The sequence below is a fragment of the Bradyrhizobium genomosp. I (2014) genome (assembly GCF_000261685.1).
Taxonomy (GTDB): Bacteria; Pseudomonadota; Alphaproteobacteria; order Rhizobiales; family Xanthobacteraceae; genus Bradyrhizobium.
This window is the reverse complement of record NZ_AJQE01000269.1, coordinates 1-56,815: the sequence shown is the minus strand read 5'-3', so window position 1 is coordinate 56,815 and position 56,815 is coordinate 1. Positions and strand designations below refer to the sequence as shown.

Sequence of the window (56,815 nt, the reverse complement as noted above, 5' to 3'; positions counted from 1 at the left end):
TGATCGAGGACCTACCGGGTCCAGCGGTGCTATCGGGCGTCCTTGCCGCCGCTATGCTGGCCGTCGGCCTCTTTTCCACGTCGTCAACCCTCGCCGGATTCGCCAAGCTTCTGCGGCCCCTCTTCATTCTGGCTCTCGCCGCACCGGTGCTTTGGATCGCCTTGCAGGTTGTCCCGATCCCGCTCCGCGGTCTCGGAAGTCAGATCTGGGCGACAGCGTCGGCGGCCCTGGAACAACCTCTCGAAGAGAGGTTCTCGGTTGACGTACGCGAGACGATACTGGCGCTTTCACACTACAACGTTGTCCTCGCTTCCGCCCTGGTCACCGCAGTCATTGCTCTGGACAAGCAGCGCGCCGCGCAGGTCCTCTACTTCCTCGCATCGGTCACCGCCGCGATCGGCATATTTTCGATATGGAGAAAGAGCGACCAGAGTGGTTCCCTGCCCGCCGAACACGTCTGGACAGGCTCGACCGCGGCGGCGCTTGGTGTCCTTCTCTCCACTGCGATGGCTATCCGTGCGGTCGACCAGTTGTGGCAGCCCAGACGGCCTCCTCGCTTGCCAGCGGGGCCGCTCGCCATTCTTATCTGCGCAATTCTATCGTTGATCGTCTCCCTTGCGGCAGTCGCGCTTTGTAGCGGCTCCACCGCGCTGATTGCGGTTCTGCTCGGAGCGACCACCATCCTCACGGTGGTCGCTATTCGCAGATGGTTCTTTGGCCTGTGGGGCAGAGCCGGCGTTTTCGCGACCGCAGCCATGTTGTTCGTCTCCAGCTTCGCCTTCATCCCGATCAATCGGAATGCCGACCTGACGATGGCCTTGTCGACGCAAACCCGGGCAGCAACCGAGCGGATGCTGCAGGACATTCACCCGATCGGGACCGGTGCAGGCACGTTTGTTGCGCTTCTGCCGATTTATGGGGACGTTGGCATGCTCGCAATGCACGAACGGCCGACCGCCGCCGCTGAGATCGCTGTCGAAATGGGACGCACGTTCCTCTGCGGCCTGTTGATAGTCACCATCATCAGCACCTGCATCCTGTTCGGGCGCGCCTTGTCCCGCAAACACGCTTACCTATACCCAGCCCTTGGCGCAGGCGCTTCCGTTTCGTTGACGATACTCGCCTTTGCCGAAAACGGCCTTTTCGATCTATACGCTTCGCTGCTGATCGCGGCGGTTTACGGCCTTGCTTTTGCCCAAAGCCTGTCCAGTACAGTTCGCGATGCGGAGTCCATCGAGTTGCGGCAGCTCACGCAGGCAGCCGGCGACCGAACCACGGCGGCGCGACGAATTCCGCCGGCCATCTTCGCTTCCCCGTGGACTCCGACCCGCGTTGCCCTGACAATGATCGGGCTGCTGTTGGCTGCGCAAGCGGCCTGGATGCTCTCGCAAAGCTGGCCTTTTGGTGATCGCCGTTCAATTATACCGGTTGCCGGTTCGAACGAAGCCTGGATCTCAGCGCTCCAATCCAAGCGCGAGACTGTCACGACGACCTCCGGATTCACTGCAACTGCGCGCCTCAAGTCTGACAGGGCCACAGATCCGCAGACCATCGGCCAATCCACGGACTTGGGTGCTCTTGCTGCAGTGCTGAAATACTCGCCCCTTCGAGGCGACATTTGGCTGATGCTTGCAGCGCTGTCGAAGCAGCGCGCGGCGAGCCTTGACGCGACAAGCTTGCTCAAGATGTCCTACTATACCGCACCAAACGCGCTGGATCTCATTCCGTTGCGGCTTTCCGTCGCTCTCGGCACAGATACTGCAATCAAGGAACCCGAGCTTCGAGATCTCATCCGGCACGACCTCAAAGTTGCCGTTACCGGCCGGCTTGCGCTCCGGCCAGCCATCGCCGCCGCATACCAGTCGGCATCGGCTGACGGCAGGGCGTTTGCCGAGAGCTCGATTTCGGAGCTCGACCCGGGGTACGTCCAGAAGTTGCGATCGAGAGGCCCATAACCTTTACGGCAGCGTGCCGCCCGACGGTCGCGTCCAGATCGACCCCGATCCGATGTCGCGGTCACTTTAACGACGCAAATTAAATTCATTTATTTACACGAGTTAATTTGATTAACATGAATTGGTTTATGGTATATTAATTTCAGACCGACTGCGCTCTCTGTAGATCAGCTATGAATTTCATCAATCGGCATATCGGCGACCATGAGAGCGATCTGACTCTCGTCAACCCACCCTCATCCATTGCCGACGAAGGCAAATGGCCAGTCCGGTACGACTCGATCGAAATCGTAGCGATCTGCGCCGATATCGCGACCATTCTGTTCGCCGGCTTCCTGTCGGCGCTTCTGTCAGCCGCCAGCCCGACACCAGGCGGCCTAGCCCAGGCATTCGCCTACGCAGCGGCAGCATCGGTATCCTTTGTCTACATTCTCAAAGGCAGGGGACTGTATCGGCCAACCGAACTCCTCGTACTCCGAAGCCAAGTTCGCGCCATTTGCCTCACGTGGATCCTGTTGCACGTCCTGGCCGCCGCTGTGGAAATGCTCAATGACAATTCACACTTCTTCCGAGGTTCCGGCCTCCTGTTTGCCGCGCTCGGCCTGGCATCCTTGATTGCGCAACGGTGCGTCACCAGAACACTGCTGATAAAATGCTTCAGTGGCAGAAGGTTCGCTCGGACGAATCTCGTCCTGCTCACCGATCAGCCGTCTTCGACTCATGCTGGTCTGTCGGAGACTCTTTCGGTGCTCGGCTATTGCGTTAAGGGCCGCTTTGGCTTGCCTGCGGTCGGCTCGGACCCTGGTTCCAGAAAACGGATCAGCTCCCGCGTCATTGAGCACATTCGTAATTCCGAAGTGGACAAAATCGTGCTGGAGGCCAAGCCGGAACGATGGGCCGACCTTCGTGCCTTCATCTCCGACCTGAGGGTACTACCATTCCCGATCGTGTTCATCCCGGTTGGCGCTGCTTCCGAACTGCTTCGACATCCGACACGGAGCTTGGGAAGTGCCGCTTGCGTGGAGATCCAGCCCGGCTCCCTCACCGCAATCGAGCGCGCAAGCAAGCGAACGCTCGACATCATCGGTGCAGGACTTGCCTTGACGGTCTGCGCACCATTTCTCGCGATCGCTGCCGTCGCAATCAGGTTGGATTCCCCCGGCCCGATTCTTTTCAAGCAACAGCGATGTGGCTTCAACGGCCGAATATTCTCCATCCGCAAGTTTCGAACAATGCATGTGCTCGAGAATGGGCCTGTCGTCGTTCAGGCTACACCTCTCGACCCGCGCATCACCAGGGTCGGCAGATGGTTGCGGCGAACGAGCTTCGACGAGTTGCCGCAATTGCTGAATGTCCTCGACGGGAGCATGTCGCTGGTAGGTCCACGCCCCCATGCCGTGATCCATGACGGACAGTTCGACAAGCTCGTCCGAAAGTACGCCTTCCGACGCCGAGTGAAACCGGGATTGACAGGATGGGCTCAAATCCATGGCTGCCGAGGACCAACGCCGACGGCGACCACGGTTGAGAGACGTGTGGAGTACGATCTCTGGTACATCGACAATTGGAGTCTTCGGCTTGATCTCGAGATCCTGCTCCGGACTCCCCTTGAGGTTTTGCGGGGCCGCAATGCCTGTTGAGTTGCATTACTCCTGGCGGCCCGGTAGTCGCTTCTCAGCCACGTGAACCGAACGGCGCAATCGGATCAAATCACGCCCGCTGCCGAACCCTCGAATTTGCTTCGCCCAATCGGAATTCCTCGATCTTGTGGCCAGACTTTATGGCCGCGACCAGCCATCGTGGCCGCTTTCCCCGACCCGACCAGGTTTCGGACGTCTGAGGATTCCGGTATTTCGGAAGCACTCGCGGATAATTGCGTCTGGGCTTTCCGGTGCGCGACATCTCCGGTCCCGTCGAAGAATTGGCCAAAGCGCCCGTACCGCCCCCGAGCACCGCCAACCGTTTCTCCAGTTCCTGCTTTTCAGCCTTAATCCGGGCTGATAAAATTGCGCTGATTTCCTCGTGAAGCGACCAAAGATCGTCAAGGGACATTGCTTCTAGTTCAAGCTTCCTAGTCGTCATGTTAGCATCCTATGATTGCGCCCATATCATACTTCCTCGGCTGATTTATCAAGTCCGAGCGTCAGTTTTCCCGGAAAAAATGTATGGAACCGACCCGAAATCGTGTTCCACTTAACTAAGTAACCGGCGCCGATCAAGACGAAAAAATAGATTATCCCGCGACATTTAACTGCAGGAGAGTGAGATGGCGTCGCCAGACGTGCAGACCCGTCCGCACACAAGCGATAATTCTAAAAATGAAGAGATGAATTGCGCGGCCGTGAGTTCAATCTACCGATGCCGCACTCTCAACGAGCGTACCCGGCGGCCTTTCCCTCTCCTGGGGAAGCTTATTGTGATGCGCCCTTCCGTTCGCAGCAACTGAAAGCGAATGGCTTCGATGTCGCAGAGTGCACGCCGTCGAAGCTCAATTTGTTCCTTCAAAGCCCGAACGTCGGCCAATGCAGCAGACGGAACGACAAACCGGCTGACCGAACTCGCGAGACGCCTGAGAGGATAATCGACAACATCCATTTTGATCTATCTACCTGCAATCATTTTCGTTTGGCTAATTAATAAATAATCCTCGCAATAATTATTAAATAGTATACTGTTTATTTATTACCACGTCAATTGAAGCGCTGACTTCGGTCCGTCGTTTCATTCGCCACTCGAACAAGGGACACTCGAAAGGTCGGGACGATGAGTCGGGCGTCAGGCAAACGGTGACGAGAATGCTGCATCGGCAAGATCTCGAAGCCATGGATTTTGAAGAACTTTGGCTCCTCCACGAGGAGTTGACGAAGATACTTGCCGAGAAGATCACGGCCGAGAAGCGGGAACTCGAAAAGCGCCTTGCGCAACTCAACCAGCCGGAGCAGTTCGCCGAAGCTGAAAGCGGCGCCGCCGAGACCGGAACGGGCCACCCGCCGCGTCGCAAATACCCGAAGGTCGTGCCCAAATACTTCAATCCACTCCAGCCGACGGAGACTTGGTCGGGACGTGGTAAACAGCCTCGCTGGTTGGTTGCTGCGCTCCAATCAGGGCACACGCTCGACGAGTTCAGGATTCGTGAGAACGACGAATCGTCCGAGCGGAATGCTGGCGGTCGAGGGCATTCCTAGCTCTGCGCAACTGCAGAGACGCCGGTTGCCTGAAATGCCGGCCCAACGCTCCTGTGACCGTCGCTGGTGCCACCCCAGACATGGGGGGCAAGCTCCTTCCAATCCAGGCCCCGATGGAATTCCCCAGGTCGCGCAACTCGACAAGATGCCGAAGATCGAAGTCGCCGAGCCAATGGCCATAATCCGGAAACTGGTCATGGATGAGCGGGCACGCTCGGTGGGCGTCGGGACGTACACGCCCCCCGCCCAAACGGCGCGGGCCCCGTTCAGAAAGACGATCCGGCCTGCAAAAGAAGAAATGGCTCCGCGCATCCGGAATGGGACCAACCGCACCGGAACGCCGTCGAGACCACCGTACCGTAGCGATGCAAATCCGCATCAGCGGGCGCAGATGCCCCGGCAGCCTCCGTTCAGAATGGCAATGAGATCCCTGTTACGCCGCCAGTTGACTGCCCTCGCCTGCTACAGTCGGAGAGATCTTCAGAACCTGTTCTCCCAGAAAGCTCGGCCGCGCGACCAGCCGGCGAGCTTCCAGTAAATACCGGTAAATTTCTCGATCAGCACTCCGCTCCCTCAGAACGCGTTCCTTTTCCAGTATGCTCGCTAATTCCGCGCGCATTTGGGCCAACTGCTGTGCAACCGAGGCGGAGTTGTGCTTATGAATTGATTCCCACATCGTCTCCTCCGACCGAAAAATTCTAAAGAATTAGCTTACGTCATCACCGGCAATTAACAACATATTTTATATCCTCGCCATATAATAAAAACCCGTTTCGCGTTCGAACCGAATGCGGCCATTCGGATACCAAGAAGGCACAACGCATCGAAGCGATGGCGGGGACGGGGTCACCGAACGAGGCCTTGCTGCGGCCCGGCTCGTCTTATTGCACTGCCCCGGATGAATGACCGAGAAGAAATAAAACCGCCCGAGAGTCGCAAACCAGACTGACAGCGCCAGATTCAATTTGCACATTACCTTCGACAACGAACATTCACCTAGTGATGAACGGGGAGCGAAGCCAGTGATCGAGTTAGCCGATTGGCCCATCATGGGCAGCACGATCGTTTTCGTCGCGAGGCACAATTCTGCACCTGTTCGGATCGGCCCGCTTTCAATGGCACCCAAGGAGCTCCCGAGCGCGGTCGCATAATCGATACTCACGCTGCCGAGCCGAAGTCCGGCAGCATCCAGAGAATCGCTCAGGCAGCGATCCGACCGGTTGGAGAAGCGCCGTCGCGAGCACGCCGCCCTTTGCTCGACCAATCGACCCTCAGTGCGCGATGCCCCCCAAGTAACCCGCACTGACGACGACGCACTCCAGCCGGCCGGTTCTCTTCGCTTCAACAACGAATGAAATTTTCAAGGGAGGTTCATTTGGGTATGGTCATGGTCAAATGCCCGCAGACTGGTCGCGTGATTCCCACCGGTATCATGTCCGACCGTGAGACTTTCCTGCGGAGCGTTGTGTTTTATGGCAATACTCATTGCCCGGACTGTCGTGCCAATCACCACTGGTTCGCTCGCGAGGCCTGGGTGGAGGAATCGGTCGTCCGGCCGAACTGAGTGATAGCGCGCGGGTTGGGGCGGACCGTCTTATTCTGGCACCACGCTTGCTGAATTCAGCTGGAGCGGCGTTGCTGCCGACAGGCACCGGCTCGATGTGAGCCCAGCCTCGCGAGATCCCTGATGATGGAGCTATCAGTCCTCACCCGTGTCATGCCGCATGCATTCGTCAAATGGTTGTCTTGAAGAAGGTCTTCGAAGAGACGTTCGAAAATATCTCCACGTATTGTCGTAAAGCGAACTGACGGTCTGACGATCCCTCGGCTAATTCTACCGAGTCAAAGCATGATCAGGGTCAAGTGCGCAGCGGTTTTCCCTCGCGACAAACACGGAGCGCGTTTTGCGCGGAGATCATGCTTGAACAACAACCAAAAGCGCGATGACGATTCATCCTGGTCGCATCGCGCTCTTAGATGTCACGCTCGCACGTGATCACAAGTCAAGGTTCCCGTTGCGGATCCAGCAAGGACGTTTGGGGTACCGTAGTGAGTAGTGGGGTTTGCAGCCGCTTGGCTGTTCTGCGTCACACAGCAGTCGCACTCGTTAGCCTGCTTGCTCAGTTGGAACGGCTTCGAGAGAGAGTACGAAGGGCGGAAGCGCGAAGCTCCAGGAAAAGACGGAGATCGGGCTCGGCGTCGCGGACGCGAAGGCCCCGGTCCGGGACGAATTACCGCACGCGGATCCAATCCTAGCGCGGCGTTCCGGATGCCATTGCTCTACCGAGCCACACGACCGCCGGCGACACACCGCTGCCGATCATGTGTTCCACCTGGACTGGACTTGTCCTTCTGGTCCTGCGCATCTCGTTTATCAAGGCGTCGCTGCAACGGAGCCGGGCAGTCGCGCATGCGATGGACGATCTGAAAACAAAACGCAAGCTGCCTGCCCGCCGAAGCGGGCCGCTCAAAAATTGATTATTCGACATAATAATAATTACTCCCAAGCAAATCGGAAAATAAGCTTGAGAGAATAAATGGGAGGAGTGGATGGAGACCGTACGCCGCTTGCGCGCGATGGCGCTGTTGTGCCGACAGACTTCTGCGCACTATCCTGATCGAAGCTGGAGGCTTCTCGCCGAGGCTGAGTTCTGGGAGCACTTGGCCAATGACACCCTTCGTCGGCATGTCGAACGATGCACGGCTGACTCCTCGCTGCCGCCAATCGAAGACAATCTGAATACCGCCGGATCGAGCGCGCCCATCACTGCGTAGCGCTTCGTTGCGTAGCGGTTCGTTGATCGCACTTTGCCGGATGGATAGCCAACGAGGCGTCTCATGGAGGATCGGGCTCCGCCGGCATCTTGCCGCTTTGCTCTCCTCGACCCCTGACACCCGGCTCCGCAGATTCTCGAGCGCTGCAAGCCCGGAGGCGACAGCCGAAACGCACTGATGCAGAACCACGAATGGTCGTGCACCCCGCCATCGTTGCTCGTCACGGCCCCTCGGCCAAGCCTGTCGGCTCGTCGCCGCAGAGGCTTTTGGCGGAGCACCTGTTTTGATCGCCCTATAGAATGTGAACCAAGGTAAGCCAGACCGCGACAGCGAGACAAACAGCAAGGCCGGTATAAGGCAGAGCTAGTCTCATCGGAATCCCCCTCGAAAAGAGGTCAGTGAGAATTGACGCTTGTTGAGACGCTGGTGTCTATGACGAGCCTGAGGTTGTTCCTTCTTGCGGGGCGGCCGTTCTGTCGTCTGCCTCTTACTTCAGCCTCTGCCAGGTTGATAAGCCTGCGTAGCCGCTGGATCTCCAGCATTATATCTTTCAGCTTTTGGCCTTCCAAAGACACCCGCTGGAGACGCGCACTATAAGCATCCATTGGCCCCTCACAATATAATTAACAACATGAATTAAGTCCCCATGATATTCCCGTTCCGCGATTGTGGAAATGGCCTATTTCACACTTCGCGATCAGCAGGGCTCGATGATGGCGCTCGAGGCCTAGTGCCTCGCCCGCCGAGCATCAGGCCGGCGCCGTCCCAAAGGCTGGACTTCAAGGCACTCACGCCAACCTCAGTTCCACCTACCCGGCAACAGGTCTAGCGGCCCGCAATTGGGGCAGCGACAGCATCTCTGCATCGGGCGAGCGCTCGTCGACTTTGCCTGGTTTGTTTTTACCGTCCGCAGATCCCAGCGGACTCCGCGGGGCGCGCCTCTGCTCCCATCCCCAGCCTCCCAAATACCTTCACAGATAGCGGGTCGTCGTCCAACCTGCCCGCTCGGCGGACAGTCGTTGCGCCCGCCCCGATCACGGTCAGTATCGTGAGCGGCCTTGGCCAGTTTCCGGATGGGGAAAACGGTCGATGGGTCAGACCGTCTGCATTTTCCGAATCGCGTCTCTGTGCTCGCTCTCGCTGGTGGTTTCGGATCTTGCGGGTACACACGCGTGAGCCATTTCCTTTCCATGCTTCTGCTTGCCCTCACCCTGACCCTGACCTTGTGCTTCGGGGTGGCGGCCTGGCGCCTGTCGGCCGGCAACGACGTCGATATGGTTACGACGATCCAGCATCAGGAGTACGGCTGGAGAGCCAGGCCGAACAACTGAAGGTCGTTGCGTTCGCCCCGCGCCTGCGGCTGGACCGGGCTTTAGGATTATATAGATTTAAATTTCCATCCGATTTATTATGCTGGAAGTTCCTAGAGATGAACTGGCATCCGATCGCCGATCGGGGGATTCCGATTCGAAGTCTTTCCGGCCCGGTGCCCCGGATCTCAAAACTCCGATTGGGAGATGTATTCGCAATTGTACCGGTCACGACAATGTCCATACCGCGCCCCTTTTCTCGGCCGCGGTGCGGACCCGAACGAGCTCCGATGTGGTGCAAACGAAAGCGATGCAAAAGCCGCTTACAATCGAGGGTACGATCGAGGGCGAATTTACGATCGGTTCTCGCATCGAGGTGAAGCCTTCAGCCGGGCCACGGTTGTGCGGCAAAACCGGAACGCTGATTGGTGCCGGTTATCACCCCAAGAGTCTCCGTGTCAGATTGGATGGCTCGAAATTCCCAATTACCCTTCACGTTAGCTACGTTGCAATTGTCAAGTGAATGGTTCTGATCGATGCCGCGGCGGCCCCGCGCATCTCGGACGGCGATCGCAGCCCTGACACCCGAGCGAAGGCCTGCGCGCCGGCAGGTCCGCGCCGTCTTGACAGCCGGTACGCGCCGCATCCAACGGAAGGGAATTGGTGGGGGCGGAGACAACCTTTCGAAAGGAAAGTTCTCACGATGAGGCCCACCAGCCGTCCGGGAAAGGCTCTAGTGGCTCAGGACCGTCATTGTCGTTCGCGAGCATGCGAACGGGCGGCTCGAAACGTGGGTCGACACCTCGGGATGTGCTCAAGGCCGGCTTGTTCAACCGGCCGCTATGGTACTCGACGATGCTGTGTGGAAGGCTCGGAGCTGCCGACCAAGCAACCGTCCATCTTCGCGCGGCAGCCTGCCCGGCATGATCGCGATCTTTCTCCATGCTGCACCTCTCGGTTACAGGCCACTGCCGAGCGAACTTGAAACCTGAGTTGTTGCCGTGCTCGCACGTTTGTGGGAACTACGGAACTCGCGGCCCGAGACGAGCGCCGCGAAAATAAAAGCCAGCACGCATGCGGCGGCCAACGACCAAAGGGCAATTGCGATCTGCTTCTGCATGACCAGCGACAATCGAGGGGATAGCCTCGCTTCTTCAACCCACCGTCCAACAAGGCGGGCACGCTCAATCCGAGACTTCTCACCGGAGCACTCGGAGAAACGGCTCCTGCGTCCTGGGGCTTAAGCGGGATGCTGGAGTCGTCTCTTCCGAGATCCTTGTGCGTTCGTCCGGCACAATTGACTTATCGTAATCCAATATTAAATATTAATCCATATTAATTATGGTTCTTTCGCGCATTTAATTATTTAGATTGGGCGCGTCTGTGCGGATGCGGCAGCTTTCGCGCCGGCCATGCCTCGAGGTGCATGCCCATTGCGAGAACTCGCGGCGGGCGCGGCGTCGTTATCCCGGCGCGGATATAGACCGATCTTGCAGCACTCGGCGGATCAATGCTCTGACTGACGGCTGATCGGGGATTTCGTGTGGAGTAGTCCCAAACGCTTTTCAAGCTCGTCCTTCTTGGCGATGAGCCTCGCAGCAAGAATAGCTTCGACGACGCTGTGGAGGTCCCACAGCTCATCAATGGACATGTCCTTGAACTGCTCCAGATTTATCATCTTCCCGAATCACGTTGCGTATAGGGTGGGCCTACGCCGTGCGAAGTGGCAACTACCTGCGAGTCCGCGGGGAGCGGATATCTGTGAATTCCACTTCCTGTGGCCGCATTGGCGCCCACACGAATGGTCGCCTCACGTGGCGACGATCTGCCGCGACCTGACCATGTTTCCGCCGGCCGGGCGTGGATTCGTACGATCCACATCACAATGATGAGTTGCAGAAGTCGCCGCAGCGACAGCGAACGAACGGGCGACTGCGTCGCGTGCACGGGCGGGATCGATACCCGGCGAAAAGCGGTGGTTCGATCAATCGAGCGCGCCGCCTCGTGTTGAGCCCAGAAGTGCTGGGCGGCACTATCAATTCGGACGGCAGGGACCACAATTAATCCATCACGCTGCCAGATTTAAGTCGCATGCGAGCCCATGTCGCCGCGAAGGCTCGCGCCGGATGGGGGCGCAACACCGGGAGTTTCTCGATGTCCGGTTATTTGCGATTTTGCTTCGCTGGTTGGGTTCTTGTTCTTTCAGGGACACCTGCGCTCTCGAACCCTTTGGCCGAGTTGTTCAATATCACTCCCCGCGAACCCGCTCGAACCTCTCCAGCGCAAGCGGACTGCCTGGGGCGACCTGGCAACTCGACGCCCAACGGCCAGCATTGGGTCTATCGAATGGACGGTCATCGCAGGTGCTGGTTCCTGGCCGAGGGAGTCGCGACGGTGAAGAAGCCCGTTCGTTCTCGCGCAACCAAAGATCCCGTCGCCCGTGTGGACGAGAACGAGACCGCGCGGCGCAGGCGGAGCGCGGTCGTTGATGCGCGTGCTGAGTTGCTGCGCTCCGCGCCGGCCGAGCCGCCTCAGCCATCCGTACCCGAAATCAAGGTATTCGATGCAGCTTCCGAACGCGATGCGGGAACCGCCCTGACGTCAGCGGCATCTGTCGCCGAACTTCACAGCCGGCGGCTTGCGCCCGAGCCCTCCGCGCCGGGCCAAGTCGATGTCGAGCAGCTTCTCGCGGCTGCGCCCGCACCTCCAGCGATCCCCGTGGGCGCGCGCATTGCAGAGGCGCACGACGAGGAGCGCAGTTGGACGGTAACCTGGTTGGGTGTGCTGCTGATGACGCTGGGGGGCTTTTCGATCTTGGGCTCGAGCCGCACGCTTCGGCACACGATAAGACCACGCCACTGAAACGCACTACCCTGGGGCGGGGCTGCCTGACCGCCGGTATAGCCGAATTGTCACACGTGCAAAGTTCCGCGCGTCTGCGCGTAGTTTGGTACTGCCTGAGACGGACATTCGATTACGATGATGGTCCCGTTTTTAATGGGACGACCATCATGCGGTACAAAGTGTTCGTGGTGGATGGCAGCCGGCGAGTGATCTGCGCCGCAAAGCTCGACTGCATTGACGAGCAGGCCGCGAGGCGTCGGGCCGAGCAAATGCATGGTGAGCACGACGTTGAGCTTTGGGAAGGCGATCGACTCGTTGCTGTATTTCGAGGTGCAACGTCGAACGAAAATCGGGGCGACCGCGCTGTCCTGAAACCACGACCCGTCTCACCGCCGAGTTAGGCTGCACATTGTCAGGCGCGCCAGCCCGGCCGGGTGCCGACATGGCGCAGGGGCATGATCGCCGACTTCTCCAATTCAGATATGCGAAGCTCGCGAGCAGGCATCGCAATGTCAGCTCCGAACCGGACGCTCAATCGACAGCCAGTCGCTGCCCAATGGCATTCAGCCACTCAGTTCGCTTTTGTTGAGCGGCTTTCAAAACCCGCAATCGCCGCCATTGGCCTTCGACCACAACGAAACCGGCACAGAATTTCCCAGAAGCGGGAGCAAATGAATTTGCAGATGCGCTCCGAATTCCAATTCGAGCGATGCAATTTATTCTGCAAACTCAGCGCATTGGATATGGCTGGGGCGGGAGGGATCGAACCTCCGAATGGCGGAATCAAAATCCGCTGCCTTACCGCTTGGCTACGCCCCATCAGGTCTTCAGGGGACGGCGGAGGCACGGGCTACCGCAGATTCCCTCAAGTGGTGCCGGTCTATAGGGAGAGGCGCGGCATTTCAACCGCCTGCAGGGGCAAAATACCACAGGCGCCGGCTTGGGGCGGCATCGCGCTCTATTGTTGGGCCGGCTTTCGACGCCCGACGAAAGCGCCGTTCCCGGACCGGCCACTCCCAGTTGAGACCGTCCCCGTTTCGTGAGAATACGGCGCCAATATTTGTCCCCGGGAGTGAGCCATGACCTACCGCGCGCCGATTTCTGACATGCTGCTGTCGCTCAACCATGGCGCGGGCCTCAAGGCCGCCGTGGAGGCCGGCCATTATGGCGATTTCGACGCCGACCTCGCGGCCGCCGTGCTGGAGGAAGCCGGCAAGTTCGCATCCGACGTGCTGGCGCCGCTCAACAAGGTCGGCGACGAGCATGGCATCAAGCTGAGCGACGGCAGGGTCACCACAGCGCCGGGCTGGCCGGACGCCTACAGGCGCTGGACCGAGGGTGGCTGGAACGCGGTGTCCGGCCCCGAAGATTTCGGCGGCCAGGGCCTGCCGATCGCGATCAACGCCGCCTGCACCGAGATCTGGAGCGCCGCCAACGTCGCCTTCGGCCTCTGCCCGCTGCTGACCGCCTCGGCGATCGAGGCGCTGGACGCCCATGGCAGCGACGAGTTGAAGAGAGTCTACCTCGAAAAGCTCGTCTCGGGCGAATGGACCGGCACGATGCAGCTGACCGAGCCGCAGGCCGGCTCCGACGTCGGCGCGCTGCGCACCCGCGCCGATCGGCAGGCCGACGGCACCTACCGCATCAAGGGGACGAAGATCTTCATCACCTATGGCGAGCACGACATGACCGACAACATCGTGCATTTCGTGCTGGCCCGCCTGCCGGACGCGCCTGCCGGCACCAAGGGGATTTCGCTGTTCCTCGTGCCGAAGTTCATGGTGAATGCCGACGGCTCGCTCGGCGCGCGTAACGACATCTTCGCCAGCGGCGTCGAGCACAAGCTCGGCATGCACGCCTCCCCGACCTGCACCATGACCATGGGCGACCATGGCGGCGCGATCGGCTTTTTGATCGGCGAAGAGAACCAGGGCATGCGCTGCATGTTCACGATGATGAACCAGGCCCGCCTCGGCGTCGGCCTGGAGGGCGTCGGCGTTGCCGACCGCGCCTACCAGCAGGCCTTGTCGTATGCGCAGGAGCGCAAGCAGGGCCGCGCGGTCGGCAAGAAGGGCGACAGCTCGGACGCGATCTTCGTTCATCCCGACGTCAAGCGCATGCTGATGCGGATGCGGGCGCAGACTGCAGCCGCGCGCACCATCTGCTATGCGACCGCCGTCGCGATCGACGTCTCGACGCGCGCCAAGGACCCGAAGGTGCGCGCCGATGCGGCCGCACGCGCGGCGCTGCTCACGCCGATGGCCAAGGCCTATTCCACCGATATCGGCAACGAGGTCGCCTATCTCGGCGTGCAGGTGCATGGCGGCATGGGCTTCATCGAGGAGACCGGCGCGGCCCAGCACTACCGCGATGCCCGCATCACCGCGATCTACGAGGGCACCAACGGCATCCAGGCGATTGATCTCGTCACGCGCAAGCTCGCGGCCAATGGTGGCGCGTCGGTGTGGGCGCTGCTCGACGAGCTCGCAGCGACCGTCAGCCAAGTCGAGGCCTCCAACGATCCCGGCTTCGGCACCACGGGTGCAAAGCTGCGCGAGGCAATTGAGGCGCTCACGCGCACCAGCAAATGGCTCCTGGAGCGCGTCGCTTCCGCGCCGAACGAGGCGCTTGCCGGCGCGACGCCCTATTTGCAGCAGTTCGGCGCCACGCTCGGCGGCTGCCTGCTCGCCTCCGAGGCGCTCGCCGCCAAGACCGAAGGCAACGCGGACGCTGCGCGCTACGTCGCGCTGGCGCGTTTCTTTGCCGAGAACATCACGGTGCAGGCACCGGCGCTCGAGCGCACGGTCACGGAAGGCGCGGAGTCGATCGCTGCGGCGGATGCGGTGCTGCTGGGGTAAGCCGGACCTGCTCGCCACGACATCGAATATCGTGCGCGAGCCTTCCCCTTAGCTTGCGGAGATTCGGGCTACGCTCTTCCCCGGCCGCCACAGCACGATGCCCGCCGCGACGAGATCGAGCACGACGCACAGCGCGAACGCCGTGGTATAATTGCCCGTAAAGCTCCGCGCGAGACCGACGATGCCCGGGCCGAAGGCGCTGACGATGCCGCTGATCGATGTGCCCAACCCCATCGCGGCAGCGAAGGCGCTGGAGCCCATCTCGCGCTGGATAATCAATGGCGGAAACGTGATCATGTTGCCGATCGAGAAGCCGTAGACGGCGCAGCATGCCAGCAGCACCGTCGCATTCGTGCTTTGCAGGAGCACGAACAGCGCCGTCGCCTGGCTCGTCATCGACGCCGCACAGGCGAGCCGCGGATCGAGCCGGTCGACGAATAGGCCAAGCGACAGGCGCCCGACCACCGCCATCGCCGCCATGATGGTGACCGCGAGCCCTGCCGCGGAGCGGCCGATCAGCGGCTCGAGAAACGACACCTGGTGGATGATGAAGCCCATCTACGCCAGCAGCGCCATCGCGATCGGCAGCACCATGGTCCAGAACGCCGCGTTGGCGAGCAGCGCCTTGCGCGAATGGCTCGGTGCGGCCACAGCCCCTGCGATCGGACGTCCGTCCGAGACCGGCGACATCCCGGCGGGCCAGCCGATGAAGGTCACGACCGCCGGCAGCACCAGCGCCATCATCACCAGCGTGGCCGCCAGCATGGCCGAACGAAAGCCGATGCTGCCGGTCAGCGATAGCAGCAGCGGAACGAGGATGATGCCGCCGCAGGTCGCGCCGTTGAAGGCAAGGCTGAGCGCGAGCCCGCGGCGCCGCTCGAACCAGGAATTCAGCACGGTCGCGATCACCACGGTCCCCATGCCGGTCCAGCCGACCGACATCAGCGCATAGGCGAGATAGAGCTGCCAGGGCGTCTGCATCAGCGCCAGCAACACGGTCGACGCCCCGAGCGCCGACAGGCCGCACAGGATCAGCGCGCGCAGTCCGACGCGCTCGAGCAGATCATCGGTGAAAACGACGAGCACGGAGGTCAGCAGAAACGAGAAGGTGCTGGCCGCGGAAACCAGCGTGCCCGGCCAGCCATGGGCGCGCTGGAGCTCGGCAAGATAGACGCCCTGGCCGTAGAGACCGAACCCGAACATGAAGAAGGCCATCAGGAAGCAAGCCAGCACGACACGCCAGCCGCGATAGCGCGGTGAGGATTCGTCAATGCGGGTTTCGGCAATCATCAATTGAGCAGTCGGCCAATGGAACGGCGCAAGATCGTGCACTACAACCACTGGTTTTTCAAATCAAACATAGTAGCTAATTGTTGCGGCGCGAGACGGCGGCGGGCGCCATGCCCGAACTCATGGGAAGCCGGCGCCGAAAAGATTGAGGAGCGCATTGGCACGCCTGCGAGATGATGTAGGCTGATGCTTCGCAAGACTCGCGAGCGCGCGCAGGGGGCTCTCATGCCGAATGGCAACATCGTCGTCACCGAAGAGCGTGGAACGCGCGTGATCACCCTGCGCCGCCCGGGCAAGAAGAACGCGATCACCCAGGACATGTACCGGGAGATGAGCCGCGCGATCGACACCGCCCAGAACAATCCTGATATCCGCTGCATGATCATCACCGGTGGCTCCGGCGTGTTCACCGCCGGCGACGACATCGACGATTTCATGCACGCCGACGCCTCGCGCCCCGAGATGCTGTCGAATGGCGCCAAATTCCTCTATTCGCTCGCCCTCAATGCCAAGCCCATCATCGCAGCCGTGGACGGCGCCTCGATCGGGATGGGCACCGTGATGCTGTTCCACTGCGACTACGTGCTGGCCTCGAACGCGGCGACCTTTTCGGCGCCTTACATCCATCTCGGGCTCGCACCGGTCGGCGCGGCCAGCCTCCTGATGCCGAACACCATGGGATATCAGCGCGCCTTCGCGATGCTGGTGATGGGGCGGACCTTCACCGCCGCGGAGGCGCATGCCACAGGCTTCGTCAACACCGTGGTCTCGCCGGGACATACCGAGGTCGAGGCGCGCAAGGTGGCGCGCGAGATCTGCCGGCTGCCGGCCGAGGCGGTCGCAACCTCCCGCAAGCTGCTGCGCGCGCCGCCCGAAGAGCTCACCCGCCGCATCGACCAGGAAGGACATTTGTTCGCCGAGCGGCTCAAGTCGGACGAAGCGGTGGCGGCGTTCAACGCCTTCGCGAACCGGAAGAAGCGGTGAGGTGTAAGGCGCGGCTCTTACCCTCCCCTGGAGGGGGAGGGTCGCTCGCGCACCGCGCGGGCGGGGTGGGGTGAGCCACGCGAAGACTCTCGCTGACACCTTCAGAGAATTCGCAAAGCTCTCCAGCACCTCGTACGAGGATAGTCTGCCACCCCGCCCCGGTTCGCATTCCATGCGAACCGACCCGCCCCCTCAAGGGGCGGGTGGGAGCGTGGGCACGCGCGATGCTTCAACAAAAGGTTTCGTGAAATCTTCGCGCGGTACGACTAATCTGGTTCCATGCGATACGTATTTCCATCCATCCTTGCTGCGCTCGCGCTGACCTGCGCCCTTCCCGCCTCGGCCCAGACCGCCGCGCCGGTCGAACTGCGCGTGCTCGCGATCAACGATTTCCACGGCAATCTACGGCCGCCGCCGGGCGGCATTCTCATCGGCGATCCCGAGGATAGGGCCAGGAAGGTGATGGTGGCGGCCGGCGGCGCCGAGTACATGGCAACGCTCGTGAAGCAGCTGCGCGAGGGGCGCAAGAACACCATCTTCGTCGCCGCTGGCGATCTGATCGGCGCAAGCCCTTTCCTGTCGGCGATGTTCCACGACGAGCCCTCGATCGAGTCGCTCTCGATGATGGGCCTTTCGATCAGCTCGGTCGGCAATCACGAATTCGACGAGGGCAAAGCCGAGCTTTTGCGAATGCAGAACGGCGGCTGCCATCCCGTCGACGGCTGCCAGGGACCACATTCCTTCACGGGCGCCAAATTCCGTTATCTCGCCGCCTCCACCATCGAGACCGCGACCGGCAAGAGCGTGCTGCCGCCCTACGAGATCCGGGAATTCGACGGCATTCCCGTCGCCTTCATCGGGCTGACCTTGAAGGAGACCGCCGGCATCGTCTCGCCATCGGGCATCGCCGGGCTCGAATTCCGCGACGAGGCCGAGACGGTGAACGCACTCGTGCCGCAGTTGAAGGCGCGTGGCGTCGAAGCGATCGTGGTGTTGATCCACCAGGGTGGCGAGCCCGCCGGCGACTACAATGAATGCCCGGGCATTGCGGGGCCGATCGTCGACATCGTCAAGAAATTCGATCGCGCCGTCGACGTCGTCGTCAGCGGCCACACCCACCGTGCCTATGTCTGTGACATCGACGGGCGGCTCGTCACCAGCGGCGACAAATATGGCACGCTGGTCACCGCGATCGACCTCGAGCTGGATCCCACGACGCGCGACGTCGCCAGTGCCAAAGCCGAGAACGTCATCGTCGCCAATGCTTCGCTGGCCAGGGATCCCGAGCAGACCGCATTGATCGACGCCTACGACAAGCTATCCGCGCCGATCGCCAATCGGCCGGCAGGTTCGGTGACGCAGACGCTGTCGCGCGTGCCGAACGAGGCCGGCGAAAGCGCGCTCGGCAATGTCATTGCCGACGCGCAATTGCTCGCAACCCGCGATGCGAAGGATGGCAGCGCTGTCATCGCGCTCACAAATCCCGGCGGCATTCGCACCGACATCGTTCCGAAGGAGAATGGAGCCATAACGTTCGGCGATGTCTTCGCCAGCCAGCCGTTTCGCAACCGGCTCGTCACCATGACGCTGACGGGCAGTCAGCTCAAGGACATGCTGGAGCAGCAATGGCTCGATCCGAAGCGGCCGCGAATACTCCAGGTGTCGAACGGGTTCAGCTATACTTGGGATGCATCAAAGCCATTCGGCGAGCGCATCGTGCCCGAGAAGATGACGCTCAACGGCAGGCCAGTCGAACCTGGAAGCGGCTACCGCGTCACGCTCAACGATTATCTCGCGGTCGGTGGCGACGGGTTCACCGTCGCCAAGCAGGGCGCGGCGCCGCAATATGGCGGCTACGACGCGGACGCGCTGTTCGCGTTTTTCCGCACGCACGGGCCGATCGGGCCGCTACCGCCCACCCGCATCCTGCGGGTGAATTGATCTGGATCAATCCGGCCGGCGCGGGACCACCCTTTGCCATTCCCGGCCGAGCGCCTAGATTGGGTTTTGCATTGCGTTTTGGCGCCGGATGCGCCAACGACGTCAAAAGCCCGCATCCCGTTGAGGCCGACCTGATGAGCACGCTTCTCCTTTCCCACAAGGCCTGCCTCGACCATGTCACGCCGCCGGGACACCCTGAGAGACCGGATCGGCTGCGCGCGGTGGAAGAGGCCCTGTCGCATGAGCGCTTCCAGTTCCTGGCGCGCGAGGAGGCGCCGGAGGGCGATCTCGATCTCGTCACGCTCTGCCACAACGAGCATTACGTCACCGAGCTTCGCCACATCGCCCCGACCAGCGGGCAGGTTTATATCGACGGCGACACCTCGATGTCGCCGGGCACGTGGGAAGCGGTGATGCGCGGCGTCGGCGGCGCAGTCGCGGCGACCGAGGCGGTGATGGCGGGCGAGCATCGCAACGCCTTCGTCGCGATCCGCCCGCCCGGCCATCACGCCGAGATCGGCAAGCCGATGGGCTTCTGCTTCTTCGACAACGTCGCCATCGCCGCGCGCCATGCGCAGCGCAAATACGGCATCAAGCGTGCGGCCATCGTCGATTTCGACGTGCATCACGGCAATGGCACGCAGGACATCTTCTGGTCGGACCCGACCGTGATGTACTGCTCGACGCACCAGATGCCGCTGTTTCCAGGCACCGGCGCGACGAGCGAGCGCGGCGATCACGACACCATCGTCAATGCGCCTCTCGCTTCCGAAGACGGCGGCCCCGAATTCCGCTCAGCCTTCGAAAATTTGATCCTGCCGCAGCTGACGACATTCAGTCCCGAGCTTCTGATCATCTCCGCCGGCTTCGACGCGCATTTCCGCGATCCGCTGGCTTCGCTGAATCTGCGCGCGGAGGACTATGCCTGGGTGACGCGCAAGCTGATGGATCTCGCCGACAAGACCGCCGGCGGCCGCATTGTTTCGGTGCTCGAGGGCGGCTATGACCTGCAAGGACTGAAAGAATCTGTTACGGCGCATGTCGGCGCCCTGATGGGCGCTTGACGCACCCGCCACATTGCGCCCGTAAAACTCTGCTTTCTCTCACGTGAAGCGAATCGGGCAATCGGAAACGGATATGGCCGAAAATACTCAAGTCGACGTCTCCAGGCTCACCTTCGAGCACGCGATCGAGGAACTCGAAACGATCGTGAAGCGGCTCGAGGACGGCAAGGTGCCGCTCGAGGAATCCGTGACGATCTACGAACGCGGCGAGGCCCTGAAGCGGCGCTGCGAGGAATTGCTGCGCCAGGCCGAGGCGCGCGTCGACAAGATCACGACCGATGCCAGCGGCCAGGCCACCGGCACTGCGCCGCTCGACGTCCAGTAAGTGAGGCCGGAGCTCTCCCAGTCTCCCGACGACGCGGGGCGCCGCGAAATGTCTCCACGGGCGCGCGGGAGTCGCGTCGCTTTCACGACCGCACGGTGCTATTCCATGAAGCATCGCGGTTCCGTACGGGCGAATCGATGCCGTCCACGTTCCGGAACCGGCGGCTGAGGGCGAAAAAGCTCTCATTCAGGCAAAAAAGCCTGCCGAAGAACCGATCAAGGCCGGAACCTCTCATCCCGGGCTACGGTTAACCAATCTGGCCCGCCAGTTGCACCTGCATACCCCCAATCGGTCCGGCGGGTTGGCTTTGGCCCAAGCTTTGGTGTAAAGCTGCGCGGAGTGTGGCTTTTGCAAGCCTTGCGTGGGCACCGATTACCGACGACAAGTGCTTCAAACTGCTAATGAAATTGGCTTGGGACGGGCGAAGCCGATCTAAGTGACAGGGATCACAGAGACTGAACCGGAGCGCACTTAAGCTTACCTAAGCTTGAAGACGGGGCCTTGCCCCATGCAGGTGGCTCCGACGGTTTGAGGACTCGCGCTGCGCCGATATTGTGCAAACCCATCGCGCACCGGAATGACCTTCCGGCGCTGACAAATTGGAAATCGCCGTGAACGCATACAGTAAGACGCCGCTTCTCGACACCATCCGGACGCCGGAAGACCTGCGCAAGCTCAAGGTCGAGCAGGTTCGCCAGGTCGCCGACGAGCTGCGGCAGGAGACCATCGATGCCGTCTCGGTGACCGGCGGTCACTTCGGCGCGGGCCTCGGCGTGGTCGAGCTCACCACCGCGATCCATTACGTCTTCGACACGCCGCGCGACCGGCTGATCTGGGACGTCGGCCACCAGGCCTATCCGCACAAGATCCTCACCGGCCGGCGCGACCGCATCCGCACGCTGCGCACCGGCGGCGGCCTGTCCGGCTTCACCAAGCGCAGCGAGAGCGACTACGATCCGTTCGGGGCGGCGCATTCCTCGACCTCGATCTCCGCCGGCCTCGGCATGGCCGTGGCGCGCGATCTCTCCGGCGGCAAGAACAACGTTATCGCCGTGATCGGTGACGGCGCGATGTCGGCCGGCATGGCCTACGAGGCCATGAACAACGCGGGTGCGATGAACTCGCGCCTGATCGTCATCCTCAACGACAATGACATGTCGATCGCGCCGCCGGTCGGCGCCATGAGCGCCTACCTGTCGCGCCTCTACTCCGGCAAGACCTATCGGACGCTGCGCGATGCGGCCAAGCAGATCAACAAGCGCCTGCCCAAGATCCTCGCCAATCGCGCCAACCGCGTCGAGGAATATTCCCGCGGCTTCATGATGGATGGCGGCACGCTGTTCGAGGAGCTCGGCTTCTACTATGTCGGCCCGATCGACGGCCACAACCTCGACCATCTTCTGCCCGTGCTGAAGAACGTCCGTGACATGGAGACCGGCCCGATCCTGGTCCACGTCGTGACGCAGAAGGGCAAGGGCTACGGCCCGGCGGAAGCTTCCGCCGACAAGTACCACGCCGTCGTCAAGTTCGACGTCGCGACCGGCACCCAGGCCAAGGCCAAGCCGAATGCGCCGGCGTATCAGAACGTGTTCGGCCAGAGCCTCGTCAAGGAAGCGCAGAAGGACGACAAGATCGTCGCCATCACCGCGGCGATGCCGTCGGGCACCGGCGTCGACATCTTCAACAAGGCCTTTCCTGACCGCACCTTCGACGTCGGCATCGCCGAGCAGCACGCGGTGACGTTCGCCGCCGGTCTTGCGACCGAAGGCTACAAGCCGTTCTGCGCGATCTACTCGACGTTCCTGCAGCGCGGATACGATCAGATCGTGCACGACGTCGCGATCCAGAACCTGCCCGTCCGTTTCGCCATTGACCGCGCCGGCCTCGTCGGCGCCGACGGCGCGACGCATGCAGGCTCGTTCGACAACGCCTATCTCGGCTGCCTGCCCAACATGGTGATCATGGCGGCGGCCGATGAGGCCGAGCTCGTGCACATGGTGGCGACCCAGGTCGCGATCGACGACCGTCCGAGTTCGCTGCGCTATCCGCGCGGTGAGGGCCGCGGCATCGAGATGCCGGAGGTCGGTATTCCGCTCGAGATCGGCAAGGGCCGCATGATCCGCCAGGGCAGCAAGATCGCCCTGCTCTCCTTCGGCACGCGCCTTGCCGAATGCGAGAAGGCGGCCGACGAGCTCGCGGCCCATGGCCTGTCGACCACGATCGCCGATGCGCGCTTCATGAAGCCGCTCGACACCGATCTGGTGCTCAAGCTCGCCCGTGACCACGAGATCCTGATCACGATCGAGGAAGGCTCGGTCGGCGGCTTCGGCTCGCATGTCGCGCAGTACCTGACCGATCAGGGCGTGCTCGACACCGGCATGGTCAAGTTCCGCTCGATGGTGCTGCCCGACGTATTCCAGGACCACGACACTCCGGCCGCGATGTACGCCCGCGCCGGGCTCGACGCCAAGGGCATCGTCGCCAAGGTGTTCGAGGCACTGGGCAAGGACGTGAAGACCGAGACGGTGAAGCTCGCCTGACGGCTGCTTTCTTCACCTCTCCCGCAAGGCTTGCGGGAGAGGTCTGATCGCGAAGCGATCCGGGTGAGGGCTTATTCCTCTGGGAGTCTTCGTGTTGAGATATCCTCCGCCCAGCCCTCCCGCGCAGGCGGTGAAGGGAGCAAGGCACGCACTGTGGCTCGCACCTCGATCCAAACTATTCCGGCTTCGCCCCCATGAAGATCTATCTGGCAGGCCCCGACGTGTTCCTGCCGGATGCGGTCGAGGTCGGCCGACAGAAGGCCGCGATCTGCGCTGCATACGGGTTTACCGGCCTGTATCCGCTCGACAACGCGATTGATCTCACCGCTCCCGACGCATCGCGGCAGATCTTTTGCGGCAACGTGGCCATGATGGACGCGGCCGACGCCATCATTGCCAATCTCACTCCGTTTCGCGGGCCGGGCGCCGATCCCGGCACCGTCTACGAACTGGGCTACATGGCCGGCCGTCGCAAGTTTTGCCTCGCCTATTCCAACGACGACGCGGCCTATGCCGACCGAGCCGGCCGCTTCATGGACGTCGTCCCCGAGGACGGACGGCTGGTCGACGCGCAGGGGCTGACCGTCGAGGATTTCGGTCTCGTCGACAACCTCATGATGATCCATGCGCTGGAGCTGCACGGCTGCCCTCTGGTGACGCCGGCCACGAGACCCATCGACGTCTGGCACGATCTTGCCGCCTTCGAGGCTTGCGTCCGGATGGCGGCCGCGCGATTGATGGCTACATAAGCGGCCAGATCCTTCTCCGGAGAGCCGATGTCCCCTGCCCGCAAGCGCGCGGATATATTGCTGGTCGAGCGCGGCCTGTTCGAGAGCCGGGCACGGGCGCGCGCGGCGATCGAGGCCGGCCTCGTCATGGCCGACGACAAGCAGGTTTCAAAGCCGTCAGAGACGATTCCCGAAGATGCGGTGATCCAGGCCGAGCCCGCGCACCCCTATGTCTCCCGTGGCGGCGTCAAGCTCGCCGGGGCACTGGAGCGCTACCCAATCGAGATCGAGGACCATGTCTGCCTCGACGTCGGCGCGTCCACCGGCGGTTTCACCGAGGTGCTGCTGGCGAACGGCGCCAGCCTGGTGTTCGCAATCGATGTCGGCACCAGCCAGTTGCATCCCTCGCTGCGCGACGATCCCAGGATCGTGTCGATGGAAGAGACCGATATCCGGTCCTACGAAGGCAAGCGCCTGCCGGCGCGGCCCGATATCGTCGTCATCGACGTCAGCTTCATCTCGCTGAAGACGGTGCTGCCGGTGGCGCTGTCCCTGGCGGCCGCCCCGATGAGCCTGCTGGCGCTGATCAAGCCGCAATTCGAGGCCGACCGGAAGCACAACAAGAAGGGCATCATCCGCGACGCCGCCGTGCACCAGGGGATCTGCAACGACATCGCGGCCTTTGCCGCTTCCCTCGGCTGCACCGACATCGAGATATTCCCCTCGCCGATCGCGGGCGGCGACGGCAACATCGAATTCTTCCTGGGCGCGCGCCGTGGTTGAGCGTGTCAGGATCGACCATGTCGGCCATCGCGGTGACGGTGTCTGCGTCGACGCCGGCGAAGCAATCTATGTGCCCTATACGCTCGGCGGTGAGACCGTCGAGGTCGATCACGTCGCGGGCCACCATCCCGACCGCCGCAAGCTGCTCGCGGTGGAGGTCGCAAGCCCCGAACGTGTCGAGCCGTTCTGTCCGCATTTCGGCGTCTGTGGCGGCTGCGCCATCCAGCATTGGGCGGCCGAGCCGTATCGCGCCTGGAAACGCAACATCGTGGTGGAAACGCTGGCGCAGGCCGGCATCGCATGTGAGGTCGCGCCGCTGGTCGACGCCCATGGCGCCGGGCGCCGGCGCATCACGCTGCACGGCCGGTTCGGCACGCATGACATCCTCAAGGTCGGCTTCGCGGCTGCAAGCTCACACGACGTCATCCCGATCCATCGTTGCCCGATCCTCGATCCCGCGCTCGAGGGCGCCCTCGATGCCGCCTGGGCGCTGGCCGAGCCGCTGACGTCCAAGATGCCGGTGACCAAACCATTGGACATCCAGGTCACCGCGACCGCCAACGGCCTCGATATCGACGTGCGCGGCTCCGGCCCGCTGCCGACTCAGCTGATCACGGCGCTCTCGCGCGTCGCCGAGCAGCATCGCCTGGCACGGCTGACGCGGCACGGTGAGCTGGTGCTGCAACGCCTGCCGCCAACGGTGACGATGGGCCGCGCCGAGGTGACGCTGCCGCCCGGCTCGTTCCTGCAGGCAACGGTGGCAGGCGAAGAAGAGCTTGCAGCTCTCGTCACCGAACACATCGGCAAGGCCAGGGAGATCGCCGACCTCTTCTGCGGTGTCGGCCCGTTCGCACTGCGGCTTGCCGAGAAGGCCCGCGTCACGGCCTATGACAGCGACGCCGGCGCCATCGCGGCCCTCGCGAAGGCTGCGCGCACACCGGGCCTGAAGCCGATCAAGGCCGAGCCGCGCGATCTGTTCCGCCGCCCCCTGGTGCCGCCGGAGCTGCGCGACTTCGACGCCGTCGTGTTCGATCCCCCGCGCCAGGGCGCGCAGGCCCAGGCACTGAAACTCGCCGCGAGCAAGGTGCCCGTCGTGATCGCCGTGTCGTGCAATGCCGCAACCTTTGCCCGAGACGCGCGGCTGCTGATCGACGGCGGCTATCGGCTGGAGATCGTGGTGCCGGTCGATCAGTTCCGCCACACGGCCCATGTCGAGCTGGTGGCGCGGTTCACGCGGTAGGTCGTCGAGATCCCGACCTTGATTCCGGTCAATCGTCGCAGCCTCGGTTGGCACTAAAAGCGTTCTGCGCCATGGGGACGCGGAGCCGACATTGTGGTTGACCGACGACAATTCATCGCGAGCTCGCTCGGACTTTCCGCGGTAGCCGTCACCGCCCCCTCTGCGGCAGCGGCGGCGAGGACCTATGACGAGGCGGCGAATACGTCGCGGGCTCCGCTGCAAGCTGCGCCGAGGGATCGCGAGCTCGTGCGCTTTGCCACCCTCGCGGCCAACAGTCACAACACCCAGCCCTGGATCTTCTCGGTTCGCGGCAATGCAATCGCGATTGCGCCGGACTTCACACGCCGCTGTCCGGCCGTCGATCCGGACGATCACCACCTCTTCGTCAGTCTCGGCTGCGCCGCCGAAAACCTCGTGCTCGCCGCGTCCACGCTGGGCTGGCACGCCGATCTGGCGGTCGACGGCGACCGCATCGTGATCACGCTCGAAGAGGCCCCGCAGGCGGCATCGGCGCTGGCCGCCGCGATTCCGATCAGGCAATGCACCCGCGCTGCGTTCGACGGCAGGCCGGCCGCACCGGAGATGTTGCGCCGGCTGGAGGATGCCTGTCGCGGACCGAACGTCGCCGCGATCCTGATGACCGAACGCGCCGCGATCGCCGGTGTCACCGACTACGTGCTCGAAGGCAACTCGGCGCAAATGCGCGACAAGGCCTTCATGCGCGAGCTCGCCAGCTGGATTCGCTTCAACGAGACGGAGGCACTCGCGACCATGGACGGGCTGTTCTCGCCCGCGTCGGGAAATCCCTCGCTGCCTTCCTGGGTGGCGCGCCCGCTTCTGAAGCTCTTCTTCACCGAGAGCGGGGAAAACAAGAAATACCGCGAAGAGCTCGACAGCTCTGCGGGCGTCGTCGTGCTCGCTGCCGATCGCAGCGACAAGTCGCACTGGATCGCGGTCGGCCGCGCCTGCCAGCGCTTCGGTCTGCAGGCGACCGCGCTGGGACTCAAATATTCCTTCATCAACCAGCCGGTCGAGGTGGCGGCGCTGAGGCAGCAATTCGGGGCGTCACTCGGCCTCGGCGAACGGCGTCCCGACATCGTGATGCGTTTCGGAACCGGCCCGGATCTGCCGAAATCGCTACGGCGTCCACCGGAGCTGGTGATGCAATCCTAACGCCGAAGGCCACCCAAGGCCGGCGACTCGCCGGGCAGCATCGACGAGTTGATGTCACTGTCCATGCGGCCCGATTGCTGCTGGGTATAGCCGACCCCGAACGACAGGCTGAGGTTGGAGGTCGGCTTGAATTCGACACCCGCAAACCCGCCATAGCCGGGTGTGGCGATGGAGGTCAGCGGCGCCAGAGAGCTGCCGATGCCGTTGCCGTAGTTCAACGTGTTGAATCCGGCGAAGAACGTGACGGGCATGCCGGCTGCGGTCTTGACGTTATAGCCGAACTGCGTGCTGTCATAGGAAAGCGCGCTGAAATTACCGACCGGGCCGGCATGACTGAAGCCGCTCAAACCAAGATTGCCGCGTTCGCCGCCGACGAAGAAGCCGCTCGCAGAGCTGGTGCGCCAATCCGCATCGACGGCATTGAAGTTCGCGAAGTTGCCGTAGGTGTCGGAACTCTGGCCGGCACCACCGCTGAGGCCGAAAGGTCCGCCGGGGATCCAATATCTCAGCGGCGCGACCTGCGCATGAACCGGCTCTCCGCCGAAGCAGAGCACCGCGAGCGCTGCAAGAGCACATGAAAGTGCAAGCTTGATCATTCAGATTACCGTCAAGAATTTCGCGATTATACTCTTCGAACATCGTCAATGCCAGCGGAGTGACCGCGCCGGTGTCACGGCTGCAGGTCGCCCCCCGGGGAACTGCAGGTGCTGTTTGCACTGAACCGTCGATATCTCATCAACGAAAAGGGCGCACTCCTCGAGACGGCCCGCTTGCCCATGACGATTCCCCATCTGGTGGAGCAATTCGACGAAAATCTGGCGAATCATCGGCGACGGCGGTTTCGCGCAGGCCTGCGCGATCCTGCGGCAATTCGACCAACGGTTGAAGACGCTGACGCAACCCGGCGGGACACCGCCGTGAACGGCTAAGCTGTCTTGTCGACCGAAGACGATGAATCCGCCGGCGGATATTTCGTCACCGGCACCACGAAAGATTTCGTGCCGACCTGGTAGATGACCTTGCCGTTCTGTCCGTCGTCGGTCGCGATCTGCGTCTGTCCGAACATGATGACGTTCTTGTAGACAATGCCGGTGCCCTGGCGGGTGATGCCGTCGGTGGTGACGCTGACCTGGGCTTCATTGCCGTTGACCGAGAGCACCTTGAAGCTCGCGCTCTTGCCGTTGTCGCTGGAATAACCGCCCCAGCTTCCCATGAGGCGGCTGTCGGAAGCCGGCGGCTCCTGCTTCTCGAGATTCGCGGTCTGCTTGCCAGCGCCCCCGAAGGAAAACAGCATCACCATATTCTTGCCGTCCTTGGTGCCGACCGTGACGCCGCCAAAGGTGATAAGCGTGCCCTGAACCTCGGCAAAGCCGCGCTCGGTGCGCCCGTTGTGAGTGTACTCGACCTGCGCCCGGGCGCCGCGGATGTTCACGACCTTGAAGCCAACGGGCTGGTTGTTGCCCACCCAATTGCCCTTCCAGTCACCGAGCAGAGCACTCTGGCGATACATCCGCTCGTTGACGGGCGAGATCTGGCTGGTGCTCGACGTGACGATGGCCATGTTTGCTCAAAGGCAGGTTCGACAAACCCGCTCTCGTTCGTTCCAGCAACGTCGGAATGCTGGCTGGAAACGGAAGGAAACAGTCTGATTAGGGCCATGCACCGGTTAACGAGCAGTTAAATTCAACTGCCGGATCGGATGGGCAAAAGGTCTCAGCCGGGGACGTTAACGTCCCCAGCGGTCGGACCAGATCTTCTCGCCAATCAGGCAGTTGACGCGCGGCTCCTTGTCGGCAACACGCATCACGGGGCGCTCCGGCGTGCGGCCAGCGACTTCCATCAGCAGCTTGGTGCGAATCGCTTCCTTGAACTTGTCGCGGTCCTTGATCGTGATGACGAAGGAGCCCGGACCTCCGATGACGCAGTCCTCGTAGTAGAAATCGAGATTGTCGATATCCATGGTCGAATAGGACGGCTCCTTGACCATGATCGGCAGGCCATTGATGACGATGCCCTTCTCCAGGGCGGCATCGCGCGCCACCGTGACCGGACCGCCATTGTTGTTGGGACCGTCGCCGGAAATGTCGATGACACGGCGCAAGCCCCGATAGGGGTCCTCGTCGAACAGCGGCATCGCGAACGTGATCGCGCCCGAGATCGAGGTGCGCGAAGCGCGCCGGATCGGCGTCTTCATGATCTCGGCGGCGACCGCGTCCGCCGTCTCCGGTCCATCGATCAGCCGCCAGGGTATGATGATCTTCTGGTCGCTGGAGGCGGCCCACTCGAAATAGGTCACCGCGATCCGGCCGTTCGGGCCCAACTTCAGCGCCCGCAGGAACTCCTTCGACTGGATTGCCTGCGCATAGCCCTCGCGCTGGATCGCGAGCTCGTCCATGTCCATGGAGTAGGACACGTCGACCGCGAGGATCAGTTCGACGTCGACCGTCTGCGCGTCCTTGTCGGCCGCAAGCCGCTGCGATCGAGGTCGACTCTCGGGCGATTCAAATTTAGGTCCTGGTGCCGCGATGCCCGCGACGTCCCCTCCGGCAAACATGCCGGCCACCAGCACAGCCCCGATCGAGAACAGCAAACGCATCGCAGTCTCCCGTCGTATGACGCGATGGTGACATGCAATCGCCTTGCCGCAAAGGCCGAAGATCGCCTGTGCTTCACATTCAAGTCAAGAATTCGCAGGTTCAGAAATCTCGAGATCGGAATTTGAGCGCTTTGCGCAAAGCTGCCGCCGTGCTGCCGCCATCACGCCGCAGGCCGGCCCTTGCAGCCTTGGACTCACGACGCGAGAAACCGAAGGGGGACGGAGCGCCCCGCCCACTTGTCCGGCGCGATTTCCATGCTAGGGTTGATCGCATAGATGGGGATGGAGTCCCCCGACAACCGCCCGGCGATCGATGATCGTGATGGGCTGATGACTCCTGCTCGAGGTGGGGCAATTTAGAGCCTCTGCCTTTGGCGGGAGCATGGACATACCCGCCGATGGCGGGTTTTTTGTTGCCTGGTGACGAAGGCCGGCAGGCGAAGACCAGGAGAAGACGTGACGACGACGACACCGAACGCTACGCGCACCACGCTGCCCAGGGGGATCTGGGTGCTCGGCTTCGTCTCGATGCTGATGGACATTTCCTCGGAGATGATCCACGCGCTGCTGCCGCTCTATCTCGTCACCGTGCTCGGCGCTTCCACGCTCACCGTCGGCTTCATCGAGGGCATTGCGGAGGCGACGGCGTCAATCACGAAGATCTTTTCCGGTGCGCTGTCGGACTGGCTCGGGCACCGCAAGCTGCTCGCAGCGCTCGGCTATGGCCTGGCCGCCTTCACCAAGCCGCTGTTCCCGCTCGCGCCAAGCGTCGAATGGGTGGTGGCGGCGCGCTTCATCGATCGTGTCGGCAAGGGCATTCGCGGCGCGCCGCGCGATGCGCTGATTGCCGATATCGCTCCCGTCGGCCTGCGCGGCGCGAGCTTTGGCCTGCGGCAATCCCTCGACACCATCGGCGCCTTCGTCGGACCGCTGTTGGCGATCGGCCTGATGTGGTGGATGGCCGACAACTTTGCCGCCGTGTTCTGGGTCGCGGTGCTGCCGGCCTTCCTGTCCTTCGGACTGATCGCGTTCGCGGTGAGCGAGCCGGAGCCGGATCCGGCCCGCGCGCCTGCGAAAAATCCGCTCAATCTCGCCGCGATGCGGCAGCTCGGAGCCGTCTATTGGCGCGTCGTCGCGGTCGGAATCGTTTTCACGCTGGCGCGCTTCAGCGAAGCCTTTTTGATCCTGCGCGCGCAGAACATCGGGCTCAGCGCGATGTGGGTGCCGGCGGTGCTGGTGCTGATGAACATCGTCTACGCCCTGTCGGCCTATCCGGCCGGCGTGCTGTCGGACCGGATCAACCGCACCGGCCTGCTCGCGCTCGGCCTTGTTTTCCTCGCCGGCGCCGATCTTGCGCTGGCGCTGCTGCCGAGCCTTACGGGCCTCGCGCTCGGGGTCGTGCTATGGGGGCTGCATATGGGATTGACGCAAGGGCTGCTCTCGGCCCTGGTCGCCGATGCCGCACCACCGAGCCTGTGCGGCACCGCATTCGGCTATTTCAACCTGTTCACCGGGCTTGCCTTGCTGGCCGCCAGCGTGATCGCGGGCGCCTTGTGGGACGCCTATGGTCCGGCGGGAACGTTCCTTGCAGGGCTCGGCTTCGCGCTGGTTTCGCTTGTGGGGCTGCTTGCCGTCGGCAACGGTCTGGCGGCAGAGGACAAGTGATGTCGGGGGGCTGTTCACCTTGCTGAGCGGAGCAATTGCGATCGTGATCGGCAGCGCGCTGGGCGGCTGCGCGCGCTATTTCGTCTCCGGCGCGATCGCGCGGCGGCTGGGCGAAACGTTTCCGTGGGGCACCATGACCATCAACGTCACCGGCGCCTTCCTGATCGGCATTGTGGGCGCGCTGGCGACCCATCCGGGCTCGGTCTTCGCCTCACCCGATCCCTGGCTGTTCGCTGTGACCGGGTTTCTCGGCTGCTACACCACGGTGTCCTCGTTCAGCCTGCAAACGCTGACACTCGCGCGGAGCGGCGAACCGCTCCCGGCGCTCGGCAATGTCGTGTTCTCTGTCGGGCTGTGCCTCGCTTCCGTCAGTTGCGGCTTCCTCGTCGCCGACAGCTTTGGAGGGTAGAGGCGAATGAACGCTCCGTCCTCCGCCGATCGCTGGCGTAGCGCGATACTCTACGCCTGGGTTGCCGCGGGCAGCATCGTCGGCGGGCTGACGCGCTATCTGGTCGGGCTCGCGCTCGACACCGGACCGGGCTTTCCCTTCGCGACGCTGTTCATCAACGCCACCGGCTCGCTGGTCATCGGCTTTTACGCGACCCTGACCGGCCCCGACGGCCGCGTGCTGGCACGGCCCGAGCACCGACAATTCGTCTTGACCGGGTTCTGCGGCGGATACACCACCTTCTCGGCCTTCAGCCTGGAGACCTTCCGCCTGCTCCACGGTGGCATGAAGTACACGGCGCTCGCCTATGTCGCGACGTCCGTCATCTGCTGGCTGGTGTCGGTATGGGCAGGGCATATGATGGCCAGCCGCTACAATCGCTTGACAAGGAACTGATCATGCAAATCCCCGCTCAGGCTGTTTCGCTCCGGATCTTCATCGGCGAGAGCGACCACATCGACGGCAAGCCGCTCTGTGAAGCGATCGTGATGACCGCGCGCGAGCGACACCTGGCCGGCGCCACCGTGCTGCGCGGTCCCATGGGATTCGGCAAGTCGAGCCGGCTGCACACTTCGAAAATCCTGCGGCTGTCGGAAGACCTGCCCCTGCTGATCGAGATCGTCGACAGCGAGGACAACATCAACGCATTCCTGCCAATCCTCGATGGCATGATGTCGAGCGGGCTGATCACCTTGGAGAAGGTCCAGGTCCTGCAATATGGTGCGAAGGCCGCGGGTTGATCGCTCCGGCAGGGAACCCGAGCCCGCCGTGTCCAGGAGGCGGAATGAACGACGCCGTCACCAAGCCGAAAACCAGGGCGAAGACCAAGGTCGAGCGGCCGCGGCTGCACAAGGTCATCCTGATCAACGACGACTACACGCCGCGAGAGTTCGTCACCTTGGTGCTGAAGGCTGAGTTCCGCATGACCGAGGATCAGGCCTACAAGGTGATGATTACCGCACACAAGCTCGGCGCCTGTGTCGTCGCCGTATTCACCAAGGACGTCGCCGAGACCAAGGCCACGCGCGCCACCGACGCCGGCCGCGCCAAGGGCTATCCGTTGCTGTTCACGACCGAACCGGAGGAATAGCGATTCGTCGTGCGGCGATGAACGACATTCAGCTCATTGCGCGTCAGGCCATCACCACCGGCGTCTCCTCCGCGAGCCCGTACACGCGCTGCGCCTTGGAAAAGCCCGCGATCGGAAATTCGCCGAGCTGGTGCCAGTCGTGGCGGCAGACATTGGCAAAACCTTCCGAGGCGACCACGGTCCGCCCCAGGCGCCCCGTGATCTTCTCAAGTCTTGCGGCAAGGTTGACGGCCGGTCCGATGCAGGTGAAGTCGAGGCGGTTCCCCCCGCCGATATTGCCATAGAGGATGTTGCCGACATGGAGCGCAACGCCGAAGCGGAAGCGCTCGATGACGTCGCCGACCGGAAAGGCGAGCGCCTCGACGCTGGCGCGGGACTCGCGCGCCGCCTCCAGCACCCGCGCGCAGACATGCGCGGCATCGCCGACATATTCGTCGATCGGAAACACCGCGAGCAGGCCGTCGCCCATGAATTTCAGCACCTCGCCGCCATGACCGCGGATCGCGGTGACCTGGCAATCGAAGTATTGGTTGAGGATCTCGACCACGGTCTCGGCCGGCAGGCGGTCCGACAACGCGGTGAAGCCGCGCAGATCGGAAAGCCAGATCGCTGCCTGCATGGTGTCGTTATGGCCGCGGCGAATCTGGCCGCCCAGGATGCGCGCGCCGGCACGGTTGCCGACATAGGTGTCGAGCAGCATCTCGGCGGTGCGGCGCAGGCTGATGATCTCGCTGACGCGCGCCAGCGGCGTCACGATGGAGCGGATCGCCGCGATGTCCTCGTCGCTGAAGCCGCCAGGGTGCCGCGTCACCCAGCTCGTGGCGTGGATCGAGCCGTCGAGATACGGCATCGGCATCGCGACGTAGTCGGTGACGCCTTCGGCGCGCATGTCATCGAGAAACGGAAACCGCTTGCTGTCCGGATCGTCCATCCGTCCCCGGACCTCCAGCCCCTGCTCGAACACGATCCGAAGCGGACTCCTGGCGAATTCGGGCGTATCCAGAATCTCGAAATCGACGGAGCCGATCTCGACCTCCTCGCCCTGCCGCCAGATGAAGTTGCGGCCGAAGATCTCCGGATGCAGCGTGCGGATGAAGATGCCGAACCGCCATAGCGGCAAACCGGCTTCGACCAGTTGTTCGCAGACGTCCGCGATCATCTCGGCCGGGGTTCCGGACGACCTCGCGCCGTCGATCAGCCAGTTGGTGATGCGCTGGAGCTCGGAGTTTTGCATGTCCGCATTTGCGGACGAAGTTGTGGGGACGTCAAGCTGCGCGGTGGGCTGGTGCTGTGACACTACGCGTCCATCCGCGGTGTCTCAGTGAGACTGTAACCCCTCGCCCGGATCACATCTTGATGCGATCCGACCTCTCCCTGCGGGAGAGGTGAGAACTCAGCGGCCGACCTGCCCGCGATCGCGCAGGAAATGATCGGCCAGCACGCAGGCCATCATGGCTTCGCCGACGGGAACGGCCCGGATGCCGACACAGGGGTCGTGGCGGCCCTTGGTGAAGATCTCGGTGTCCGCGCCCTTGCGATCGACGGTGAGACGAGGCTGCAGGATCGAGGAGGTCGGCTTCACGGCGAAGCGCACCACGATCGGCTGCCCGGTGGAGATGCCGCCCAGAATGCCGCCGGCATGGTTGGAGAGGAAGCGCGTGCCGTCATTGCCGGTCCGCATCTCGTCGGCGTTCTCTTCGCCGGTGAGCTCAGCCGCGCCGAAACCCGCACCGATCTCGACACCCTTCACCGCGTTGATGGTCATCATCGCGCCCGCCAGATCGGAATCGAGCTTGGCGTAGATCGGCGCACCGAGGCCTGCAGGCACGCCTTCTGCGACGATCTCGAGTACCGCACCGATCGAGGAGCCGCTCTTGCGGATGCCGTCCAGATAGGTCTCGAAAAACGCAGCCTTGTCCTTGTCGGGACAAAAGAACGGATTCTTGGCGATCTCGTCCCAGTCCCACTTGTCGCGATCGATCTTGTGCGGGCCGATCTGCACCAGCGCGCCGCGCACCTTCACGTCAGGCAGCACCTTTCGCGCGATCGCGCCGGCGGCAACCCGCATCGCGGTCTCGCGCGCGGAGGAACGACCGCCGCCGCGATAGTCGCGCAGGCCGTACTTGGCTTCATAGGTGAAGTCGGCGTGACCGGGGCGAAACTTGTCCTTGATCTCGGAATAATCTTTCGAGCGCTGGTCGGTGTTCTCGATCAGGAGCCCGATCGGCGTGCCCGTCGTCACCTGCACGCCGGTCTCCGGATGCGCCATCACACCGGACAGGATCTTGACCTGGTCCGGCTCCTGGCGCTGGGTGGTAAAGCGCGACTGACCGGGCCGGCGGCGGTCGAGATCGCGCTGGATGTCGGCCTCGGTGAGCGGGATCATCGGCGGGCAGCCATCGACCACGCAGCCGATCGCCACCCCGTGGCTCTCGCCGAAGGTGGTGACGCGGAACATGTGGCCGAAGGTATTGAAGGACATCCGTCTCTAGCTCGTCAGTCAGTGCTGACTTGTGGTAGCGCCCGGGAACACGGCGTTCAACCCCGTTCCGTCATTCCGGGGCGATGCGCAGCATCGAACCCGGAATCTCTTCCGGGGTTCACCCCTCGGGCGCCCCGAAACGACGGTGAGGAGCTTAACTGAACTTCTCCAGCCGGCCGTCGCGGAACACATAGACGGCGCCCTGCTCGATATAGAGCTCGGCGGCGCTGGCGGGCGTCTCGATACCCAGCGCCACCATCAGGGCCCGGCAGGTGCCGCCGTGAGCGACCGCGACTGTGTCGACGAGGAGCGACTCATACCAGTCGAGCATGCGCAGCTGGACGGCGGCGTAGGTCTCCCCGCCGCTTGGGGCGACGGCCCATTTGTCGGCCAAGCGCCTCGCATAGACATCCGGATCGGAGGCCTCGCTCTCGGCCAGCGTCAACCCCTCCCAGCTGCCGTAGCCGATTTCGCGCAGGCGATCGTCGAGCGAATAGTCCGAAGGCGGCAATTCAAGCTTGCCGCGTGCGAGTTCCATGGTCTGCCGCGCACGGCCGAGCGGGCTCGACACGTAAGGCAGCGCCGCTCTGTCCCTGCCTTCGCGCGTGAACAGATCGGCCAGAATGCCGGCCGCCTGCACGGCCTGGACGCGGCCACGCGCATTCAGCGGGACGTCCTTGGTGCCCTGCAGTCGCCCGAGCGCGTTCCACTCGGTCTCGCCGTGGCGAAGGAAGTAGATCGTGGGCACCGGCATGTCGACTGAAAGTCAATCCTTGCCACTCAGCGAGATGTCCGGCGCGTCCGGGCGCTTCATGCCCAGTACGTGGTAGCCGGAATCGACATGATGCACCTCGCCGGTGACGCCGCGCGAGAGGTCGGAGAGGAAATACAGCGCGCTGCCGCCGACGTCTTCGGTCGAGACGTTGCGCCGCATCGGCGCGTTGTACTCGTTCCACCTCAGGATATAGCGGAAGTCGCCGATGCCGGATGCCGCGAGCGTCTTGATCGGCCCCGCCGAAATGGCGTTGACGCGGATGTTCTTCTCGCCGAGATCGGCGGCGAGATAGCGCACGCTGGCTTCCAGCGCCGCCTTGGCCACGCCCATCACGTTGTAATGCGGCATCCACTTCTCGGCGCCGTAATAGCTGAGCGTGATCAGCGAGCCGCCATCCGTCATCAGCTTCTCGGCGCGCTGCGCCACCGCGGTGAACGAATAGCAGGAGATCAGCATCGACTTCGAGAAATTCTCCTGCGTGGTGTCGACATAGCGGCCGTCGAGCTGCTCGCCATAGGCGATCGCATGCACCACGAAGTCGATCTTGCCCCACTTCTCCTTCAGCACCGCGAAGGCAGCATCGATGGTTGCGGCGTCCGTGACGTCGCAATGGCCAAGCACGAGACCACCGATCTCGGCGGCAAGCGGCTCGACCCGCTTCTTCAGCGCATCGCCCTGGTAAGTGAAGGCGAGCTCGGCGCCGGCGGCGTGGCATGCCTTGGCAATGCCCCAGGCGATCGAGCGGTTGTTGGCAACGCCGAAGATCACCCCGCGCTTGCCCTGCATCAGACCTGAATTCTGCGCCATTTTTGAACGTCCCGTCGAGCTCTCGTTGAGGTCTGGAGGTACACCAGCCCTCCCCTGCGGTACAGCCCTAATACGCGGCGTTAACGCTGTTTCAGGTGCCGGAATAGCTGTTCCGCTCGGGTGTTATGATCGTTGAGGCGCTCGCGCCGAACGTTGGGACTTCAAGACCGCAATGAATGCGTTTCGTCAGAGTGTAGAGGCCATGATCCCGGCGTTGCGCCGCTATGCCCGCGCGCTGACGCGCGATGCGGATGCGGCCGACGATCTGGTGCAGGATACGTTGGTGCGCGCGCTGCGTTCGGAGCGCCTGTTTCTTGGAGGCGACGTCAGGAGCTGGCTCTATACGATCCTGACCAACCTCAACAAGAACCGGCGGCGCTCACTGGCAAGGCGGCCGCAATTCATGCCGCTGACGGAAAACAACCCGGATGCCAGCGGGACCGAGGCCGAAGGACGTGACATCGAGAAGGCGCTTGCCACCCTCGTCGAGGAACAGCGTTCGGTGCTGCTGCTGGTGATGTTGGAGGGCATGAGCTATCGCGAGGTCGCCGACATCCAGGGCGTGCCGATCGGCACCGTGATGTCGCGCCTGGCCCGCGCCCGCGCCCACGTCAAAGCCTCGCTGGAGGGCGAGCGCCCGGCGCTCAGGCGGGTGAAATGATGGCAGGATGAAGTTCATGGCGAGCTGTCCGCCCGCACCATGCCGGTGAAGCGAGCGACGTTGAACCACGAAGGATTTTTGGGCCGCAGAGCCAGAGACGACCGATATGAACGACCGCAACATTCCAATCACCGAAGACGAGCTGCACGCCTATGTCGACGGCGAGCTGCCGGCGGAACGCCGCGCCGACGTCGAGGCCTGGCTTGCCGCCCATCCCGACGAGGGCGAGCGCGTGCAGTCCTGGCGCGCCATGGCCGAGATGCTGCACGCGCGCTACGACGCCGTCGCCCATGAGCCGGTGCCGGCCCGGCTGGAGCTCGAGCGGCTGGAACGCCGCCCGCGGCAATGGCTCTATGGCGCCGTCGCGGCCACGCTGGTTGCTTTCGTCGCCGGCGGCACGGCTGGCTGGGTCGCGCATGGTGCCGCCAACGCGCCGTCCACGTTCCAGAGTTTTACGGCGGACGCGCTCGATGCCCACCGCCTCTATGTCGTCGAGGTCCGCCATCCCGTCGAGGTCGGCGGCAATGAGCGTGACCATCTCCAGGCCTGGCTGACCCGGCGCTGCGGCTGGACGGTGTTCGCGCCGAACCTGGAGGCAAGCGGGCTGAAGCTCGTCGGCGGCCGGCTCCTGCCGGGGCCGAATGGTCCCGCGTCGTTCCTGATGTATGAGGGCGCCTCGGGTGAGCGCTACACGATCTACACCGCCAAGACCGAGAGTGGTGCGACCCAGATGCGCTACGCCAAGACGGACAAGGATGGAGCGCTGTTCTGGGCCGAACGCGGCGTCGGCTACGTCGTCAGCGGCGGCGGTGATCGCGAGCGGCTGACGAGGCTGGCGCAGGCCGTGTACGACCAGGTGGAGAAGAGCGGCACCTGAGCAACCGCATAAGCGCGGTGCCCAGATTCCGTCATTGAAAATTTGGAATCAGGACATCGACGCGTCTCATTATCGCACCGGATGATCACGCGAAAATGAGCTGCGTTCGATCCGCCGATCGACGCGGGCGGCCTCGATTGGGGCTTTTGGTACCGCGCTGGTCCCCCTCTCGAGGCCGCACCTCTCTATCGGCTGCCCCGCCGGACAGCCGGGACGTCATAAACGTCAGCGTCGAAGCGCAATGCGCGCTTCAGGCGCGAGCTGAGCATCATCCTTTCGGGATGGGAATGCTCCGACCGTCGAGGGCGGCCTCGGATAGCGCCCTCTTGTTTGCGCACGATCTTTCCGGAAAACCGCTGTGCACTTTTCCGGATCGTGCTAGCCGAGCCCGCTGCGTGGATTGTAGGGGTGCAGGTCCCGCCACTTTTCCATCAATGCTTCAAGCTCGGCGTCGTTCCCGTCCGGTAGCATAATCCTGATGGTGACGAAGAGATCCCCGGTTCCGCCAGCTTTCGGCAAGCCCTTCCCCTTGAGGCGGAAAGTCCGGCCACTGGAGGTGTTTTTCGGGACCGAAAGCTCCACGGCATTGCCGAGGGTCGGCACGCGGACCTTGCCGCCGAGCACCGCCTCATAGAGCGTCACCGGCAGGTCGATCCTGAGGTCGGCACCCTCGACCTTGAAGAACGGGTGCGGCGCGATGTTGATGGTGATCAGGAGATCGCCGGGCGGATGGCCCTGCGCGCTCTCGCCCTGCCCCCGTAGGCGAATCTGCTGGCCTTCGGCGACGCCGGCCGGAATCTTGACGTTGAGCTCCTTGCCGGTTGGCAGCCGGACGCGCTTCTCGCCACCCTTGACCGACTCCTCCAGCGAGACGGACATGGCGACGTTGACGTCGAGATCGAGCCCGATGCCGCCGGTATCGAACTCGAACTGGGCACCGCCGCCGGCCCCGGGCCGCGCGCCGCGCATTCCGCCGCCGAACATGCTGTTGAGGATGTCCTCGAACGCTCCGCCGCCCGGGCCTCCAGCTGCACCGCCGCTCCGGAACGTATAGCTTTCGAACCCACCGGGACCCGCGCGGCCGCGCGGCCCCCCGCCGCCCGGAAAACCCTGGAAGCGCGGCTTGCCTTCGGCATCGATCTCGCCACGGTCGAACTGCTTGCGCTTGTCCTCGTCGCCGAGAATCTCGTTGGCCGAGTTGATCTCGGCGAAGCGCTCGGCCGACTTGGGGTCACCCTTGTTGCTGTCCGGATGGTGCTTCTTGGCCAGCTTGCGATAGGCGCTCTTGATCGCGGCAGCGCTGGCGCTCCGCGGCACCCCCAAGACCTCATAGGGGTCGCGCATTCGTCACGTCTCCTTCAAGAAATCGAATTGTTCAAAGGGCTCCCCGCCCCACCTGCGGATCATGTGGGAAGAGAGTGGCATTTTTGCAACTAGGATCGCGACGTTGAACCTAGCTCCGCCACGGCTTTAGCGTATGAATCTCCCAACGGCCACGGCTGCTTTGACAGCCGGCGCCCTGGAGCCAGCTTTCGGTGCTGCCGTTGACGTAGCTCGCTAGGAAATCGCGGCATTTGCGTCCGTCCTCGGCCGCATAGGACTGGGCGATCGGCGTCACCGAGCCGCGCGCGCCGGTCTCCGGATTCTCCCAGTGCTGGCTGGAATCCTTGTCGCCTTTGCTCAGGACGTCGGAGGCCGCGTTGCGGGTGAAGGCGAGATCGGTCTCGGTCGGGGGAGCATCCTTCGCCGGCCGCGCGATCGAGCCGGTGAGGTCGCTGTCGTCGGCCTTGGCGTAGGCGCTGCTGTCGCTGCGGGAAAAGCTGCACCCCCCGGCGCCAACCCCGATCAGAATCATCGTCATGACAAAGCCGGACGGTCGGATCGCCGATAGGCCAACGCGTCCCCATGCCCTATATAGGGCGGTAGCGGACAACAGCGCGTTTTGGGCCGCGGGACGCAACTCGGACTCCAGACATGACCGACACGACCTCGATGAAACACCAGACACCCTTAACATCCGGTGATTTCACCGCCGCCGACGAGCCTCTTGCGCTGTTCGAAACCTGGCTGAACGAGGCGATCAAGAGCGAGCCGAACGATCCGAACGCCATGGCGCTCGCAACCGTCGGCCCTGACGGGCTGCCCGATGTGCGCATGGTGCTGATGAAGGGCTTCGATACCGAGGGTTTCGTCTTCTACAGCCACATCGCGAGCCAAAAGGGCCGCGAACTCGCTGCAAACCCCAAGGCAGCGTTACTTTTTCACTGGAAATCGCTGCGCCGTCAGGTCCGCATTCGCGGCAGCGTGACGCCGGTGACCGACGCCGAGGCCGACGCCTATTTCGCCACCCGGCCCAAGCAGGCCCAGATCGGCGCCTGGGCGAGCAAGCAGTCGCAAGAGCTGGAGAGTCGCTTCGCCTTCGAGCAGGCCATCGCCAAGGTTGCGGCCAGATACGTCATCGGCGAAGTGCCCCGGCCGCCGGGCTGGAGCGGCTGGCGCATCACACCTTCGCGTATCGAATTCTGGCACGACCGCCCCTTCCGCCTGCACGACCGGATCGAATTTCGCCGTGACGCGGCCAGCCAACCGTGGTCCAAGACGCGGATGTACCCTTGATCCCTGCCTTGAACCTTGTCTCGAGCTTTGGGCCGACCTGAAAGATGTCCATGCCGCATTCGTCCAATGCGCCGCGCCGCACGCTGCTCCTGACCGGAGCAAGCCGCGGCATCGGCCACGCCACCGTGATCCGCTTTTCCTCTGCGGGATGGCGCGTCATCACCTGCTCGCGGCATCCCTTCCCCGAGGACTGCCCGTGGGACGCGGGGCCCGAGGACCACATCCAGGTCGACCTTGGCGACCCCCAGGACACCGCGCGCGCGATCTCCGAGATCCGCAACCGGCTGGAGGGCGGCACGCTGCATGCGCTGGTCAACAACGCCGCGATCTCGCCGAAGGGCCCGGGCGGCTCGCGGCTCGGCTCGGTCGACACCGATCTCGACACCTGGACGCATGTGTTCCACGTCAACTTCTTCGCGCCGATCATGATCGCACGCGGGCTGATCGAGGAATTGAAGGCGGCCAAGGGTTCGGTGGTGAATGTCACCTCGATCGCGGGCTCGCGCGTGCACCCCTTCGCGGGCGCCGCCTATGCCACCTCGAAGGCCGCGCTCGCCGCGCTGACGCGCGAGATGGCCTCCGATTTCGGCCGCGTCGGCGTGCGCGTCAACGCGATCGCACCGGGCGAGATCGACACCTCGATCCTGTCGCCGGGGACCGAGAAGATCGTCGAGCAGCAGATCCCGATGCACCGCCTCGGCACGCCCGACGAAGTGGCAAAGATCATCTACGTGCTGTGCACGGACACCAGTTCTTACGTCAACGGCGCGGAGATCCACATCAACGGCGGCCAGCACGTGTAGGCCGTTCGCGTCAATTGCAGGCAGTGACGGAGCCATGGCGACAACTTCGCTCTCCGCGTTGTCATTGTAGTATCGGCTCCGTCATCCTGAGGTGCGAAGCTTGCGATGCGGACGCATCGCGAGCGAAGCCTCGAAGGATGCGCGGCCGCGATGCAGCCGGGCCGTTCATCCTTCGAGGCTTGCTCCGCGGCGCGATGCGCCGCCGAGCGCGCACCTCAGGATGACGGGGATGGAGTGAGGCACACTCTCTCACATCGTCATTGCGAGGAGCCCTTGCGACGAAGCAATCCAGAATCCCTCCCCGGAAAGATTCTGGATTGCTTCGCTACGCTCGCAATGACGGAGCATGAGGAAACGGCATCGTTCTTCCAACTGCATCTCAACTTGCAGACATGCCTTTGCAGCCTCGCGGCTGATTTCGCCCGAGCTTTGCCTGGTCGCTCCACCCTCTCGATCAAGAGGGCGCAGGGAAGGCCGGGTGCTCAACCAGCACCCGCGGTCCGCCGCGCGAAAAGCACACGCAGGACAAACCGCACAGCAGCATACAGGTGCAGCCAATCACTCGGCCTTCCCTGCGCGATGGTCGGACGGCTTATGCCGTGATCTCCCGGGAGCCGAGTTCCTTCTGGCCTCCCTCGCCCCGCGAATTGGATGATGCAGTCTGCCCGGTCGGGCTCGCTCGCACCTTCGCGAAGGCTTGACCGTAGCAACGACGGCCAGGACCACACGGTTTTGCCGTACGCGCGCCCCGCCATTTCGCCGCAGTTTTCCCGACCCCGTCGACGAAGCCGGAAACTTACAGACGAGACGAACCTGACAGCGCCGCTCATCCGCACGCGGTTTCGGGCTCACGGGGACTACCCGCCCTGCCCGCACCTCTCATGCCGACGCTGCCGCGTCCACCGCAAGCCCGGCTCGCGAACGTGACGACCACATGATCGCCCCTCAAGCATGAGCCGGGATGCGCAACACATACGGCAAATCCGAATTTCGGTAAAGTGGAATATTTTCGCGCGAACGGGTTGACAGCGGCGCGACACAGGCTCTGTTTTGGCTGGATGGGCGGTTCAGCCAATCTTTAGCGCGCCTGCCAATCGGATGTCACAGCCGATTGTCCGGAAAAGACTACGAAGAAGGGAAGCAAGGCGATCCAGACAACGCCGCCGCAAGGCCCGGATCGCCCTTGCCTTCCGTTGCTCAATCGAGACGAATCCGACGTGACTTCTCGCGCGGCCGCGGAGCGGCCGTGCTGTATGCGGTCGAGCAGTCGTCGTCGTTCTCACCGTCGAGCAGCGGAGCACCACAGTGCCGGCACATGCGTGCCGACATCGACGGCGCCTTGCCGCTCGTCATCGCCTGGCGATAGTTCGCCAGATCGATGACGTTGCGGGGCGACGTTATGTGTTTCTCAACCATGGCTGTTCCTCGCGGCTACGCACTGCTTATCGCAGACAAATTTCGCGCAAACGTTCAGCCCACCGCTCAAATTTTACCGGAGGAATTGCGGCGCGGTGCGGACATCACCGCGCCGCCTCAATCCCGATCTATTCTGCGACACGTCCTGCCGTGTCTCTGCGAGCGGCGTAAGGTCTCGGTAGGTATCTTCGCTCGAGCATGGCCCCTACAGCCACTTCTTCCACTTGAAGATCCAGTACGGGACGATGGCGGCGGCCAGCATCATCACCAGCGCCATCGGATAGCCGTGCACCCATTCGAGTTCCGGCATGACCTTGAAGTTCATGCCGTAGACCGAAGCGATCAGTGTCGGCGGCATCAGGACGACGGCCATCACCGAGAACAGCTTGATGATGTTGTTCTGCTCGAGATTGACGACGCCGAGCATGGCATCGAGCACGAAGGTGATCTTGTTGGAGAGATAGGAGGCGTGGTCGGTCAGCGAGGCGACGTCGCGCTGCATGGTCTTGAGCTGCTCGCGCATGTCCTTCGACCATTTCACGCCCTCGACCACCGCCGACAGAAACGTCACGACGCGACCGATCGACACCAGGCTCTCGCGAACCTTCGAGGTCAAGTCGCCCTTGCGGCCGATCGAGATCAGGATCTGGGAATACCTCTTTGCGTGTCCGTGGCGCTCGCTCTCAGGCTCGAAGATGTCGTGGCTGACCTGATCGATCTCGGTGCCGCAACGCTCCAGAATATCGGCGCAGCGGTCGATCACCGCGTCCAGCAGTTCCATCAGCACCATCTCGCCGGTGACGGAAGGCGTACAGGAGCGGGCGAGCTTGGCTTCGACCAGGGCGAACGGCTTCGGCTGGTCGTAGCGTACCGTCACCAAGCGGTGGTCGCCGAGGATGAAGGTCACCGCCGTGGTTCGGGGCATGTCGGTATCGGAGTGGCACATCAGCGTCGCGGTCATGTAGCGCGCGCCGTTCTCGATATAGAGGCGGCTGGAGATCTCGATCTCCTGCATGTCTTCCCGGGTCGGAATGGCGATGCCCGCGAGCCGCTCCACCGCCTTGTCCTCGGCCGCGCTCGGATTGACGAGGTCGATCCAGACGGCGTTTTCCGGCACGGCCGCAAGATCCTCGATGACAGCCTTCTTGAGCGCGGACTCGGAGGGAACAAACACGGAAAACATGAACAGCTCCAAGGGTCCTGCGACAGAATGACAGCCTTTAGCGCGATTCTGACAGGTTCACGATGACAACAACATTAACGGAGCGTTTGCATGTGCGGCGCCCGCCGGGGTTCAACTGTGGCGCGGAATCGACAATCCGGCCCGTGCTGCCAGAAAAACCTCACAAAACCGCAAAATTTGCGGCAGAAAAGCCACAGCTGGGCTCTTGCAGCGCGGGAAAAGGGCTTCAGCGCTGGAATTGTGGCAGATTTCAACGATAATGGGATCAACGGAGTCGAGGAACTTGGGCGCTCGAGCTCAGGCCCTTCCGCACGGTATTGTTTTGATTGGAACCAAACCATGTCGTCGCTGAAAGTTAAGTTTGGGATTTTGGCCGCTGGCCTGATGTTGTCGGGCTGTATGCAGGCCACGCATTTCGAGGCGACCGACACCAAGGCATTCAAGCCGAAGGACAAGGAACTGCTTGCCAAGGTCCGGTACGAGAACACCCCGGTCGCCGAGCCGTTCCGCCGTGCCATCGTCGAATACCACCGCAAGGAATCGCCGGGCTCGATCGTGGTCGATTCCGACAACCACTACCTCTACTACGTCCTGGATGGCGGCAAGGCGATCCGCTACGGCATTACCGTCGGCGAAGAGGCCATGGCCTGGTCGGGCATCGCCAAGGTCGGCAGCATGACCGAGTGGCCGGCCTGGCACCCCACCCCCGGTGAGATTTCGCGCCTGGGCGTGCCGACGTATGTCGCGCCCGGTCCGGACAATCCGATGGGCTCCCGCGCGATGTACCTCTATTCGGGCGGCAAGGACACGCTGTTCCGTATCCACGGCACCAACCAGCCGGAATATATCGGCGCCTCGATCTCGTCGGGCTGCATCCGTCTGACCAACGAGGACGCGATCGACCTCTATAACCGGGTCAAGGTCGGCACCATCGTCGTGGTGCTCGAGCCCAAGCACGGCGACTCCCCGTACAACTCGCGACTGGCGCTCGGCAACAGCCAAACCGGCCAGGCGGGCAGCTACTGATCGCCTCTTGATCCCTGACAGCCAATTGATCCCTGACAGCCAAAGGCGCCGGTCTCACCGGCGCTTTTTTGTTGCCGGCTTGTGCCGCTGGCGTTTGTCGCCATCGGACGCCGGTTTGTCGGCGGGCGGAGGGGATTTCTCCACCGCCTCCTCGCCAGCTCCTTCCTTTGCCTCTCCCTCCGTCGCCTCGGGCCTGGCCGCGACCTCGCGTGGCGGCGCCTCCTCGGGGCGCTCGGCCGGCAGCAGCGGGGCGACCTGCGGCAGAGGATCCCAGACATTCCACTGGCAGATCCGATAGCCGTTGCGGCGCTGCGCCAGGTCGAGATGGATGTGATCCTCATGGTACCAGTCCGACCCCGGACCGAGCACGGTGGAAAAGCGCGCGCAGACGGAGTGCAGCACGCGCTCGCGCAGGTCGCGCGACAGGGTGCGGTCGGTAAGGCCGATCGACTGCCCATTGGCGAGCTTGACGGCGCGGATGTCGATGGCATTGGCCTTGCCGTGCTCGGACAGCATCGCGCCAGCAACGCGGTTGCGGCCGCGGCACTCGAACGAATCGAAATTATCGAGGTCGCTGATGGGCGAGCCGAGGCTGGTGGCAAGCGGCACCATGTCCTTGCGCAGCCAATCGGCGATCGCCGACGCCATGGTGCAGCGAAGGACCGCCGCCGGCTTGACCGTCACCTTGCGCTTGTCCGGCAGCACGACGGCTTCCAGCCGCACCAGATCCTCGCCGCCGCAGGCGCCGGGGCCGCGGATGTCGGGAATTGAGGGCGCGATCGCAATGTCCTCGGTCAATGCGAGGCGGCAGGCTGAGGCCTGTTTCTGAGGCGGCGACGCGGCCTCGGCAGGCTTGTCGGCGCCCGGCTGGTCGGGAGACGGCTGTCCCTCTGCCTCCGGCGGGGCGTCGTTCGATGCTTTCGGGGCCTCTTCGGGGCGGGGTCTCGGTAACGGGATCTTGGTGGAATGAACCGTCGCACGCGGTCGTGGTGCGGTCATGCCAAAGATGTCCAGCGGCCAAGCAAGTTTTCGCGCCTCTGCCCTTTCGGCGGGCACCAGCAACAGCCCGAGCACGGCGGTAACCATTGCCGCGCCAGCGGACATATAGCCGCGACAAGACCATTTGCGGCGAAAGTCCGGCAGGCTAATAGTCATGACAATTCTTTGGCCCAACGCTGAGAGCGACAACGCGCCCAGCGACTTCTCGGAGGAACGTCGGAATGCTTGGTTTGATGCAAGATTGGCCCCTGCTCTGCCACCGGATCATCGAACACGCCGCCAGGATTCATGGCAAGCAGGAGGTGGTCACACGCTCGGTCGAGGGACCGATCCATCGCACCAACTACGCCGAGATCCACAAGCGCGCGCTCAAGGTCTCGCAGATGCTGGAACGCGACGGCATCAAGCTCGGCGACCGTGTCGCAACGATCGCCTGGAACACCTGGCGCCATCTCGAGGTCTGGTACGGCATCATGGGCATTGGTGCCATTTGCCATACCGTCAATCCCCGCCTGTTCCCGGAGCAGATCGCCTGGATCATCAATCATGCGCAGGACCGCATCGTGATGACCGACATCACCTTCGTTCCGATCCTGGAGAAGATCGCCGACAAGCTGCCAAGCGTGGAGCGCTACATCGTGCTCACCGACAAGGCGCACATGCCTGAGACCACGCTGAAGAACGTGGTCGCCTACGAGGACTGGATTGCCGAGGCCGACGGCAAATTCAAATGGAAGGAGTTTGACGAGAACACGGCAGCCGCGATGTGCTACACTTCCGGCACGACCGGCGATCCCAAGGGTGTGCTGTATTCGCATCGCTCCAACGTGCTGCACGCGCTGATGGCCAACAATGTCGACGCGCTCGGCACGAGTGCGTCCGAGACAATGCTGCCGGTGGTTCCGCTGTTCCATGCCAACAGCTGGGGCATCGCCTTTTCCGCGCCCTCGCAGGGCACCAAGCTGGTCATGCCCGGCGCCAAGCTCGACGGCGCCTCGGTCTATGAGCTGCTCTCGACCGAGAAAGTGACGCACACCGCCGGCGTGCCGACCGTGTGGCTGATGCTGCTCCAGCACATGGCCGCCAACAATCTCAAGCTGCCGCACCTGAAGATGGTGATCTGCGGCGGCTCGGCGATGCCGCGCTCGATGATCAAGGCCTTCCTCGACATGGGCTCGAACGTCCGTCACGCCTGGGGCATGACCGAGATGAGCCCGATCGGCAGCGTCGCGGCGCTGAAGCCTCCGTTCCAGAATGCCACCGGAGACGCGCTACTCGACGTGCTCCAGATGCAGGGTTATGCGCCCTTCGCCGTGCAGATGAAGATCACCGACGATGCCGGCAAGGAGCTGCCCTGGGACGGCAAGACGTTCGGCCGCCTCAAGGTCTCCGGCCCCGCCGTCGCCAAGGCCTATTACCGCGTCGACACCAACATCCTCGACGAGGAAGGCTTCTTCGACACCGGCGACGTCTCGACGATCGACGAGGACGGCTACATGCGGATCACCGACCGCTCCAAGGACGTGATCAAGTCCGGCGGCGAGTGGATCTCCTCGATCGACCTCGAAAATCTCGCGGTCGGCCACCCGGCCGTGGCGGAGGCCGCCGTGATCGGCGTGTTCCACCCCAAATGGGACGAGCGGCCGCTTCTGATCGTGCAGCTCAAGCAGGGCCAGCAGGCCACGCGCGAGGACATCCTGAAGTTCATGGACGGCAAGATCGCCAAATGGTGGATGCCCGACGACGTCGCCTTCGTCGAAGGCATTCCGCATACGGCCACCGGCAAGATCCTGAAGACGGCGCTGCGCGACCAATTCAAGGACTATCGCTTCCCGAACGCGGCGGCGTAGGCAGCCACAACTGACACCGTCATTCCGGGGCGCCCGAAGGGCGAACCAGGAATCTCGAGATTCCGGGTCTGGTCCTTCGGACCATCCCGGAATGACGGGGAAGCAACCCGCTCTCCCTTGAATTTGCCCTCGGGCCGTGGTCTCAACGGCGCATCGTCGCGCCAATCGGCCGGCGCCGCCCTCAACATCCGGTAGAACTCACCCGATGGCCCGCAGGTTTTCCGCTCCCTATCAGTCGGAGCCCGTGTCCGGCCTCGCGAGCTGGGCGCGCAATCTGGCCGTGTTCGCAGTGATGGCGGTGGTGGTGTCCATCATCGTCGTCCGCTTCGATTTCCTCGAGCCGAAGCCGGCGCTCGCGACTTTCTTCGGCGGACTCGCGATCGCCGGTCTCTCGATCCTGTTCGGGCTCGCGGGTTTTGCCGCGATCTGGCAGAACGGCTCGCGCGGTATGGCGCGCATCCTGCTCGCCTTCCTGATCGACGGGGCGATCCTCGCCTATCCCGCCTATCTCGGCCTGCAGTATCGCAAGCTGCCGTCGATCTACGACATCACCACCGACCCGATCGATCCGCCGCGCTTCGACGCACTGGCGCGGCTGCGCACCGGCGAGGGCACCAACACCGCGGTCTATGCCGGCCTCTACTCGGCGGAGCAGCAGCGCCATTTCTATCCCGAAATCGAGCCGGTCGAGCTCGAGATTTTCGTCGACCGCGCCTATGCGATCGCGCTCCAGCTCGTGCACAAGCGCAAATGGATCGTCATCGACGAGCGCGCGCCGCAGCCGCCGCGCCGCATCGGCCGCATCGAGGCGGTGGCGCGCACGCCGATCATGGGTTTTCGCGAGGACGTTTCGATAAGGGTCGTGCCGGATGGCGATGATTCCCGGGTCGATATGCGCTCGGCTTCGCGCAATTTCGACAGCGATCTCGGCAGCAACGCCGCGCGCATCAAGAAATTCATCGACGATCTCAACACCGCCGCCGATGCCGACGCGCTCAAGCCGGTGAAAAAGACCCCAGTCGCGCCGCCCAAGGCGCCGGCGAAGACGGTGAAGAAGTGACGCGCTAGCGTCATCCCGGGGCGCTGCAAGGCGGCGAACCCGGGATCTCGAGATGTGGCGCGAGATTCCGGGTTCGCGCTGCCGCGCGCCCCGGAATGACGAGCTAGGCCATTCGATACGTCCCGCCGATCACGGGATCACCATCCGTCGCCACCACCCCGCGCGCGACCAGATCTTCCAGATGAGCGAGCACGGAGTAGCCGGCGGCCGTCGTCAGCCGCGGATCGATACCGATATAGATCGCGCGGACCATGGTCGGGATGTCGGTCTCGCCCTTGGCGAGGCGGTGCAGGATCGAGGCCTCACGCGCCTTGCGGTGACGGATCAGGAAGCGCACGAAGCGCCGGCCCTCGGGGATCTCGGGGCCGTGGCCCGAGAAATAGAGATCCTCCTCGCGTGCCGCGAGCCGGTCCAGCGAGTCCATGTAGTCGATCATCGAGCCGTCGGGCGGCGCCACGATCGAGGTCGACCAGCCCATTACGTGGTCTCCGACGAAGCTGAAGCTTCGCTCGGGCCAGGCGAATGCCAGATGATTGGCGGTGTGGCCGGGCGTCGCCACCGCCTCCAGCCGCCAGCCGTCACCTTCCACGACGTCGCCGTGTGCGAGGTTGACGTCTGGCGCAAAATCGCGATCGGCGCCGGATTCCGGATTGTGCTTCTCGCTCTCGAAACGGGGGCGCGAGGCGCGATGCGGGCCTTCGGCATACACCGGCGCACCCGTCGCCCGCTTGATCCGCGCGGTGTTCGGCGAATGGTCGCGGTGGGTGTGGGTGACGAAGATATGGCTCACCGTCTCGCCGCGCACGGCATCGAGCAGCGCAGCCGCATGCGCCTCGTCGTCCGGACCGGGATCGATGATCGCGACATTGCCCTTGCCGACGATGTAGCTGACCGTGCCGGTGAAGGTGAACGGGCTCGGATTGTTGCAGAGCACGCGCCGCACGCCGGGGCGGACCTCCTCGACGAGGCCGGGCTTCAGCGGAAAGTTGCGGTTGAACGGGACGTCGTCATTGTCGGACATGGCTTGCTCATACCTTGCTGACTTCGTCATGCCCGGCCTTGTGCCGGGCATCCACGTTCTCCTCTCCGACCAGAACGTGGATGGCCGGGACAAGCCCGGCCATGACGCAATTGGAGAGTTCTCGCATCGCCACAGAGCGCAGACTCAGAAAAACGCCTGAATGCCCGTGATCGCGCGGCCCAGGATCAGGGCGTGGACGTCGTGGGTGCCCTCGTAGGTGTTGACCGTCTCGAGGTTATGGACGTGGCGCATCACGTGATACTCGATCGAGATGCCGTTGCCGCCATGCATGTCGCGGGCGGTGCGGGCGATGTCGAGAGCCTTGCCGCAATTGTTGCGCTTCATGATCGAGATCATCTCGGGCGCGAACTTGCCCTCGTCCATCAGGCGGCCGACGCGAAGCGAGCCCTGCAGACCCAGCGCGATCTCGGTCTCCATGTCGGCGAGCTTCTTCTGCACCAGCTGGGTCGCGGCGAGCGGCTTGCCGAACTGCTTGCGGTCGAGCGTGTACTGGCGGGCGCGATGCATGCAGTCCTCGGCGGCCCCTAACGCACCCCAGGAGATGCCGTAACGGGCGCGGTTGAGGCAGCCGAACGGGCCCTTCAGGCCGGAGACGTTGGGCAGCAGCGCGTCTTCCGGCACCACGACGCCGTCCATCACGACTTCGCCGGTGATCGAGGCGCGCAAGGACAGCTTGCCGCCGATCTTCGGTGCGGAGAGGCCCTTCATGCCCTTCTCCAGCACGAAGCCGCGGATCTGGTTGTCATGCGCGGCCGACTTGGCCCAGACCACGAACACGTCGGCGATCGGCGCGTTCGAGATCCACATCTTGCTGCCGGTGAGGCGATAGCCGTCCGAGACCTTCTCCGCGCGGGTCTTCATGCCGGCCGGATCGGAGCCGGCGTCGGGCTCCGTCAGGCCGAAGCAGCCGACCCACTCGCCGCTGGCGAGCTTCGGCAGGTACTTCTTGCGCTGGTTCTCGTCGCCATAGGCGTAGATCGGGTACATCACCAGCGACGACTGCACCGAGTTCATCGAGCGATAGCCGGAATCGACCCGCTCGATCTCGCGCGCGACGAGACCATAGGCGACGTAGCTCGCATTCGCGCAGCCATACTCTTCCGGCAGCGTGATGCCGATCAGGCCGAGCTCGCCCATCTCATTGAAGATCTCGCGGTCGGTCTTCTCTTCGAGATAGGCATTGGAGACGCGCGGCAGCAGCTTGTCCTGGGCGTAGGCGCGGGCGGTGTCGCGCACCATGCGCTCGTCTTCGGTCAGTTGCTCGTCGAGCAGGAACGGATCGTCCCACTGGAAAGAAGCCGCAGCCGGCTTGTCCTTGGCCTGAGGGCGCACGCTCATGAAACGTCCTTTCGCGTCTGGTTCCGTCAATAATTGCCCGACAAATTAAAGCGCCGCGGCAACAAGTGCAATTGCATCCTGGTTTCGTCATTCCGGCTTCGATGCGACGGGACCGCGTAAAGCGCGGCCCGGAGCATCGAACCCGGAATCTCTTCGCGCGACAACAGCTGGATTCCGGGTCTGGCGCCTTCGGCGCCATCCCGGAATGACATTGCGTGTCAACTCTCGAGCTGCTCGTTGGCGACGATCTCGATGCCGAAGCCCGACAGACCCTTGTAGTCGTGCACCGAGGAGGTGAGATGCCGGATCGAGGTGACGCCGAGGTCGCGCAGGATCTGCGCGCCGACGCCAACCTCGCGCCATTGGCGGTTGCGGTCGGCCTCCGTCGACGACTCGTCCGGCAGCGGCGCCACGGGCACACCGGCCGCGCCATCGCGCAGGTAAACCAGCACGCCACGGCCCGATTTCCTGAAATGCTCGAGCACGGCCGCCATGCGCTTGTGGCCGGTGAAGGTGTCCTTGACGATGTTCGGCTTGTGGAAGCGCGTCAGCACGTTCTTGCCGTCGCCGACGCCGTTGTAGACGAAAGCGACATGAGCAATGGAATCGAACGGCGAGCGGTAGGCATAGCCCTGCAGGGGACCGATCGGGCTTTCGGTGACGAAGGTCGAGACCCGCTCGATCAGTTTTTCGCGCGCCTGGCGGTAAGCGATCATATCCGCGATGGTGACGTGCTTGAGCTTGTGCTGGGCGGCGAAGCGGGCGACCTGCTCGCCCTTCATCACGCTGCCGTCGTCGTTCATCAGCTCGCTGATGACGCCGACCGGCGGCAGGCCGGAGAGCTTGCAGAGGTCGACGGCGGCCTCGGTGTGGCCCGAGCGCAGGAGCACGCCGCCGTCCTTGGCGATCAGCGGGAAGATGTGGCCGGGCCGGGCGAAGTCGTTGGCGCCGACATTGGGATTGGCGAGCGCGCGGCAGCACGAGGCGCGCTCCTCGGCGGAGATGCCGGTCCCGCCATCGGGCTTGTAATCGATCGAGACGGTGAACGCAGTGGTGTGCGCGGAATCGTTGTGGGCGACCATCGGATCGAGCCGCAGGCGGCGGGCGTCCTCGGTGGTCACGGGCGCGCAGACGATGCCGGAGGTATGGCGGATGATGAAAGCCATCTTCTCGGCGGTGCAAAGCGAGGCGGCGACAATCAGATCGCCCTCGCCCTCACGGTCCTCGTCGTCGGTGACGACCACGAGCTCACCCTGGGCAAAGGCCTGCAAGACTTCCTGAACGCTATCGGGCATGTCCCAATCTCTATCGGTTATGCCCGGTGGCTTAGCCGGACTTCGGCCGCGGCGCTAGTGCCCTGGACGCAAGCGCATATTCCGGGCTACGCGCCATCGGAGCCAAGCTTGCACCGAAGATACCGGGGATATAGGTGCAGACGGCCGGGCAGGAAGGCCGGCCGCCCTCAGGGCAACACTTCGCGGCGCTCGCCGAGACGCTGATCGAGCTCGGCGCGCTTGTCGGCCAGAAGCCCGGCCTGGGCCGCCTCGATCACCGTGAACAGCTCATGGGCATCACTGACCCGGGTCACGGTGACGTAGCTGGCGCCGGCCTCATAGAGGGCGCCGACGTCGGCCAAGAGGTCGGCCGTGGCGACGATCAGGGCGGTCGGATTGAGCGCGCGGACATGGCGGACCAGCTTCTCGTTGGTGGCGCCCTTCAGCAGCGAATCCGGCACGCTGAGGATGATCATCTCGGATTTGCCAATGCCGGCATGGAGCAGCGTATCGACATTGCTGATGTCGCCATAGATCACGTGCAGGCCGCGTGAAAGCAGGGTCTGGTACACATTGGGGTTGAAATCGACCACGGTGATCTGCTCGAGCAGCACCGGCGTCTGCCGTTCGATCTCGGCTAGAAGCGCGCTCGCCGCACGGAAAAAGCCGAGGATGACGATGCGGCGGGCTTCGCCATGGCCGCCCTCGTGCCCCTCCTCGGCATGACCGTTGCCATGGTCGAGGTCGCGCAGGCCGATCCGCTTCAAGGGGCCGATCGCCCAGCGGGTGATCTCGTCGCTGCGGGTCATCACGAAGGTCGAGAGCACCGCCAGCACCACGAAGGCGAAGGAGGCGGCATTCGCTGTCTCCGCGGCGATATGATGGTCGGCGACACCGGTCTGGATCACAACCAGCGAGAACTCCGAGATCTGCGCGAGGTTGAGGGCCGGCAACAGGCTGGCGCGCAAGCCCTGCTTCATCATGTAGAGCGGGGTGAAGGTAGTAACGAGGCGGCTCACCACCGTGAACGCCGCGATCATCAAGGCAAGGCCAATCACCGAGAGGCCGGGCACGGGGATGGTCATGCCGAGCGCGACGAAGAACAGCGTGATGAAGAAGTCGCGAAGCGTGGTGACCTTGGCGGTGACGTCGAGCGCGTAGGGGAAGGTCGAGAGCGAGACGCCGGCAATCAGCGCGCCCATTTCCCGCGACAGCGAGAGCCGCTCGGCGGTCTCGGCAACAAGGAAGCACCAGGCCAGCGCGCCGAGCAGGATCAACTCGGGCCGCCGGGCAATCTGATGGAACAGGCGCGGCAACACGTAGCGGCTGACGAGAAGCGCGGCCGCGACCAGTACCGCGACGCGGCCGATCGAGAGCAGGATGACGCTGGCTTGCAGGTCGGCAAGGCTCGGCTGCACGGCCAGGAACAGGATCGCGAAGATGTCCTGGAGCACCAGCACGCCGAGGGTGATGCGGCCTGGCAGCGTGTCGAGCTCGCGCTTCTCATAGAGCACCTTGACGATGATGACGGTGCTCGACAGCGCGCAGGCGACGGAGAGATAGATCGCATCGAAATGCCCGCCGCCGAGCGACAGACCGATGCCGACGAAAAACAGGACGCCGAGCAGGCAGCCGCCGAGCAGCTGACCGCCCGCCGCGAACAGGATCACCTTGCCCGCCCGCACGATCTTCTTCAGGTCGATCTCGAGCCCGATCATGAAGAGCATGAAGATCAGGCCGAGTTCGGAGATAACGCGGATCGATTCCTCCGACTTGACCCAACCGGCGCCGAATGGACCTATGCAAAAGCCGGCGATAAGGTAGGCCAGGATCAGCGGTTGCCGGGAGAAATGGGCGAGCAGGCCCAGCATCCACGCAAACAGAATACAGAGAGTGATGTCGCGAATGAGCTCGTGCATGCCAAATTGGTCCGTTTTGCCGCACCCTAGAGGCGGGTTGCGGTGCGGCAAGCGAGCAATTCGTCACATGCGGAGAGGGCTCGTCGCAGCCATGCTGCTGGGTCCCCTCGCCTTTGCCGATTCGCTCACCGCGCAATCCAAGGTCAATATCGAACAAAACTTTGCCGATTCGCTCACCGTGCTGCCGAAGGAGGATCTCGCCGTTTCCGGCGGGTTCTACGTGCCCGCCTATTCCAGCGTCGCGATGAGCCAGGGCAAGCTGCGCGTCGACTTCTCGGTGACCTTGAGCGTGCACAACGCCTCCGAGACCCAGCCGCTGGTCGTCAAACGCATCGCCTATTTCGACACCGCAGGCAAGCAGGTTGAGAGCTATCTGAAGTCGCCGCTCGCGTTGAAGCCGCTCGCCACCGTCTCGATCTTCGTTCCGACCGATGACGTGCGCGGCGGGACGGGGGCCAACTTCCTGGTCGACTGGGCCGCCACGGGCGAGATCGCCGAGCCGGTGGTCGAGGCCCTCATGGTTGGCGGCATCGCCAACGCGCATTACGCTTTCATCAGCCAGGGCCGTCCGACCAGGACGGCCGGCAGGAAGTAAGGCGGCCGGTGTCAAGCTGCCGCTCAACAAGAACAAAACGAGGAACGCTCCCATGACGCCCAGCTTCGATTTCGCGCCCCTGTTTCCCGCAGGGTTGCCGGCCCCTTCTGCGCGCTGGACGGGTCTTGCCAGATACAGCTTCGTCGGCGGCAACAACGATCCCGAGCAACTGCCGCTCGACGGCCTGATCGAGGCGACCAACCTCGTCCTGCAACGCGAGGGCCGTTCGCTTGCCACTTACGGGCTGGCGCATGGTCCCCAGGGCTACCTGCCGTTGCGCGAATTCCTGGTGACGAAACTCAAGCGCGATGCCGGCATCAGCTGCACGGTGGACGATCTGCTGATCGTCTCGGGCTCGCTCCAGGCGCTTGACCTCGTCAACGCCACGCTGCTGGCGCGGGGCGACACCGTGATTTTCGAACAGGAGAGCTACCAGGGCTCGTTGAACCGCCTGGCGCGGCTCGGCGTCAACGTCGTCGGCATTCCCCTCGACAAGGAGGGCATGCGCATGGACGTGCTGGCGACGACGCTGGCCGACCTGAAGAGCCGCGGCATTCGCCCGAAATACATCTACACTATTCCGACCGTGCAGAACCCGACCGGCAGCATCATGCCGGAGACCCGGCGCGCCGAGCTGCTGCGGCTGTCGGCCGAATACGGCGTGCCCATCTTCGAGGACGATTGCTATGCCGACCTCGTCTGGTCGGGGCAGCGGCCGCCGGCCATCTACGCCATGAGCCGGAACGGCGGCGTGATCCACATCGGATCGTTCTCGAAGTCGATCGCGCCGGCGCTGCGCGTCGGCTTCATCGCGGCGCCCTGGGAGGTGATGTCGCGAATGCTGGCGTTGAAGACCGATGCGGGCTCCGGCGCGCTCGAGCAGATGGTGCTCGCCACCTATTGCAAGCCGCATTTTTCGACCCATGTGCCGGCCCTGACGAAGGCGCTGCGCACCAAGCTCGACACGCTGATGGAGGCGCTGAACGAGCAGTTCGGGACCACAGCCGAATTCGAGGAACCCAAGGGGGGCATCTTCCTCTGGGTGAAGCTGCCCGACCAGGTCGATACGCTGAGACTGTATCAGGCCGCGCTCGCCGCCGGCGTCTCGATCAACCCGGGACCGGAATGGTCGACCGACAAGGCCCACACCGTCTCGCGGCTGCGGCTGTGCTTTGCAAGCCCCACGCATCAGCAGATCCGCGAGGGCGTCGCCGTGCTGGCCGAGGTCTGCCGCAAGGAATTCGGGGTGCCGGCCCGCAGCGCCAATGTGGAGAGGCGGGCCTGATATCAGGCCGCCT

51 protein-coding genes, 1 tRNA gene, 1 pseudogene and 1 riboswitch (1 of these 54 cut by a window edge) are annotated in these 56,815 nt (G+C 63.4%); of the genes and pseudogenes, 31 read left to right on the top strand and 22 right to left on the bottom strand.

Features of this window, described 5'->3' with window-relative positions:
- Positions 1-1,955 carry the 3' portion of a hypothetical protein gene (locus IC50_RS25045; RefSeq protein ID WP_035711026.1) on the top strand. The gene continues 58 nt to the left of window position 1, outside the view, so the window shows 1,955 of its 2,013 coding nt (coding positions 59-2,013); its start codon lies beyond the left edge, outside the window; the stop codon is at positions 1,953-1,955.
- A gap of 173 nt (positions 1,956-2,128) precedes the next feature.
- Complete coding sequence (locus IC50_RS25040) at positions 2,129-3,595, top strand: exopolysaccharide biosynthesis polyprenyl glycosylphosphotransferase (protein WP_035711024.1); 1,467 nt, start codon at positions 2,129-2,131, stop codon at positions 3,593-3,595.
- Between the two features lie 70 nt (positions 3,596-3,665).
- On the opposite strand, the gene IC50_RS39300 is transcribed toward IC50_RS25040, so the two are convergent.
- Positions 3,666-4,037, bottom strand: a complete 372-nt coding sequence (locus IC50_RS39300; RefSeq protein ID WP_081492505.1) for an H-NS histone family protein — start codon at positions 4,035-4,037, stop codon at positions 3,666-3,668.
- Between the two features lie 713 nt (positions 4,038-4,750).
- On the opposite strand from IC50_RS39300, the gene IC50_RS25035 reads away from it, so the two are divergent.
- Positions 4,751-5,140 (top strand): H-NS histone family protein, encoded by a 390-nt coding sequence (locus tag IC50_RS25035; protein WP_035711021.1) that lies wholly within the window; start codon positions 4,751-4,753, stop codon positions 5,138-5,140.
- Between the two features lie 433 nt (positions 5,141-5,573).
- Here the strand turns inward: IC50_RS25035 and IC50_RS38485 are convergent, their stop codons facing one another.
- The gene (locus IC50_RS38485) at positions 5,574-5,816 is read right to left on the bottom strand and encodes a hypothetical protein (RefSeq protein WP_050991080.1); all 243 of its coding nucleotides are present in this window, start codon (positions 5,814-5,816) and stop codon (positions 5,574-5,576) included.
- 1,874 nt (positions 5,817-7,690) lie between these two features.
- Between IC50_RS38485 and IC50_RS38475 the strand changes: the two genes are divergently transcribed.
- Both IC50_RS38475 and IC50_RS43240 read left to right on the top strand, forming a co-directional pair.
- Positions 7,691-7,915 (top strand): hypothetical protein, encoded by a 225-nt coding sequence (locus IC50_RS38475; protein WP_050991079.1) that lies wholly within the window; start codon positions 7,691-7,693, stop codon positions 7,913-7,915.
- 1,172 nt (positions 7,916-9,087) lie between these two features.
- The gene (locus IC50_RS43240) at positions 9,088-9,246 is read left to right on the top strand and encodes a hypothetical protein (RefSeq protein ID WP_244429638.1); all 159 of its coding nucleotides are present in this window, start codon (positions 9,088-9,090) and stop codon (positions 9,244-9,246) included.
- A gap of 937 nt (positions 9,247-10,183) precedes the next feature.
- Here IC50_RS43240 and IC50_RS41460 read toward each other — a convergent pair.
- Together IC50_RS41460 and IC50_RS42600 are read right to left on the bottom strand one after the other, a co-directional pair.
- The gene (locus IC50_RS41460; RefSeq protein WP_157461055.1) at positions 10,184-10,345 is read right to left on the bottom strand and encodes a hypothetical protein; all 162 of its coding nucleotides are present in this window, start codon (positions 10,343-10,345) and stop codon (positions 10,184-10,186) included.
- Positions 10,346-10,732: 387 nt separating this feature from the next.
- The gene (locus tag IC50_RS42600; protein ID WP_158670066.1) at positions 10,733-10,903 is read right to left on the bottom strand and encodes a hypothetical protein; all 171 of its coding nucleotides are present in this window, start codon (positions 10,901-10,903) and stop codon (positions 10,733-10,735) included.
- A 476-nt stretch (positions 10,904-11,379) separates the two neighbouring features.
- On the opposite strand from IC50_RS42600, the gene IC50_RS25020 reads away from it, so the two are divergent.
- The gene (locus IC50_RS25020; RefSeq protein ID WP_035711096.1) at positions 11,380-12,087 is read left to right on the top strand and encodes a hypothetical protein; all 708 of its coding nucleotides are present in this window, start codon (positions 11,380-11,382) and stop codon (positions 12,085-12,087) included.
- A 726-nt stretch (positions 12,088-12,813) separates the two neighbouring features.
- Here the strand turns inward: IC50_RS25020 and IC50_RS25015 are convergent.
- Positions 12,814-12,888, bottom strand: a tRNA-Gln gene (locus IC50_RS25015).
- Positions 12,889-13,148: 260 nt separating this feature from the next.
- On the opposite strand from IC50_RS25015, the gene IC50_RS25010 reads away from it, so the two are divergent.
- Positions 13,149-14,927, top strand: a complete 1,779-nt coding sequence (locus tag IC50_RS25010) for an acyl-CoA dehydrogenase (protein ID WP_035711014.1) — start codon at positions 13,149-13,151, stop codon at positions 14,925-14,927.
- Between the two features lie 48 nt (positions 14,928-14,975).
- Here the strand turns inward: IC50_RS25010 and IC50_RS25005 are convergent.
- Positions 14,976-16,217 (bottom strand): annotated as a pseudogene (locus tag IC50_RS25005) (MFS transporter).
- A 225-nt stretch (positions 16,218-16,442) separates the two neighbouring features.
- On the opposite strand from IC50_RS25005, the gene IC50_RS25000 reads away from it, so the two are divergent.
- From IC50_RS25000 to IC50_RS24960, 9 genes are all read left to right on the top strand, one after another.
- The gene (locus tag IC50_RS25000) at positions 16,443-17,201 is read left to right on the top strand and encodes an enoyl-CoA hydratase-related protein (protein ID WP_035711093.1); all 759 of its coding nucleotides are present in this window, start codon (positions 16,443-16,445) and stop codon (positions 17,199-17,201) included.
- A 279-nt stretch (positions 17,202-17,480) separates the two neighbouring features.
- Positions 17,481-19,142, top strand: coding sequence for a bifunctional metallophosphatase/5'-nucleotidase (locus tag IC50_RS24995; protein WP_035711012.1), 1,662 nt, complete (start codon positions 17,481-17,483; stop codon positions 19,140-19,142).
- Positions 19,143-19,276: 134 nt separating this feature from the next.
- A complete protein-coding gene (locus IC50_RS24990; RefSeq protein ID WP_035711091.1) occupies positions 19,277-20,206 on the top strand; it encodes a histone deacetylase family protein in 930 nt (309 codons plus the stop codon).
- 73 nt (positions 20,207-20,279) lie between these two features.
- A complete protein-coding gene (locus tag IC50_RS24985) occupies positions 20,280-20,531 on the top strand; it encodes an exodeoxyribonuclease VII small subunit (protein ID WP_035711010.1) in 252 nt (83 codons plus the stop codon).
- 611 nt (positions 20,532-21,142) lie between these two features.
- Positions 21,143-23,071: a 1-deoxy-D-xylulose-5-phosphate synthase gene (dxs, locus tag IC50_RS24980; protein WP_035711089.1), complete on the top strand. Its 1,929-nt coding sequence runs from the start codon at positions 21,143-21,145 to the stop codon at positions 23,069-23,071.
- 194 nt (positions 23,072-23,265) lie between these two features.
- Positions 23,266-23,820 (top strand): nucleoside 2-deoxyribosyltransferase, encoded by a 555-nt coding sequence (locus tag IC50_RS24975; protein WP_035711008.1) that lies wholly within the window; start codon positions 23,266-23,268, stop codon positions 23,818-23,820.
- Between the two features lie 27 nt (positions 23,821-23,847).
- Positions 23,848-24,582 (top strand): TlyA family RNA methyltransferase, encoded by a 735-nt coding sequence (locus IC50_RS24970; protein WP_035711006.1) that lies wholly within the window; start codon positions 23,848-23,850, stop codon positions 24,580-24,582.
- Positions 24,575-25,822, top strand: a complete 1,248-nt coding sequence (locus IC50_RS24965; protein WP_035711004.1) for a class I SAM-dependent RNA methyltransferase — start codon at positions 24,575-24,577, stop codon at positions 25,820-25,822. Before IC50_RS24970 ends, IC50_RS24965 begins: the two co-directional genes overlap by 8 nt.
- Positions 25,823-25,915: 93 nt before the next feature.
- Positions 25,916-26,995, top strand: coding sequence for an Acg family FMN-binding oxidoreductase (locus IC50_RS24960; protein WP_440588146.1), 1,080 nt, complete (start codon positions 25,916-25,918; stop codon positions 26,993-26,995).
- Here the strand turns inward: IC50_RS24960 and IC50_RS24955 are convergent.
- The gene (locus IC50_RS24955) at positions 26,992-27,591 is read right to left on the bottom strand and encodes a hypothetical protein (RefSeq protein WP_035711000.1); all 600 of its coding nucleotides are present in this window, start codon (positions 27,589-27,591) and stop codon (positions 26,992-26,994) included. The two genes, IC50_RS24960 and IC50_RS24955, sit on opposite strands and share 4 nt — an antisense overlap.
- A gap of 108 nt (positions 27,592-27,699) precedes the next feature.
- Here IC50_RS24955 and IC50_RS42745 point away from each other — a divergent pair, with 108 nt between their 5' ends.
- Positions 27,700-27,924 carry a hypothetical protein gene (locus IC50_RS42745; RefSeq protein ID WP_035710997.1) on the top strand — a complete coding sequence of 75 codons (225 nt, stop codon included), beginning with the start codon at positions 27,700-27,702 and terminating at the stop codon, positions 27,922-27,924.
- Here IC50_RS42745 and IC50_RS24945 read toward each other — a convergent pair.
- Positions 27,921-28,556 carry a hypothetical protein gene (locus IC50_RS24945; protein WP_035710993.1) on the bottom strand — a complete coding sequence of 212 codons (636 nt, stop codon included), beginning with the start codon at positions 28,554-28,556 and terminating at the stop codon, positions 27,921-27,923. The genes IC50_RS42745 and IC50_RS24945 overlap by 4 nt on opposite strands.
- 165 nt (positions 28,557-28,721) lie before the next feature.
- On the bottom strand, positions 28,722-29,591 hold the full coding sequence (locus tag IC50_RS24940; protein WP_035710991.1) for a DUF1194 domain-containing protein: 870 nt from the start codon (positions 29,589-29,591) through the stop codon (positions 28,722-28,724).
- Between the two features lie 269 nt (positions 29,592-29,860).
- A riboswitch (Fluoride riboswitch) is annotated at positions 29,861-29,938 on the top strand.
- Positions 29,939-30,047: 109 nt separating this feature from the next.
- On the opposite strand from IC50_RS24940, the gene IC50_RS24935 reads away from it, so the two are divergent.
- The 5 genes from IC50_RS24935 to clpS are packed head-to-tail and all read left to right on the top strand — an operon-like array spanning position 30,048 to position 32,794.
- Positions 30,048-31,256 carry an MFS transporter gene (locus IC50_RS24935; protein ID WP_035710988.1) on the top strand — a complete coding sequence of 403 codons (1,209 nt, stop codon included), beginning with the start codon at positions 30,048-30,050 and terminating at the stop codon, positions 31,254-31,256.
- A gap of 10 nt (positions 31,257-31,266) precedes the next feature.
- Entirely contained in the window at positions 31,267-31,665 is a 399-nt protein-coding gene (gene crcB / locus IC50_RS24930; RefSeq protein ID WP_244429642.1) for a fluoride efflux transporter CrcB, read from the top strand.
- 6 nt (positions 31,666-31,671) lie between these two features.
- Positions 31,672-32,100 carry a fluoride efflux transporter CrcB gene (gene crcB / locus IC50_RS24925; RefSeq protein WP_035710985.1) on the top strand — a complete coding sequence of 143 codons (429 nt, stop codon included), beginning with the start codon at positions 31,672-31,674 and terminating at the stop codon, positions 32,098-32,100.
- 2 nt (positions 32,101-32,102) lie between these two features.
- On the top strand, positions 32,103-32,444 hold the full coding sequence (locus tag IC50_RS24920) for a DUF190 domain-containing protein (protein ID WP_035710982.1): 342 nt from the start codon (positions 32,103-32,105) through the stop codon (positions 32,442-32,444).
- A gap of 44 nt (positions 32,445-32,488) precedes the next feature.
- A complete protein-coding gene (gene clpS / locus IC50_RS24915; RefSeq protein ID WP_035710980.1) occupies positions 32,489-32,794 on the top strand; it encodes an ATP-dependent Clp protease adapter ClpS in 306 nt (101 codons plus the stop codon).
- 43 nt (positions 32,795-32,837) lie between these two features.
- Here the strand turns inward: clpS and IC50_RS24910 are convergent, their stop codons facing one another.
- The 4 genes from IC50_RS24910 to fabI all read right to left on the bottom strand — a co-directional run bounded on the left by IC50_RS24910 (position 32,838) and on the right by fabI (position 36,858).
- Positions 32,838-34,028, bottom strand: a complete 1,191-nt coding sequence (locus IC50_RS24910) for an adenylate/guanylate cyclase domain-containing protein (RefSeq protein ID WP_035710977.1) — start codon at positions 34,026-34,028, stop codon at positions 32,838-32,840.
- Between the two features lie 159 nt (positions 34,029-34,187).
- Positions 34,188-35,276 (bottom strand): chorismate synthase, encoded by a 1,089-nt coding sequence (gene aroC / locus IC50_RS24905; protein WP_035710974.1) that lies wholly within the window; start codon positions 35,274-35,276, stop codon positions 34,188-34,190.
- A 154-nt stretch (positions 35,277-35,430) separates the two neighbouring features.
- Positions 35,431-36,030, bottom strand: a complete 600-nt coding sequence (locus IC50_RS24900; protein ID WP_035710972.1) for a histidine phosphatase family protein — start codon at positions 36,028-36,030, stop codon at positions 35,431-35,433.
- 12 nt (positions 36,031-36,042) lie between these two features.
- Entirely contained in the window at positions 36,043-36,858 is an 816-nt protein-coding gene (gene fabI / locus IC50_RS24895) for an enoyl-ACP reductase FabI (RefSeq protein ID WP_035710971.1), read from the bottom strand.
- A 172-nt stretch (positions 36,859-37,030) separates the two neighbouring features.
- On the opposite strand from fabI, the gene IC50_RS24890 reads away from it, so the two are divergent.
- Positions 37,031-37,519 carry a sigma-70 family RNA polymerase sigma factor gene (locus IC50_RS24890; RefSeq protein WP_027570971.1) on the top strand — a complete coding sequence of 163 codons (489 nt, stop codon included), beginning with the start codon at positions 37,031-37,033 and terminating at the stop codon, positions 37,517-37,519.
- Between the two features lie 106 nt (positions 37,520-37,625).
- Positions 37,626-38,396 carry an anti-sigma factor family protein gene (locus IC50_RS24885; protein WP_035710966.1) on the top strand — a complete coding sequence of 257 codons (771 nt, stop codon included), beginning with the start codon at positions 37,626-37,628 and terminating at the stop codon, positions 38,394-38,396.
- Between the two features lie 378 nt (positions 38,397-38,774).
- On the opposite strand, the gene IC50_RS24880 is transcribed toward IC50_RS24885, so the two are convergent.
- The gene (locus IC50_RS24880; RefSeq protein WP_035710964.1) at positions 38,775-39,740 is read right to left on the bottom strand and encodes a DnaJ C-terminal domain-containing protein; all 966 of its coding nucleotides are present in this window, start codon (positions 39,738-39,740) and stop codon (positions 38,775-38,777) included.
- Between the two features lie 109 nt (positions 39,741-39,849).
- Positions 39,850-40,257 (bottom strand): RT0821/Lpp0805 family surface protein, encoded by a 408-nt coding sequence (locus IC50_RS24875; protein WP_035710962.1) that lies wholly within the window; start codon positions 40,255-40,257, stop codon positions 39,850-39,852.
- A gap of 113 nt (positions 40,258-40,370) precedes the next feature.
- Between IC50_RS24875 and pdxH the strand changes: the two genes are divergently transcribed.
- Entirely contained in the window at positions 40,371-41,012 is a 642-nt protein-coding gene (gene pdxH, locus IC50_RS24870) for a pyridoxamine 5'-phosphate oxidase (RefSeq protein WP_035710959.1), read from the top strand.
- A gap of 50 nt (positions 41,013-41,062) precedes the next feature.
- Positions 41,063-41,815 carry an SDR family NAD(P)-dependent oxidoreductase gene (locus IC50_RS24865; RefSeq protein ID WP_035710958.1) on the top strand — a complete coding sequence of 251 codons (753 nt, stop codon included), beginning with the start codon at positions 41,063-41,065 and terminating at the stop codon, positions 41,813-41,815.
- A gap of 1,197 nt (positions 41,816-43,012) precedes the next feature.
- Here the strand turns inward: IC50_RS24865 and IC50_RS24860 are convergent.
- Together IC50_RS24860 and IC50_RS24855 are read right to left on the bottom strand one after the other, a co-directional pair.
- On the bottom strand, positions 43,013-43,231 hold the full coding sequence (locus IC50_RS24860) for a hypothetical protein (RefSeq protein WP_035710956.1): 219 nt from the start codon (positions 43,229-43,231) through the stop codon (positions 43,013-43,015).
- A gap of 205 nt (positions 43,232-43,436) precedes the next feature.
- On the bottom strand, positions 43,437-44,414 hold the full coding sequence (locus tag IC50_RS24855) for a magnesium transporter CorA family protein (RefSeq protein ID WP_035711086.1): 978 nt from the start codon (positions 44,412-44,414) through the stop codon (positions 43,437-43,439).
- Positions 44,415-44,753: 339 nt separating this feature from the next.
- Between IC50_RS24855 and IC50_RS24850 the strand changes: the two genes are divergently transcribed.
- On the top strand, positions 44,754-45,440 hold the full coding sequence (locus tag IC50_RS24850; protein ID WP_035710954.1) for a L,D-transpeptidase: 687 nt from the start codon (positions 44,754-44,756) through the stop codon (positions 45,438-45,440).
- Between the two features lie 54 nt (positions 45,441-45,494).
- Here the strand turns inward: IC50_RS24850 and IC50_RS24845 are convergent, their stop codons facing one another.
- Entirely contained in the window at positions 45,495-46,595 is a 1,101-nt protein-coding gene (locus IC50_RS24845; RefSeq protein WP_035710951.1) for an extensin family protein, read from the bottom strand.
- A gap of 65 nt (positions 46,596-46,660) precedes the next feature.
- On the opposite strand from IC50_RS24845, the gene IC50_RS24840 reads away from it, so the two are divergent.
- A complete protein-coding gene (locus tag IC50_RS24840) occupies positions 46,661-48,289 on the top strand; it encodes a fatty-acid--CoA ligase (RefSeq protein WP_035710950.1) in 1,629 nt (542 codons plus the stop codon).
- 205 nt (positions 48,290-48,494) lie between these two features.
- Positions 48,495-49,349 (top strand): DUF1499 domain-containing protein, encoded by an 855-nt coding sequence (locus IC50_RS24835; protein ID WP_035710948.1) that lies wholly within the window; start codon positions 48,495-48,497, stop codon positions 49,347-49,349.
- A 103-nt stretch (positions 49,350-49,452) separates the two neighbouring features.
- On the opposite strand, the gene IC50_RS24830 is transcribed toward IC50_RS24835, so the two are convergent.
- The 4 genes from IC50_RS24830 to IC50_RS24815 all read right to left on the bottom strand — a co-directional run bounded on the left by IC50_RS24830 (position 49,453) and on the right by IC50_RS24815 (position 54,922).
- Complete coding sequence (locus IC50_RS24830; protein ID WP_035710945.1) at positions 49,453-50,370, bottom strand: MBL fold metallo-hydrolase; 918 nt, start codon at positions 50,368-50,370, stop codon at positions 49,453-49,455.
- Positions 50,371-50,514: 144 nt separating this feature from the next.
- Positions 50,515-51,729, bottom strand: a complete 1,215-nt coding sequence (locus tag IC50_RS24825; protein WP_035710941.1) for an acyl-CoA dehydrogenase — start codon at positions 51,727-51,729, stop codon at positions 50,515-50,517.
- 218 nt (positions 51,730-51,947) lie between these two features.
- A complete protein-coding gene (ribB, locus tag IC50_RS24820) occupies positions 51,948-53,024 on the bottom strand; it encodes a 3,4-dihydroxy-2-butanone-4-phosphate synthase (protein ID WP_035710937.1) in 1,077 nt (358 codons plus the stop codon).
- Positions 53,025-53,191: 167 nt separating this feature from the next.
- Entirely contained in the window at positions 53,192-54,922 is a 1,731-nt protein-coding gene (locus IC50_RS24815) for a cation:proton antiporter (protein WP_035710934.1), read from the bottom strand.
- A gap of 67 nt (positions 54,923-54,989) precedes the next feature.
- On the opposite strand from IC50_RS24815, the gene IC50_RS24810 reads away from it, so the two are divergent.
- A complete protein-coding gene (locus IC50_RS24810; RefSeq protein ID WP_035710931.1) occupies positions 54,990-55,517 on the top strand; it encodes a DUF3124 domain-containing protein in 528 nt (175 codons plus the stop codon).
- Positions 55,518-55,569: 52 nt separating this feature from the next.
- Positions 55,570-56,802, top strand: a complete 1,233-nt coding sequence (locus IC50_RS24805) for an aminotransferase-like domain-containing protein (RefSeq protein WP_035710928.1) — start codon at positions 55,570-55,572, stop codon at positions 56,800-56,802.
- The last annotated feature ends 13 nt before the right edge of the window (positions 56,803-56,815 follow it).

What these genes read in the sequence shown, in the direction of transcription:
- IC50_RS25040 (WP_035711024.1), top strand. Translation starts at nt 2,129, where the DNA reads ATGAATTTCATCAATCGGCATATCGGCGACCATGAGAGCGATCTGACT.
- IC50_RS39300 (WP_081492505.1), bottom strand. Translation starts at nt 4,037, where the DNA reads ATGACGACTAGGAAGCTTGAACTAGAAGCAATGTCCCTTGACGATCTT.
- IC50_RS25035 (WP_035711021.1), top strand. Translation starts at nt 4,751, where the DNA reads ATGCTGCATCGGCAAGATCTCGAAGCCATGGATTTTGAAGAACTTTGG.
- IC50_RS38485 (WP_050991080.1), bottom strand. Translation starts at nt 5,816, where the DNA reads ATGTGGGAATCAATTCATAAGCACAACTCCGCCTCGGTTGCACAGCAG.
- IC50_RS38475 (WP_050991079.1), top strand. Translation starts at nt 7,691, where the DNA reads ATGGAGACCGTACGCCGCTTGCGCGCGATGGCGCTGTTGTGCCGACAG.
- IC50_RS41460 (WP_157461055.1), bottom strand. Translation starts at nt 10,345, where the DNA reads ATGCAGAAGCAGATCGCAATTGCCCTTTGGTCGTTGGCCGCCGCATGC.
- IC50_RS42600 (WP_158670066.1), bottom strand. Translation starts at nt 10,903, where the DNA reads ATGATAAATCTGGAGCAGTTCAAGGACATGTCCATTGATGAGCTGTGG.
- IC50_RS25020 (WP_035711096.1), top strand. Translation starts at nt 11,380, where the DNA reads ATGTCCGGTTATTTGCGATTTTGCTTCGCTGGTTGGGTTCTTGTTCTT.
- IC50_RS25010 (WP_035711014.1), top strand. Translation starts at nt 13,149, where the DNA reads ATGACCTACCGCGCGCCGATTTCTGACATGCTGCTGTCGCTCAACCAT.
- IC50_RS25000 (WP_035711093.1), top strand. Translation starts at nt 16,443, where the DNA reads ATGCCGAATGGCAACATCGTCGTCACCGAAGAGCGTGGAACGCGCGTG.
- IC50_RS24995 (WP_035711012.1), top strand. Translation starts at nt 17,481, where the DNA reads ATGCGATACGTATTTCCATCCATCCTTGCTGCGCTCGCGCTGACCTGC.
- IC50_RS24990 (WP_035711091.1), top strand. Translation starts at nt 19,277, where the DNA reads ATGAGCACGCTTCTCCTTTCCCACAAGGCCTGCCTCGACCATGTCACG.
- IC50_RS24985 (WP_035711010.1), top strand. Translation starts at nt 20,280, where the DNA reads ATGGCCGAAAATACTCAAGTCGACGTCTCCAGGCTCACCTTCGAGCAC.
- IC50_RS24975 (WP_035711008.1), top strand. Translation starts at nt 23,266, where the DNA reads ATGAAGATCTATCTGGCAGGCCCCGACGTGTTCCTGCCGGATGCGGTC.
- IC50_RS24970 (WP_035711006.1), top strand. Translation starts at nt 23,848, where the DNA reads ATGTCCCCTGCCCGCAAGCGCGCGGATATATTGCTGGTCGAGCGCGGC.
- IC50_RS24955 (WP_035711000.1), bottom strand. Translation starts at nt 27,591, where the DNA reads ATGATCAAGCTTGCACTTTCATGTGCTCTTGCAGCGCTCGCGGTGCTC.
- IC50_RS24945 (WP_035710993.1), bottom strand. Translation starts at nt 28,556, where the DNA reads ATGGCCATCGTCACGTCGAGCACCAGCCAGATCTCGCCCGTCAACGAG.
- IC50_RS24940 (WP_035710991.1), bottom strand. Translation starts at nt 29,591, where the DNA reads ATGCGTTTGCTGTTCTCGATCGGGGCTGTGCTGGTGGCCGGCATGTTT.
- crcB (WP_035710985.1), top strand. Translation starts at nt 31,672, where the DNA reads ATGAACGCTCCGTCCTCCGCCGATCGCTGGCGTAGCGCGATACTCTAC.
- IC50_RS24920 (WP_035710982.1), top strand. Translation starts at nt 32,103, where the DNA reads ATGCAAATCCCCGCTCAGGCTGTTTCGCTCCGGATCTTCATCGGCGAG.
- clpS (WP_035710980.1), top strand. Translation starts at nt 32,489, where the DNA reads ATGAACGACGCCGTCACCAAGCCGAAAACCAGGGCGAAGACCAAGGTC.
- IC50_RS24910 (WP_035710977.1), bottom strand. Translation starts at nt 34,028, where the DNA reads ATGCAAAACTCCGAGCTCCAGCGCATCACCAACTGGCTGATCGACGGC.
- aroC (WP_035710974.1), bottom strand. Translation starts at nt 35,276, where the DNA reads ATGTCCTTCAATACCTTCGGCCACATGTTCCGCGTCACCACCTTCGGC.
- IC50_RS24900 (WP_035710972.1), bottom strand. Translation starts at nt 36,030, where the DNA reads ATGCCGGTGCCCACGATCTACTTCCTTCGCCACGGCGAGACCGAGTGG.
- fabI (WP_035710971.1), bottom strand. Translation starts at nt 36,858, where the DNA reads ATGGCGCAGAATTCAGGTCTGATGCAGGGCAAGCGCGGGGTGATCTTC.
- IC50_RS24890 (WP_027570971.1), top strand. Translation starts at nt 37,031, where the DNA reads ATGAATGCGTTTCGTCAGAGTGTAGAGGCCATGATCCCGGCGTTGCGC.
- IC50_RS24885 (WP_035710966.1), top strand. Translation starts at nt 37,626, where the DNA reads ATGAACGACCGCAACATTCCAATCACCGAAGACGAGCTGCACGCCTAT.
- IC50_RS24880 (WP_035710964.1), bottom strand. Translation starts at nt 39,740, where the DNA reads ATGCGCGACCCCTATGAGGTCTTGGGGGTGCCGCGGAGCGCCAGCGCT.
- IC50_RS24875 (WP_035710962.1), bottom strand. Translation starts at nt 40,257, where the DNA reads ATGACGATGATTCTGATCGGGGTTGGCGCCGGGGGGTGCAGCTTTTCC.
- pdxH (WP_035710959.1), top strand. Translation starts at nt 40,371, where the DNA reads ATGACCGACACGACCTCGATGAAACACCAGACACCCTTAACATCCGGT.
- IC50_RS24865 (WP_035710958.1), top strand. Translation starts at nt 41,063, where the DNA reads ATGCCGCATTCGTCCAATGCGCCGCGCCGCACGCTGCTCCTGACCGGA.
- IC50_RS24860 (WP_035710956.1), bottom strand. Translation starts at nt 43,231, where the DNA reads ATGGTTGAGAAACACATAACGTCGCCCCGCAACGTCATCGATCTGGCG.
- IC50_RS24855 (WP_035711086.1), bottom strand. Translation starts at nt 44,414, where the DNA reads ATGTTTTCCGTGTTTGTTCCCTCCGAGTCCGCGCTCAAGAAGGCTGTC.
- IC50_RS24850 (WP_035710954.1), top strand. Translation starts at nt 44,754, where the DNA reads ATGTCGTCGCTGAAAGTTAAGTTTGGGATTTTGGCCGCTGGCCTGATG.
- IC50_RS24845 (WP_035710951.1), bottom strand. Translation starts at nt 46,595, where the DNA reads ATGACTATTAGCCTGCCGGACTTTCGCCGCAAATGGTCTTGTCGCGGC.
- IC50_RS24840 (WP_035710950.1), top strand. Translation starts at nt 46,661, where the DNA reads ATGCTTGGTTTGATGCAAGATTGGCCCCTGCTCTGCCACCGGATCATC.
- IC50_RS24835 (WP_035710948.1), top strand. Translation starts at nt 48,495, where the DNA reads ATGGCCCGCAGGTTTTCCGCTCCCTATCAGTCGGAGCCCGTGTCCGGC.
- IC50_RS24830 (WP_035710945.1), bottom strand. Translation starts at nt 50,370, where the DNA reads ATGTCCGACAATGACGACGTCCCGTTCAACCGCAACTTTCCGCTGAAG.
- IC50_RS24825 (WP_035710941.1), bottom strand. Translation starts at nt 51,729, where the DNA reads ATGAGCGTGCGCCCTCAGGCCAAGGACAAGCCGGCTGCGGCTTCTTTC.
- ribB (WP_035710937.1), bottom strand. Translation starts at nt 53,024, where the DNA reads ATGCCCGATAGCGTTCAGGAAGTCTTGCAGGCCTTTGCCCAGGGTGAG.
- IC50_RS24815 (WP_035710934.1), bottom strand. Translation starts at nt 54,922, where the DNA reads ATGCACGAGCTCATTCGCGACATCACTCTCTGTATTCTGTTTGCGTGG.
- IC50_RS24810 (WP_035710931.1), top strand. Translation starts at nt 54,990, where the DNA reads ATGCGGAGAGGGCTCGTCGCAGCCATGCTGCTGGGTCCCCTCGCCTTT.
- IC50_RS24805 (WP_035710928.1), top strand. Translation starts at nt 55,570, where the DNA reads ATGACGCCCAGCTTCGATTTCGCGCCCCTGTTTCCCGCAGGGTTGCCG.